The following is a 54,648-nucleotide window of genomic DNA, read 5'->3' as shown; positions in this document are numbered from 1 at the left end:
GTAGCCCTTCAAGGCTACCTGAAAACTTATCCAAGGGCGGTTTTAGCCGAAAATACCCAAATAATACAGCAGGCTGGCAATGATGACGGTAATGCCGCCGCCGATGATGAGCTGCCGCCAGACGGGTCGGATTTCGCTGTGTCGCAAATCGGCGGCAAGATAACGCCACACGAAGAGAAGGGAGGCCAGGGCGAAGACGATGGCCCCGATGGTATCGCCGTCCATCTTCGGCTTCATGTTGTGCTGCCTTTTTGTGCACCGCTCGGTTTGGTACCGCCGTAGCAGGGGCCGAGGCCGGTGATGTGGGGCATTTGGCTTTCGATGGCTTCTTCAATGGCGGCGGTGAGCTCGGTAATGCTGCCGGAATCGTGTTTAATCGGCGGGCAAATGATGACGCTGATTTCACCGGGATGTTTGAGGAAAGAGTTTTTCGGCCAAAATTCGCCGCTGTTGAGGGCAACGGGCACGATGTCCATTTCCAGCAGCTGGGCAGTGCGGGCGGCGCCACTCTTATAGCGGCCTCTGCTGCCGGGCGGCATGCGCGTGCCTTCGGGGAAAATGGTGATCCAATAGCCTTGCGCTTTGCGTTTGCTGCCTTGCTCGATGATTTGGGCGGAGGCTTTGCCGGGATTGCGACGGTCGATGCCGATGGTGCCGGCGAGCTTGAGCCCCCAGCCGAAGAAGGGGATACGGAACAGCTCGCGCTTGGCCACGAAGACTTGTGGCGGGAAGATTTTCTGCGTGGCCAGCGTTTCCCAGCCGGATTGGTGTTTGCAGCAGATAATGGCGGGGCCTTCGGGAATGTTTTCTGCGCCTTCCACGCGGTATTTGAGGCCGACGATGTTTTCCAAGAGCCACATCAGCATCAGCGCCCAGCGGGTGGCGAGAGTGTGGAGGGCGCGTGGGATGGGGGCGGTAAGCAGCATCAAGATGAACAGGGGCGGCGTGATGATGGCCATCAGCAGCCAGTAAGCAAGGTTGCGTATCCAGAGTGAGAACATTAGGCCTCCTGTTCGTCGCCGGTTTGGATAGTGAGGTAGTAGGCGAAGGAAAGCAGATCGTCGAACACCTGAGTGTTTTCAGGTAGCCCGCCGGCGGCGAGGGTTTTCTTGCCTTTACCGGTGAGCACGAGCACGGGCAGGCCGCCCACGGCGTCGATGGCCTGCAAATCGCGCAGGCTGTCTCCCACGAGGTAGACACCGCGCGCGTCGGTGTTGAAACGGTTGAGGATGTCTTCCACCATGCCAGGCTTGGGCTTGCGGCAGGAGCAGTGGTCGGCATCGGTGTGCGGGCAAAACCAGATGCCGTCGATACTGCCGCCGGCTTCGTTGGCCAGGCGGTGCATTTTTTCGTGCATTTCGTTGAGGTCTTGCATGGAAAAATAGCGGCGGCCGATGCCGGATTGGTTGGTGGCGATTACGACGGTGTAGTCGGCCTGCTTAAACAGGGCCACGGCATCCATGCTGCCGGGCAGGGGAATCCATTCGTCTTCGGATTTTACAAAGTCGTCGCGGTCTTGGTTGAGCACGCCGTCGCGGTCGAGGATGATGAGTTTCATGGTTTCAGGTAGCCTTTAATCGAATAATACAGCCTGTGCCAGCAGGCTGCCGGCGGCATCTTTGCCGGAAAGCAGTGGCGGGGCGGCCAGCGGCCAGTCGATGCCCACGGCGGGGTCGTGCCAGAACAGGGTGTGTTCGTGGGCGGGCTGGTAGTAATTGGTGCATTTATACACGATGTCGGCGTGGCTGTCGGTGGTGTAGAAGCCGTGGGCGAAGCCGGGCGGAATCCACATTTGATAGCGGTTTTCGGCAGAAAGCACTGCGCCCACCCAATAGCCGAAAGTGGGCGAGGAGCGGCGCAAATCCACGGCCACGTCGAACACGCTACCCGACACCACGCGCACCAGCTTGCCTTGCGGGCAAACGGTTTGATAGTGCAGGCCGCGCAGCACGCCATGCTCGGAGCGGGAGTGGTTTTCCTGCACGAAAGTGTGGTGGCCGATGTGCTCGCGAAACCAGTTGTCGCGGAAGGTTTCCATAAAGAAGCCGCGCTCGTCGCCGTGGGCTTCGGATTCGATGATTTTCACATCGGGCAAGGCGGTATCGAAAATATTCATGCTGTGCGTGGTTGAGTGGGCTGAAAGCTCTATTTTACCGAGAATGCGGCGTTTGAGGCTACCTGAAAGCGCAGCTTCAACGCAGTTATAGTGGATTAAAATAAGAATGCTACTGCGTTGGCTCGCCTTGCCGTACTGTTTGTACTGTCTGCGGCTCGCCGCCTTGTCTCATTCTTATTTTAATCCACTATGAAACAGCTCAAACGCCAGAAGCACCATCACCCCAATCCACCTTTTCCCAACCCAGCACCTCGGCCAACACGGAAAGATGGCTCTGCTGCGGGCAGCGTACGGCGGTGAGCAACACGGTATCCGGCGCGGTGGCAAGCTGCTTTTTTAACGCCAGTAGCGCGACATGGGCGCTGCCGCTTTGCAGCTCTTCAGTGTAGCGGGCGGCAAATTCGGGGAAACGTTCTTGCGGTGCGGCATGATACCAGCAGCGCAGTTCGGTGGAAGGGGCAATGTCTTTGAGCCATTGCACGGCGGCGAAGGTTTCTTTGCGGATGCCGCGCGGGTAGAGGCGGTCGCAGAAAATGGCGGGGGCAGCAGATGGCGTGTAGCCGTAGATGCGGCGGATGGCGGGCATGGCAGGGCTTTCGGGGCGGATTATTGTTTGAAAAGCGTTGCGATATTTTTAACTTCGTTGAAGTTTCTTTTTCAGGTAGCCTTTGGGCAGCTTGAGGCTACCTGAAAGCAGTTGGTGTTTACAATTTCGGCTATCATACGCCCATTTTTCATCAGAAAGGTTGCCATGTGCTTTACCGTATTACTCAGCACGGATTGCCCGGACGATTTGTTTGCCCAAAACGGCAGCGGCATCTGCTTCCAGCCGGCCAACGGGTTATGGCGACGGTGCGTTTGCCGAATACGGTTTTCGCGAGCCGGAAATTACATCGCTGGAGATGTTGGAACGTTCGCCCATGCGGGAAACCCTGCATTTGCAGGAAGTGGTCCGGCGGCTGGTGCGGCAGGGTTGGCGCGTGCAGCTGGTCGCAGTGTGGGTGGAAGATTGGGGTAGATTGCAGCAAGGGGCGGAAGAGTGGTGGCGATGGCGGGGCTGAACCCGCAGCATTTCGCGCTGTATGAGAATGTGCGCTTTGAGTTTGTGTGATGGTTGAACTGCGTTGAAGTGTAGAGCGCGTAGGTTGGTTTGGGAAACCCAACATTCCACACTTTATTTGTTGGGTTACGCTTGCGGCTAACCCAATCTACGCACTCTGTTAGACTGGGCAGTTGGGAAAAAGGCTACCTGAAACTCGGTGTGCACCGTTTTCAGGTAGCCTTCTTATCCAAGCCTGCCTGTGTTTATTTCAACACTTCGGCAAAGGCGTTGGCCACGTAGTCGATATTCTTCTCGTTCAAGCCGGCCACGCACATGCGGCCGTTGCTCACCATATAAACGGCAAACTCGCTTTGCAGGCGTTCTACCTGTTCGGGCGAAAGGCCGGTGAAGCTGAACATGCCGCGTTGTTTGGTGAAATAGCTGAAATCGCGGCTGGGCACTTTGGCGCTGAGCACTTCCTGCAGCTTTTGGCGCATGGCGCGGATGCGGTCGCGCATTTCATACACTTCGCCTTCCCATTGCTTGAACAGGGTTTCGTTGTTCATCACGCCGTCCACCACCACGAAGCCGCCGTGGGAAGGGGGGCTGGAATAGATGCGGCGCACGGTGAATTTAAGCTGGCCGAGCACGAGCTTGGCTTCTTCGGCGCTGGGGCACACCACGGAGAGGCCGCCCACGCGTTCGCCGTAGAGCGAGAGGTTTTTGGAGAAAGAGTTGCTCACGAAGGTGGGCAGGCCGAGTTCGGCGGCGCGGCGGATGGCGTAAACGTCGCTTTCCAGGTCTTCGGCGAAGCCTTGGTAGGCAATGTCCATAAAAGGGATGAGGCCGACTTCTTTCACGATTTGCAGGATTTCGTCCCATTGGCTGCGGCTTAAATCCACGCCGGTGGGGTTGTGGCAGCAGGGGTGCAGCACCACCACGTCGTGTTGCTTGAGCGTGCGGAAGAAGGCTTTCATTTCTTCGAATTTCACGCCGATGGTGGCGGGGTCGTAGTAAGGGTATTTGCCCACCTCGAAGCCGGCACCTTCAAAAATGCCGATGTGGTTGCCCCAGGTGGGGTTGCTCACGTAGCACTTGGCCTGCGGAAACCAGGCGTGGATAAAATCGGCACCCACGCGCAGCGCGCCGGAGCCGCCGAGCGATTGGATGGTGGCGATGCGGCCTTCTTGCACGGCGGGGCTGTCTGCGCCGAACAGCAGGGTTTGGCAGGCGCTGCGGTAGGCGGCCAGGCCTTCCATGGGCAGGTAGCCGCGCGGGCGTGGGCTCTCGGCGAGGGCGCGTTCAACGGTTTTCACGCACTCGAGCACGGGCAGGCGGCCTTTGCCGTCGTAATAAACGCCCACGCTGAGATTTACCTTTTCGCTGCGCGGGTCTTGGTTGTATTTTTCCATCAGGCCAAGGATGGGATCGCCGGGGTAGAACTCAACGTGCCGGAACATGGGTGTCTTCCTTTTTTATCGGGTGGAACAATTAACGGGTAACGGGTGGAATAATTAAATGGAAAGGGTAATGCCGGGGCAATTTTACGCTGATTTCGGTAGCAAGGGCTACCTGAAAAGTGGGGAAGAGTGGGAAATAGATGTTTTCAGGTAGCCTTCTCCATCTGCATCCTGTTCACCCTTGCGCCTCATGCCGGCGCAGGGCACTTCCTTTCTTTGGCGAAGCCAAAGAAAGGAAGCAAAGAAAGGCGACTGCGGGCGCAGGTTTGGCTTCGCCAAACTTCCCTCACTAAACACGGTTTTTCGGGCGGACTCGCAACTTGCGGCTACGCCGCTTCGGGCATGCAAGCTCTTGTTTCCCGAAAAACTGTGTTTCATTCGGCTGCGCCAGCAGAGAGCACAGCTGTAACTATTGATGACAAATATTCTGTGCGTGATTTCACTGAGCCTGCATGTAGATTGGTTGTAACTTAATGCAAAGAAAGGATGTTTGATTAATTAAACTACGGGGTGTCAGGTAATCTTTATTCGCTGTGCCGGTTGAAGAAATCCAGCAGCTGCGTTTCATAGCCGCCCAGGCCGGAGAGGCCAAGGTGGGTGCCGTTGGGGATGAGGATCAGCTGTTTGGGCTCTTGGGCGAGCTCGAATAGGATTTGCGAGTGTTTGGCGGGGATGACTTGGTCGGCGGTGCCGTGCATCAGCAGCAGGGGGATGGGGCTGATTTGCGCCACGAAGCGGCGGGCACTGTAGCGGTTGCCCACCAGGATGCCGGCGCCGGGGAGTTTGTCGTTGGCGATGCTGGAATAAGAAGAGAAGGTGGATTCGATGGCCACGGCGCGCACGCCGGCTTTGTTGCCTGCACCCACCACGGCAATGACGTTGGTGCCGCCTAGGCTCTGGCCGAACACGAGCAGGCGCTCGGGGTTTACATCGGGGCGGCTGCGCACATAATCCAGCGCGGCGTTGCTGTCGGCAAACAGGCCTTCGGGGCTGGGCTCGCCTTCAGATTGGCCGTAGCCGCGATAGTCGAACAGGAAAACGTTGTAGCCGTGTTCGGGCAGCCATTTCACGGCCTGCCAGTGGGCGGTGAGGTTTTGCGCGTTGCCGTGGAAGTGGATGATGGTGGCACGGGCTTGCTTGGCATCGGCCACGCCGCGTGCGGGCACAAACCAGCCGTGCAGGCGTGTGCCGTCGGCGCTTTGGAAGGAGACGTTTTCGTAGGGCAGGCCGGATTGGGCGGGAGAGCCGTAGTCGGCATGGTCGGGATAGTAAAAGGCTTGCTTGGCGCAGGAGGACAGGCCAAACAGGATGGCGAGGAGGGAGGCCAGGCCGAAGAGAATGGATTTGTGTTTCATGGTTAGTGTGGGCGGCAGCCTTGGTGCGGAGGCTACCTGAAAAATAGCGTTGCCGTTTTTGCTTTGCTGAAACCCGCATTGCTTGTTTCAGGTAGCCTTTATTGTTTCTGGGTTGAGGCTACCTGATAAAGATAAATTTGCCCGTTTCAGGTAACCTTGCCTGATTGGATATTCTACCAATTCACCCAGCCGCACAGCCAGGTGAGCAGGATGATGCCGCCGAAGATGATGCGGTAGTAGGCAAAGGGCACGAAGTTTTTGCTGGAAACAAAGCATAGCAGGGCTTTTACGGCGATGAGGCCGGAGGCGAAGGCAGCAGCAAAGCCGAGGGCGATAAGGCCGAAATCCTGTGCGCTGAATGCGCTGAGGTGCTTCAGGATGCTGTAGCCGGAGGCGGCCACCATAATCGGCACGGCGAGGAAGAAGGAAAATTCGGTGGCGGTTTTACGGTCGAGTCCCCATACCATGCCGCCCATGATGGTACTGCCGGAGCGGGAAGTGCCGGGAATCAGCGCTAAAATTTGGAATAGGCCCACGGCAAGCGCATCGCGCGGGCGCATATCGTCCACGCTGCGCACTTTCGGCGGTACGCGGCTTTGCCGTTTTTCAATCCACAAAATCAAAAAGCCGCCCACCACCAGCGCCGCAGCTACGCTCACGGGGTTGAACAGCACTTTTTCAATGAAATCGTTAAGCAGCAGGCCGATGGCAGCGGCAGGGATGAAGGCGATGGCCAGGTTGAGTACGAAGCGGTTGGCAAGCCGATCTTTGCCGATATGGGTGAGCACATGGGTGAAGCGGGTACGGTACTCATACACCACAGCAAGGATGGCGCCGAGCTGGATGGCGATGTGGAATACGGCGTGGCTTTCGGCATCGAAGCCGATGAGGTTGCCGGCTACAATCAGGTGGCCGGTGCTGGAAATGGGCAGGAATTCGGTGAGGCCTTCGATGATGCCGAGGAAGAGGGCTTTGAAGGCGAGGAGCAGGCTCATTGGTTAAACTCTTAAAACATGGGATGAATGCTTTTCAGGTAGCCTGTATTGGAGTACGGGCTACCTGAAAATCTTTGTGCCGCATTAGCGGTTGGCCTGGCCGGCGATGGCTGCGCCGCGGCTGCGTACCAAGGTGCGCGGGGCGGGGGCAGGCATGTTGCGTTCGGCACGTACTTTTTCAATCAGCTCTTGCAACACGGCCATGTTTTGGGAGTTGGTCAGTTCGTATTTTCCGCCCACTACGATAACCGGGGTTTTGGTGATGTTGTAGGTGATGGTGTTTTGCTGCATAGTTTGGGCTGCTGCTGCTGCCTGCGGGCTGTTATAGGCGGCGAGCAGGCGGCTGCCGTATGGCTGCTGCTGAATCCAGGCTTTCAGGCCGGCTTCGTCGGTTACGGTGCCGTCCATCAGTGCTTTGAAAATGGCCTGGTTGGCCTGACGGGAAAGGCTGGTGGATTTCACGGCAGCCGCCAGGCGGGCGAGGGTTTGGTGGGCTGGCTGCCACACTACGTGCTCTTGACGCAATACGGTGTCGGAGGCGAAGCGTCTGCTTTGCTGTTCGATAGTTGCTTCAAGGTGTTGGCAATGGATACAGAAATAGCCGAAGAATTCGGTTACTTCGATTTTATTGGGCTGCACGGGTTTGATCACGTTGCTGCGTACTATGTAGTCCGTGTCTTCCACGGCTTTGGCTTGGGCGGCGGTAACGGTAAATATGGCGAGTGCAGAGAGAAGTAGGGCTTTCAGTTTCATTTTAATCCTTCGTTAATATGGGGTTGATGAAGTGCTGATCAGTCGGCTTGGCGGGTGAGGGTGTCGATGCCGTTACCACGCAGTTTGTCGCTGAGGGCTTGGGCTTCGGCACGGCTGAGGCGGCTGCTTTGGATACGGTAAACGGTTTGGCCGTCGCTACGCTTGCTGCTGGCCACGCGGGCGTTCACACCGAGCATGGCGAGTTTGGCGCGTTGGGTGTCGGCAGCTTCCGGGTTGTTGTAGGAGCCCATCTGCACGATGTAGCGGCCGTTGCCGCCACTGTGCGCTTCGGCATTGCGTTGGGCACGCTGCTCGGCAGCTTTTGCCTCGGCTTCACGCCGCTGGCGGCGGGCTTGCTCACGGGCACGCTCCACATTGCCGCTTTCCAAAATCTGTTCAGGCGTGGGCTTGGTTTCCGGTTCGGGTTTGCGCTGTGGTTCGCGCGGTTTGGTTTGTACGGGCTTATCTTCCTGCGCGGGTTTCTCTTCCTGGCGCTGTGCAGGCATGCTGGCCTGCTGCGGCACGGAGGCAGCCACGGGTGGTTTGTCGGTGATGTCGCCAGGAGGCAGGGTATAGTGGCCGCTGTCGGAGCCGGCGGTGGTGTCGCTCGGGCGATGTTCTGGCTGGTGTTCTTGGCGCGGGGTGAGGATTTCGGGTTGGATTTCGGTTTTCGGCGCTTCAGGCTGTTTGATGCCGGAGGGCGTGTTGTTGAGGAAATATAAAACCACGCCGATGATGAGGGTGGCAAGCAGTAGGCCGAATATAAAGCCGGAAAGGCCTTTACCATGGGGTTTGGTTTGCATTGGGAAGATGGATTGCTAAAAAGGTGCTGCATTTTATCAAAACCGTTTGCTGCGGCGGAAGCTTTTTACATGTTCTTTCAGGTAGACGGGCGGTTTCAGATAGCCTGGGGGCACAGGGAAAGGCTACCTGAAAAACTGCTTCGTCTATGCAGTATCTTTGCGTTCCACGCCCACAGTAGCTAGGCCATAGCCGTAGCCATACTGCCGTTTATGCATCTCCCATTTACTTGTTCTAACCAAATTGCGCTGATGTTGCCTGCGGGTTTCGTCTATACTGCGCCCTGCATTATCAAAGCTGGTCTTGAATTCGAGCCTTGCTGCTTTCTCGGTGGCAAACTGTGTTTAACCTAACTGAGGGAACTTTGATGAATCTACATGAATATCAAGCAAAAGAGCTGCTTGCGGGCTATGGTTTGCCGGTTCAGGGCGGGATTTTGGCCGCCAACGGCGAAGAAGCTGCCGCCGCATTCGATAAATTGGGCGGCAAATTTGCTGTGATTAAAGCCCAAGTGCACGCCGGTGGGCGCGGTAAGGCAGGCGGCGTGAAAGTGGTGAAAAGCCGCGATGAGGCCAAACAGGTGGCTGAAAGCCTGATTGGTAAAAATCTGGTTACTTATCAAACCGATGCCAACGGCCAGCCGGTAAACAGCGTGTTGGTGTGTGAAGATATGTATCCGGTGCAAACCGAGCTCTATTTAGGCGCGGTGGTAGACCGTGCCGCGCGCCGCGTGGTGTTTATGGCTTCCACCGAAGGCGGTGTGGAAATTGAAAAGGTGGCCGAGGAAACCCCGGAAAAAATCTTCAAAACCGTGGTGGACCCGCTGGTGGGCCTGCAGCCCTGCCAAGCCCGCGAGGTGGCCTTCAAGCTGGGCTTGAAAGACAAACAAGTCGGCCAGTTTGTGAAACTGATGACCGGCGCCTACCAAGCCTTCATCGAAAACGATTTCGCCTTGTTTGAAATCAACCCGCTGAGCGTGCGCGAAGACGGCAGCCTGGCCTGCGTGGACGCGAAAGTTGGCATCGACGGCAATGCTCTGTACCGCCTGCCGAAAATCGCCGAGCTACGCGACAAATCGCAAGAAAACGAGCGCGAGCTGAAAGCTTCCGAATTTGAGCTGAACTATGTGGCGCTGGAAGGTAATATCGGCTGTATGGTGAACGGTGCCGGCTTGGCGATGGCCACCATGGACATCATCAAGCTCAAAGGCGGCCAGCCGGCCAACTTCCTCGACGTGGGCGGCGGCGCCACCAAAGAACGCGTGGTGGAAGCCTTCAAGCTGATTTTGGAAGACAAATCCGTGAAAGGCGTGCTGATCAACATTTTCGGCGGTATCGTGCGCTGCGATATGATTGCCGAAGCCATTGTGGCCGCTGTGAAAGAGGTGAACGTAACCGTGCCCGTGGTGGTGCGCCTCAAAGGCAACAACGCTGAATTGGGCGCGAAGATTCTGAACGAATCCGGCCTGAAACTCACTTCCGCCGACGGCCTGAACGACGCCGCCGAGAAAATTGTTGCCGCCGTAAACGCCTAAGGAGAACAGAATGAGCGTATTGATTAATAAAGACACCAAAGTATTGGTACAGGGTTTTACCGGTAAGAACGGTACTTTCCACTCCGAACAAGCGATTGCCTACGGCACCAAAGTGGTGGGCGGCGTTACCCCCGGCAAAGGCGGCCAAACCCATCTGGGCCTACCCGTGTTCAATACCATGAACGAAGCCGTGCGCGAAACCGGCGCTGATGCTTCCGTGATTTATGTGCCCGCCCCCTTCGTGCTTGATTCCATCGTGGAAGCTGTGGATTCAGGCGTGAAACTGGTGGTGGTGATTACCGAAGGCGTGCCCACGCTGGACATGCTCAAAGCCAAACGTTATCTCGAAACCAACGGCAACGGCACCCGCCTGGTGGGTCCGAACTGCCCCGGCGTGATTACCCCCGGCGAATGCAAAATCGGCATTATGCCCGGCCACATCCACCGGCCCGGCAAAATCGGCATCATCTCCCGCTCCGGCACGCTCACTTATGAAGCCGTGGCGCAAACTACCAGGCTCGGCCTCGGCCAATCCACCTGCATCGGCATCGGCGGTGACCCGATTCCGGGCATGAACCAAATCGACGCGCTGAAACTGTTTGAAGCCGACCCGCAAACCGAAGCTATCATCCTGATTGGCGAAATCGGCGGCACGGCCGAAGAAGAAGCGGCCGAGTTCATTCAGTCGAACGTGTCCAAACCGGTGGTGGGCTACATTGCCGGCGTCACCGCGCCCAAAGGCAAACGCATGGGCCATGCCGGTGCCATCATTTCCGGCGGCAAAGGCACGGCGGAAGAGAAATTCCGCGCCTTCGAAAAAGCCGGCGTGGCCTACACCCGCAGCCCGGCCGAATTGGGCAGCACCATGCTGGAAGTGCTGAAAGCCAAAGGCTTGGCATAATTCGGTTTAGTAGCGTTAAGAGGCTACCTGAAAAGTTTCAGCTTAAAATAAAAGGCTGTTTTTTAGGTAGCCTTTTTATTTGCCGATAGGTATAGTTACGGATGTAGAGAATTATTGTATTGTTTACTTTTATCTTACTAGAAGCAACTTTCATTTTGGTTTAAATGATTTTCAGTTTTTCCTATTGTTGTAAAACAATATGGGCTGTATGAATCAGTCTATACTATTGATAATGCTTTATAGTTTATAAATTTTATTTTGGTTAAAAGTTTTAATAATACTTTATAATTTCTACCAGTTGGGACTCGTAATTACGTTTCATTTGAAGGAGTGGGAAATGTTGTTCGTTATCTTAGCAGTGTTTGTATTGATCTTGGTTTTTTTGGGTTATTTGTATAAGAAAACAGGAAAATTGGGGCAGACAGTGTTTATCGGCCTGCTGCTCGGTTTGGGATTGGGCGCACTGCTGCAATCGGTGGCTACCCCGGATTTGATTACGTCAGCACTAGATTGGATTAATCTGGTGGGTGGCGGTTACGTGCGGTTGCTGCAAATGATTGTGATGCCTTTGGTTTTTGTGTCAATTTTGTCAGCGATTACGCGGCTGAATCAGGCCAGTTCTTTAGGTAAGATCAGCTTCAGTGTGCTTTCAGTGTTGCTGGTTACCACGGCGATCGCTGCCTTTATCGGTATCATGATGGTACAGGTGTTCGGCCTAACAGCGGAAGGCTTGATTGCTGGCGAGCGCGAAGTAGCAGCGCAGGCTAATGTAATAGGACGTGTGGATCAAGTGAGTAACTTGACTGTGCCGGCTATGCTGCTGTCATTTATTCCGAAAAATCCGTTTGCTGAACTCACCGGTGCGAATCCGACTTCCATCATCAGCACGGTGATCTTCTCGGCATTTTTGGGGGTGGCGACACTGAGTCTGCGTAAAGAAGACCAGGAGTTGGGTGAGCGTATCGCGCAGGGGGTAGACACTTTGAACAAATTGGTGAGCCGTTTGGTGCGTTTTGTTATCCGCTTAACACCCTACGGTGTGTTTGCGCTGATGATTAAGGTAGCCGCCACTTCAAAATGGACAGATATTTTGAATTTGGGTAGTTTTATAGTGGCATCTTATTTAGCAATGCTTCTGATGTTTATTGTGCATAGTACTTTATTGGCTTTCTCAGGTATCAATCCGGTAGGGTACTTTAAGAAAGTTATGTCAACTTTAGTTTTTGCTTTTACCTCACGTTCTAGTGCAGCCTCTATTCCATTGAACATCGAAACGCAAACTGACAAGCTGGGCAATAACTCCGCCATAGCCAATTTCTCAGCCACTTTCGGCGCTACCATCGGTCAAAACGGCTGTGCAGGCATTTATCCGGCCATGTTGGCAGTAATGATTGCCCCCACTGTGGGAGTAGATCCCTTCAATGTTAGTTATATTGCTACTTTAGTATTCGTGGTGACAATGTCCTCGTTCGGTATCGCAGGTGTGGGTGGTGGGGCAACCTTTGCCGCTATCGTAGTACTTTCCACTCTCAATCTACCGCTGGAGTTGGTTGGATTGTTGATTTCCATTGAACCACTCATCGATATGGGTCGTACTGCACTTAACGTAAATGGCTCAATGGTAGCTGGTACGTTGAGTGATAGATGGCTGAAGCTGAAAGAATAGGTCACAGCTAATAAATAAAAACCACATCAGAATTAGGTGTGGTTTTTATTTATTAGCGGCGTTGGGCGCTTGTAGTGGGTAAAATTATAGCAGATCAAGTTAGAAATAGGATGCCAAAGCACCATAAAAATAATCAAAATCAGGAAATAATTTTGTGTAAATATTTTTTAAACATCTCCAGGTTTTCTTAATAGGATTCAGTTCGGGAGAATATAAGGAGTCAAAGGCAAGACAACATCCCTCTTTTTCAAAATGTTTTCCGTAAAACCTTCATAATGGTAGAAACGGGCATTATCCATTATCAATACCGATTTGACTATCTGAGAGGGGAGCAGACATTCTTCAAACTACTTATCAAACTAATATACCAACCATTGTATCTCCATAAACTATATATAAAATAAGACTTTTGCTGAGGGGTCTGGCAACAATTGAAACTCGCCTGTATTTTTTACCGCTGAGAGCCCTATCTGGCAAGCTGCTCTTTACAAGCTTCTACCAAAGGTAGTCGATACCCGTTTTATTAATGTATATGGGTTTGCAGTTCAGTAATGCTACCGGTTCGTCGAGGTATTTTGCACCTTTAGAGGGTCGTTCTTTGTGGGAGCCTGTCTTTGTTTGTGCGTGATGTTGGAAGATTTCAAAGTATAGTGAACAGACTTGGTACTGCAATCGAATTATTTTGTTATTTCAGATAGTGAATAATGCTGAATGGAATACGCCGTAAGCTTGGATACTTGGCTGATGTCTTTGTATTGCCCCAGTATGCCAAGGCTTTTTATCTGATTTCAATTGAGTGTATCATGGACTGAGGTTGGGTAATGTATGTCCAGATTTTAACTTGATTCACTATATTTAGTTTGCAAAAACTTTTTTTCTTGGGGGGGAACTTCATTTTTTTTTGCTCGCTAAAGGGTATAAAAGAAAGGTGGCTGCGGTTACAGGTTTTTTGCACGGACTTCTCTCACTTCACGTGGTTTTTTGGAAGGTTCGAAATTTGTGGCTGCGCTAGTAGAGGTGGGCGCACTCCTACGCATTTGTAGTAAATGTTCTGTTTTGGAGTTTGTAGGTGGTTATAGGCTACCTGAGGTGTAGAAACCAACAGTGTCGTTTACACTTTCGGCTTCTGCTTGAAGAGCAAACTTAGCGGTTGTTCGAGATGAGATTATTAAGAAAGAAATATTGATGGATTCGAGAAATTCTCTCTGGTTTTGATAATGTATAGATAGATTCTTCAAAACCATTTCAACAGAAACAAAAGTTGCCAGTAACGAAAAAAGTGTAAATAACGCAGTAATTCCCTACAGATAAGGCTATCTGAAATTGCCGGCCATAATTTTTTGGGTAAACCACTTGCCAGAATGGCTGTATTGCCTGCCTACTGGCCACGCAGAAACAGGGCGTCGAGGTCGGCGAGAGTGAGTTTTACCCAGGTGGGGCGGCCGTGGTTGCATTGGTTGCTGCGTGGGGTGTTTTCCATATCGCGCAGTAGGGCGTTCATTTCGGGCAGGGTGAGGCGGCGGCCGGCGCGCACGGAGCCGTGGCAGGCCATGGTGCTGAGGATGCGGTTTTCGCGCTCTTCCACAGTGCGGATGCTGCCGGTGTGGGCGGCTTCTTGCAGCATGCTGCGGGCAAGCTCGGGAATATCGGCTTTGCCCAGCATTTGTGGCACGGCGCGTACGGCGATGGTGTGGCTACCCACGGTGGAGCAGTCTAGGCCGTATTGGCGCAGCAAGTCGGCATGTTCGGCCAGAGCGGCTATTTCTTCGTGGCTAGCTTCGAAGCTCACGGGGATGAGCAGCTGCTGGCTGCGCAGGCTGCCGTGGTTTTGGCGCTGGGCTTTCATTTTTTCGTAGTTCACGCGCTCGGCGGCGGCGTGCATGTCGATTAAGAGCAGGCTGTTTTCGGCTTGAGCCAGGATATAAATGCCGAGCAGCTGGGCGATGGCGAAGCCGAGCGGATGTTCTTCGGCATGGGTTTCAGGTAGCCGGGCGGCTTCTGCGCTTGGAGCGAAGCGGCTTTGCTCGAGGGCGGCAAGCTCGGGGTCTTCGCTGCCACTGGGTTTGTAGAGTTCGGCATAGGTTTGCCAGGCGGCTCGGCGCTCTTGCAGGGTGAGGCGTTGCTGCTGCGGGGCGCGGGCGGAGCTATAAGCAACGGGAGTGCGGGCGCTCGGGCTACCTGAAAACTCGCCTTTTTCGCTTTCAGGTAGCCTTTGGCTGTGGATGTGTTGCAGCAGGCTGCCGGCATTGCTCACGCTGTCGGTTTGGTCGGCACGGGTGTCGGCCAGCGCTTTGTTCAGGGTGTGGAATACGAGCTGGTGTACGGCCTGGCTGTCGCGGAAGCGGATTTCGGTTTTGGTGGGGTGCACGTTTACGTCCACCATTTCGGGCGGCAGCTCGAGAAACAGCACGAAGGCGGGAGTGATTTGCTGGTGCAGCACATCGCGGTAGGCTTGTTTGGCGGCGTGCAGCATCACTTTGTCGCGCACGAAGCGGTTGTTTACAAAACAGTATTGCTGGCTGCTGCGGCCTTGGGCAAAGGTGGGTTTGGCAATGAGGCCGTGCAAACGGAGGATGCCGTTGCCGCTGTCGATGGGCAAGGAGGCAGCCTGAAAATCCGGGCCCAGCACGGCAGCGATGCGCTCGTTTTGGCTTTGGGCGGGGTATTTGGCGGTGGTTTTGCCGTTGTGGACGAGCTCGAAGGCAATGTGCGGGTTGGCCAGGGCGAGGCGGTCGAATATGGTGGCACAGTGGGCGTATTCGGTGTTTTCGGATTTGAGGAATTTGCGCCGGGCGGGGGTGTTGAAGAAGAGGTCGGCCACTTCCACGCTGGTGCCCACGGGATGGGCGGCAGCGGCGGCGGGCTCGATTTGCCCATCGCGGGCACGCACTTGGCGGGCGGCGGGGCTGCCTTCCTGGCGGCTGGTGAGGGTGAGGCGGGATACGGAGGCGATGCTGGCCAGCCCTTCGCCGCGAAAACCCATGCTGTGCACGTGTTCCAAATCTTGCAGCGAGGCGATTTTGCTGGTGGCGTGGCGGGAGAGGGCGAGCGGGAGGTCGTCGGCGTGGATGCCGCTGCCGTTGTCGGCCACGCGGATGAGGCGGATGCCGCCGCCGGCAAGCTCGACTTGGATGCGGGTGGCGCCGGCGTCAATGCTGTTTTCGATGATTTCTTTGAGCGCGGCGGCGGGGCGTTCCACCACTTCGCCGGCGGCGATTTGGTTCACAAGGTGGTCGGGCAGGGCATGGATACGGGGCATGATGGGTCTCGGGGTTGGGCTGCCTGAAAAGGCTGGGTTTATTTTTCAGGTAGCCTTCAACCGTTTTGCAGTTTGGCGATATCGGGCGTGATCACGCGCACGTCGGCGTTTTGTGCGCGGTGGCGCAGGGCGTGGTCGGCGAGCACGAGGGCGAGCATGGCTTCGGCGATGGGGGCGGCGCGCAAGCCGACGCAGGGGTCGTGGCGGCCGTGGGTTTCGAGCATCACGGGTTGGCCGTGGATGTCGATGCTGCGGCGCGGCGTGGCGATGGAGCTGGTGGGCTTCACGGCGAAGTCGGCGCGGATGGTTTGGCCGGTGGAAATGCCGCCGAGGATGCCGCCGGCATGGTTGCTGGCGAAGCCTTGCGGCGTGAGCTCGTCGGTGTGTCGGCTGCCACGTTGGCGCACCACGTCGAAGCCGTCGCCGACGGATACGGCTTTTACGGCGTTGATGCCCATCAGGGCGTGGGCGATGTCGGCGTCCAGCCGGTCAAATACGGGTTCGCCAAGGCCGACGGGGAAGTGTCGCGCTTCAATATGCAGCTTCGCACCCACGCTGTCCAAGGATTTGCGCACGGAGTCCATGTAGGCTTCCAATGCGGCGATTTGGCTTTGGTTGGCGGCAAAGAAGGGGTTGTGGCCGATAAATTCTTCGCCTTCAAATGCGATTTCAAGTTCGCCCACCTGGCTCACCCAGCAGACGATTTCGGTGCCGAACTGCTCGCGCAGCCATTTTTTGGCCACGGCACCGGCAGCTACGCGGGCAGCTGTTTCGCGGGCAGAACTCCTGCCGCCGCCGCGATAGTCGCGGATGCCGTATTTGTGCCAATAGGTGTAGTCGGCATGGCCGGGGCGGAATTGTTGGGCGATGTTGCCGTAATCGCGGCTGCGTTGGTCGGTGTTGCGGATGAAGAGGGCAATGGGTGTGCCGGTGGTGCGCCCTTCAAACACGCCAGAGAGGATTTCCACTTGGTCGGCTTCGCGCCGCTGGGTAACATGGCGGCTAGTACCGGGGCGGCGGCGGTCGAGGTCGGGCTGGATGTCGGCTTCGGCAAGCGGCAGGCCGGACGGGCAGCCGTCGATGACGCAGCCGATGCCTGCGCCGTGGCTTTCGCCGAAGGTGGTGATGCGGAAGAGTTGTCCGAAGGAGTTGCCGGGCATGATGGTGGAGATCAGAATGGTGGAAAGATGCGGGCGAGTTTAGCACAAAGGCGGCGGGCGGATTGAAGGCTACCTGAAAATAGATTTCTTGGCTCTTACGAAACTTGGTAAAAACGATATTTTATTTATCAGTCGTGGAATGGATTTTCAACAACTGGCAAAATTTCAGGTAGCCTTCGCCGCTTGTATTTTGTTCACCTTTGCGCCTCATGCCGGCGCGGGGCACTTCCTTTTCTTTGCCTCGCCAAAGAAAAGGAAGCAAAAGAAAAGCGACTGCGGGCACAGGTTTGGCTTCGCCAAACTTCCCTCACTCCGCACGGTTTTTCGGGCGGGCTCGCAACTTGCGGCTGCGCCGCTTCAAACATGCAAGCCCGCCCGAAAAACCGCGCTCCGTTCGGCTGTGCCAGCAGAAGGGTGGCAAGCCCGGTAGGTTGGTGGATATTTTTCTTTTTGGAATTTATAGATTAAGAAAGGCTACCTGAAAATAATTTTTCAGGTAGCCTTTGGCTATTCGGCAGCCTAAGCCTTTTTCACAAATTCGGATTTGAGGTTGAACGCGGTGCCGTTTACTTTGCAGGCGATGTCGTGGTCGCCTTCCTGGAGGCGGATGTTTTTCACTTTGGTGCCTTGCTTGAGCACCAGCGAGCTGCCTTTCACTTTCAGGTCTTTGAGCAGCACCACGCTGTCGCCGTTGGCCAGCGGTGTGCCGTGGGCATCAACTGCGCTGAGGGCGTCGTCTGCTTCGGCAGCGGCATCGGCCTGGGCCGACCATTCGTGGGCGCATTCTGGGCAAACGAGGTTGGCGCCGTCTTCGTAGGTGTATTCGGATTCGCATTGCGGGCAGGGCGGGAGGGTAGTCATTCGTTTTCCTTGTGGTTTGAAATAGTTGGGAGGCTACCTGAAAGCCTGAAACTGTTTCCAGACAGTTTTGTAGAAGGTGTGGATTATATGGATAAAGCAATTATTTTTCATACAAAGCGGTGAACCGAAGACAGTATACATGTATGGCAAGGTGAGCCAACGTGGTACTGGAGAAATAAGTGCTTTAGCTATGCTCGGTAAGCTGCCGTTGGTTTTCCAGCGTGGCGGCGTAGTGTTCGGCAATGGGGATAACGCGGCGGCTGGTTTGTTCGATATCTGCGCCTTCTGCCGTCCACAGCGGCGGGAAGAAGTGGTAAACGCTGTCGCCGCCCAATGCGGTGACTTCTTCCTGCCAGTCTGCCCAGCGCACGTTTTCGTAGAACAGGGCCAAATCGCCGCTAAATGCCCAGTTGAGGAAGTCGGTGTAGCCCAGTTCGCAATCTTCCCATTCGAGGGTGTCGGGCGGGAGGTAGAACACATTGCCGGGCGTGCCGTCCAATCCGCCGCCATTGGGGGCGAAGTAGCCGCCGGCGGCATCGTCTGCAATCAGATAATAGGGCGCGGGTGCGGCGAGTTCGGCTTGGGTGCGGCCAAGATTCCAACTGCCGAGGCCGCGCGGCAGGCGGGGGCTGCCCGAGCCTAGGATGCGCAGCCAGCCGTGGTTGATGAGGATGCCGCCGGTTTCATATACCACCGCGCCCATCACGGAACGGGTGGTTACTTGGGTTTTCACGAGTTCGGCTTCTGCGGCGGCTGGGTCGCGCGGCAGGATTTCCACCGGATTGGCGGCTTCGGCAAGCCACTCTTGAATCAGCGGCCAGGCGGGATCGGCGGTATTGATGAGGTCGGCTAATGTTTTCATGTGAGGCTACCTGAAAATGAGCGAAGCGAGTTTCTGCGAAGCTAAAAATGGGTGGATTAAGCGTTAAGCAGCTGTTTGGATGACTATACCCTTGCCGCACAAGTTCTCCACGCATTTGGCAAGATAATCATCATTGTGCTCGGGGTGAATCGGGCTGCCCACGGTTTTCGGCTAAGTTGGAATATGACGGGCGGGTGTTGCCGCGATAATTCTTGCTGTACCGCGCCAGGCCGGTGCGGTAACCGTGCCGCTGCATTTTGTTCTTGATGAGGATGTAATAGGCGTAGAACAGATAGGGGCTGTGAGCGAAGACGTAGTTCACTGGTATGCGGCCTGCCCCAGCCGCTGCCGCGCGGAGCGGCGCATTCGCAGTGTTGGCCGAGCAGCTGGGCGCGGGGGAATCGGGGGATAAGAGCTTGGTGTCACGGGTGCATGGATAAAGGCTACCTGAAAAAGGAAAGCGGATTTCAGGTAGCCTGCAAAGGTTTAGTCGATTGGGCGGGTTTCGCCGCTCACGGGGTCGTCAATTTGCATACGGCCGCTGGCTTTGTCTACTTCATAGCCGAACAGGCGTGGGGCGGAGTGTGGGTCGCCGCCGCAGCTGGCGTTGTGGTTTTCGTGCACGTCCACAGTGTAGCTGTTAGCAGTTTCAGTGGTGATGAACAACAGACATTCGGGCTTCAGACTGGTTAGCCGGTGGCGGGCAACGGAGGCAGACACGCGGGCTACGGCTTGGTCTTTGTTGCTGATGGGCTCGGCTTGAGCGCTTAGGACAAGGAGGGGCAACAGGGTGGTGAGAAGGAGTGTTGGTTTCATAACGTTCTCTATTTAGGTTGGGAAGGATGGGGGCTACTTGAAAAAAGGTTTTAGGTTCGTAGAAGCTCGCATGGCTCGTTTCAGGTAGCCTTTGGTTTAGCCGTTAATCAGCCAGGGTTGGCTTTGGTGGCGCTGTGCTTCAAAGGTGCGGATTTGGTCGGCGTGTTGCAGGGTGAGCCTGATTTCGTCGAGGCTGTTGAGCAGGTAGTGTTTGCGGTTGTTGTTTATGCTGAGCTTGCCATAGTTTAAATAATGCCATTCATCAAAACAGTTTAGCTGAAGCTGCTGTGTTTGATGGATTTGAGAATTGTTTGGGGATGATGGCATCGGCGTCCACATTATTGCGGTCGAGCGGGACAACGAGGCCGGTGAGCTGGGTGAAGGCTTTCATGGCGGTATTTTCAGTGGTTTGTTTGGAGGGTATCTGAGAATTTAGCCTTCTGTTTGTATTGTTTATTTACTAAATGCCGGCAGGCGCTCGGATCTGCCGGGTGGCGGGCTTATTCGGTAGCGTTTTCGATTTTCTCACCCACGTGGGAAATGCCGCGGCCAACAGCGTTACTGCCTTTGCGCACGGCTTCGCGAGTGTGGTCGATGTTATTGGCGGTGTCTTCTTTTATGCCGTGCCAAGTGCTGGAACAGGCGGAAAGGCCGATAGCGGTGATGGCGATTATGAGAAAGTGTTTCATGTTTTCAGCTCCTTATGTGAAGAATTGAAAGATGCACGATTGGTTTGTACGGTTTCATTATCGGCTAAAATGGCGGGTATGACGGCTGATTTAGCCGGAATTTATCGGATTTTACTTTATGCTTCGTTGAAACCGGCTTTTTAGTTTTGCAGGCCCGGCTTTGGTTCCGCAAAGATGGCGTTTTCAGGTAGTCTTTGTAGATCTGGAGCCGACTTAACGGTTGTGGCCGGGGTTGTATTTGAGCACGATGCGGGTGAGATCGGGGCGGTGGCGGCGGCAGAAGGCGTCTGTTTCGGCTCTGCTGGGACGGCGTTTTCCATCTTGGCCGAGCAGGCGGATAGCGGGGTGTTCGCGCAGCATGGAAGCGATCGGTTCTCTTTCAATTTGTTTGCCGCATTCGCCGTAGCGGGCGAAGCCTTCGTAAACGTTGTTGAGGCGGGTGCGTGTGTCGATTTCGGCGCGGGCAATACGCGGACAGGCGGCGATGAAGGCTTCAAACATGGCAAATTCGCTCAGCACGGTGCGGCACTGTTCCGGCGTGGGTGAGGCGATAGGTTCGGCAGCAGCTAGGGCGGGGCAGAGGGCGGCGAGCAGGAGGGTGGTTTTGAGGAGGGTTTTCATGGCTCAATCTATTGTTTGGGGTTCCTGAGACGGGGGTATTTTAACTTTTTCAGGTAGCTTGTGGGCAGATAGAGGCTACCTGAAAGCGCAGCTTCAACGAAGTTAAAACGAAGTTTCGGCGGAGCGGAGCGAAGTTCAAGCCATCAAGCCAGTTGGCGCACGTCCACAAAATGCCCGACCACCGCCGCCGCCGCCATCGCGGGGCTGACGAGGTGCGTGCGGCCGCCGTTGCCCTGCCGTCCTTCAAAATTGCGGTTAGAGGTGGAGGCGCAGCGCTCTTTCGGCGCGAGGCGGTCGGCGTTCATGGCCAGACACATGGAGCAGCCGGGTTCGCGCCATTCGAAGCCCGCGTCGGTGAAGATTTTGTCCAAGCCTTCTTTTTCCGCCTGCTCTTTCACCAAGCCGGAGCCGGGCACGACCAGCACGCGGTTCACGTTGTCGGCCTTTTTGCGGCCTTTGGCCACGGCGGCGGCTTCGCGCAAATCTTCGATGCGGCTGTTGGTGCACGAGCCGATGAACACCACGTCCACGGGGATTTCGTTCAACGGCGTGCCGGCGGCCAAGCCCATGTATTCCAAGGCGCGTTCCATGCCCGCGCGTTTCACCGCGTCGGTTTCGTCGGCGGGGTTCGGCACTTTGCCGTCCACGCCCAGCACCATTTCGGGCGACGTGCCCCACGTTACCTGCGGCTTGCGCCAGTAGGCAACAGCTTTGTCCTAATCCGCGCCTTTGGGGGAGAATTTTTGGCCTTGCAAATAATCGATTGTGATTTGGCCCACGGCCACCAAGCCTTCTTTGATGTTTTTGTCCAAAGTGTTCACTTGCAGTTTGGGAATTGGGTCTTTAATGCCTTCGTCCCAATAGTCGGTGGGCGTGTTGTGGTTGGCGGTGGAGATCACACTGTCGATGCGCCACAGCTTGCGTCCGGCTATTTTCAGGCCTTTAAAAGCCTGCGGGCTGGTTGCTTTGTGAACGAGGTGGCTGTCGACAAGAGGAGGACGGTACAGGCTTCCGATTTGTGGACAATATGGCTGTTCCAAAGTTTGTCGTAGAGGGGTTGTGCGTTAATTGGTCAATTCCTTGGTGTGATTTTAAGATGATAATGCACAGAATGTCTAAAAATTGCAAGAAAATTAAAGATAAAGATTACCTTAAGAATGCGACAGTTTTAATTTTGTGTACATTTTGTCTGATAAGTGGATGGGAGGTTACCTGAAACGTGGCTTTAGCCAAATTATCTTGAATGAGAATAGCAAGCTAATGGGGCGTGAGCGTACCAGTCCGTATTCTTGCAGGGCAAAACGATTTTCAGGTAGTCTGAAGTGTAGTATCTGTTCTTTGGTGCATGGGGACATCCGTACCCCGATACAAGCAATTTCAAGGTTGGAACGCATGTGTTCAACGCCTATAATTCATGCTTGGTTTTACCACCCATTGGCCGCCTGTCCACCTGTAGGCTACCTGAAAGAATCCGCTATGACCGAATACCGTTACCCCGCCGCCCAAGCCGCTGCCGAAGTGTTGCAGCGTTTGGCACCGCAGACCGCCGAGCCAGTGTTGCCGCTGTTGGACGAACTGTTTGCCGCGCAAGAGGGCGGCCACAGCTACATCACGCTCGCGCCGCAAGAGGCGGAGGCGTTGCGGCAGGCCGCGCCGGTGGTGGGCGACGGCGGCGCGTTCACGCCTTTGGTGTTGCGCGGGCGGCGGCTGTTTGGCGGCAGGCTGTTTGCGCTGGAGCGCAGCGTGGCCGCCGAATTGCGGCGGATTGCTCGCAGCCGGGTGAGGCTACCTGAAAATGCCGGGCTGCGGCAGCGTTTGCACGATTGGTTGCCCGATGCCGGGCATAACGGGCAGCGGTTGGCTGCCGCGCTGGCGGTGTTGCAGCCGCTGATGCTGGTAACCGGCGGGCCGGGCACGGGCAAAACCACCACGGTGGCTAAGCTGTTGGCGCTGTTGTGCGCCGATGCAGCCGAGATGCCGCGCATCGCGCTCACCGCCCCCACCGGCAAGGCCGCCGCCCACATGACCCGTTCGCTGCACCGCGCGTTGGGCAGTTTTGATGCGGGCAGCGAACGGGTGTTGCAGCATTTGACAGCATTGGAAGGACAAACTGTCCACCGTTTGCTGAAGCTGAACCCGGTTGTCGGCCGTTCGAAATTTAACCGCGAGCAGCCGCTGCCCTTCGATATTGTGGTGGCCGACGAGGCTTCCATGCTGGATTTGCCGCTGCTGCACCAATTATTGTGCGCCATTCCCGAGCATGGCCGCCTGATTTTGTTGGGAGATGAAAACCAGCTGCCGCCGGTGGGCATCGGTGCTGTGTTGCCCGTGCTGGCGCAGCCTACCGTGCTCACGGCTGAAGAAGCTGTCCAGTTGGCCGAGTGGCTGCCCGAAGGCGTGCCGTTTGAAGTGCGGGATAACCCGCCGCCCCTGGCCGGTAATGTGGCGCGGCTGGAATACAGCCACCGTTTCGACCCGCAGCGCGGCGTGGGCGCATTGGCGCAGGCCGTGGTGAACGGGGAGGCTGCCGCCGCCGAAGCCGCGTTTGCCCGTTTCAGCGACGACTTGTTCAGGCTACCTGAAACCCCCGCCGCCTTGGCGCGGCACTTTGCCAAACAGCACGAAGCCTATTGGCAGGCGGTAAACAGCGGCGATCCGGCGGCCTGCTTCGCCGCCCAGCAGCAGCTGGTGGTGCTGGCCGCGCGGCGCAGCCAGGCGGCAGAGTTCAACCGCGAATACCGCAAGCTCCTGGTCGCGCAGGGCAGGGCGGCGGAACAGGGCTGGTTTGCCGGGCAGGTGCTGATGGTGGCGGAAAACGATTATGCCGTGAACGTGTTTAACGGCGACATCGGCATCGTGCTGCCGCACGGCGACGGGCTGACTGCGTTTTTCCCCGATGCCGGCGGCTTCTGCACCGTATCGCTCAGCCGACTGCCCGCGCACGATACCGCCTTCGCCATGACCGTGCACAAAAGCCAAGGCTCGGAATACCAGGAAGTGTGGCTCTTGGGCGACGAGGCCGACTCCGCCCTGTTCGACCGCACCCTGCTTTACACCACCATCACCCGCGCCCGCCGCCGCTTCGGCTACGCCGGCCAGATGAGCGCCCTCACCGCCGCCGTGCAACGCAAAAACCACCGCCGCACCGGTTTGGGCGAGGCGTTGCGTTTGGCAGCTTAACGATGCGTGTTGGGAGGGGAAAGGCTACCTGAAGTTTTCAGGTAGCCTTATATTTATAGCCAGCTATATGTATGAAGTGGGGTATTTTAGCTATATGCGGGGGTATGGCGGAGAAGTTGGATGATAGGGCATGATTAAAGGCTACCTGAAAATGGATTGAAGCTTTCAGGTAGCCTTTCGCAACGGATGGGATCAGGCAGCTTTGCCTACTCTTCGCCCAATAATTGCTCGCGGGTGAGCAGGAAAACGCTGCTGCCGCCGTCGCTTTGTTCGGGCCAGAAGAAGGGGAGCTGGGGGAAGGCGGCTTCGAGGGCTTCGCGATTGTGGCCGATTTCCACCAGCAATACGCCGCGTGGATTGAGGAAGCGGGGGGCGTGTTGGAGGATTTGGCGGGTGGCGTCGAGGCCGTCTTCGCCGCTGCCGAGTGCCATTTCGGGTTCGTGCAGGTATTCGGCGGGCAGGGCGGCGACGCTTTCGGCGTTTACGTAGGGTGGGTTGGAGATAATGAGGTTGTAAGTGCTGGAAAGGTTGGTGAAGAGGTCGCTTTTAATCAGGCGGACGCGCTCTTCTAGGCCGTAGTTGGCCACGTTGATGGCAGCCACTTCCAAGGCCTCAGGGCTGAGGTCGGCGGCGTCGACTTGGGCTTCGGGGTAGTGGCAGGCGGCTTGGATGGCGAGGCAGCCGCTGCCGGTGCAGAGGTCGAGCACGCGGCGGATATGGTTGCTGTCGCCTGTCCACGGGGCGATGGGCTCGCCGAGTTGTTCGTAGATGAAGGAGCGGGGGATGAGTACGCGTTCGTCTACATAAAATTCGAAGTCGCCTTGCCAGGCTTGGCGGGTGAGGTAGGCCATGGGAAGGCGTTCGTTGACGCGGCGTTCGGCCAGGCTGAGCACGGCGTCGATTTCTTCGGGCAGGAGAGTGGCATCGAGATAGGGCTCGAGGGTGTCGAGCGGGAGGTGCAGGGTGTGGAGGATGAGGTAGGAGGCTTCGTCGTGGGCGTTGTCGCTGCCGTGGCCGAAGCTGAGGCGGGCTTGGTTGAAGCGGCTGGTGCAGAAGCGCAGGAGGTCGCGCGGGGTGCGGAGGTGTTGGCGGGCTTGGGCAAACATGGTGTTGGGGTGTTTATGAAATGGTAAGGGGTGGGATTATAACGGATTGGCGGAGCAGGCTACCTGAAAATTTGGCAGGGCAGTTTGTGGCCGGTATGGAATGGTGTATGATTAATTTGTTGCTTAAATATTGGGTTAAGGAGAGAGTGATGTTGGCAAAACTTTTTCAGATAGCCTTTGCCGGCCTGCTGCTGGTTGGCTGTGCGATGACGCCGCAGCAGCGTGCGGCCTATGAGGCGGCAAGAGAGCGGGAGATGAAACAGACGGCAGTGGCACTGGCGGCGCAGTGCGACCGGCGCACGGCTGAGCTGTTGGCTTTGCAGCAGGAGGATTACTTGGGGGTGGCGGATGCCGAGAAACCTAAGTTGCAGCGTGAATACAGGCGGCGGATTGCGGAGCCGTCTTTTCAGGCTTGTTATCGGATGGCTTGGGAGAATTTGGTGTATCGGCAGCAGCTGGAAATGTTGGAGCGGCGCGAGCGGCGGCGTGAGTTGGAGTGGATGATGTATCGGCCGTATTATCCGTATTGGTGGTAGGGCAGTTTTTTATTTGCTACCAGGCCAACCTCGTCAACGGCTTCATCTTTGTGCAGAAACTGCTCGACTTCGAGCCTTTGGAAGAATACATCAGCTCCTTTGGCGGCGGTTACTTCTTCACCCTGCCCGGTGCGGAGCAGGGCGGCTACCTCGGGCAGAGCCTGCTGGCCAATGTGCTGGCGTGATTGAATGTACGGATAGCTTGTCCGCAAAACGATATTGGCTTGAGCCTGGCTTGCAGCGATGCAAGAAAGCGGATGAGCCGCCCGTACTTCGATATGGCCACTAATATTTGAGGCTACCTGAAAAATGAAACCCGTCTGCTTGTGCAAACGGGTTTTGTCTTTTTCAGGTAGCCTCAGCTTTGCCGAAGTAATGTTTCATCTAAAGCAAACCAACTTAACTTTCGCTACCGCGTGGGTTTGCCTTGCCATACTTCTGTACTGCATGCGGCTTACCGCCTTGTATTAAAGGTTAATTTGGCTTGCTATATTAGGCAGAAAAGGCTACCTGAAAGTGGAAATACATTTTCAGGTAGCCTTTTTGTTTTCAGGTAGCCTCTTTTAAAGTTCAGCCGCTTTTTTTGCGGGTGCGGGGCTTGCGTTTGGCTTGGGGCTGGGCAGCCTGAGCTGGCTGGCTGTTTTTACGGCTGCGGGTTTTCTTAGCCGGAGCAGAGGGGGCTTTGGCCTTGCTTTTGGCAGCAGGTTTGCCGGCGGGAGCTTGGCTGCGGGTTCTGCCTTTGGCTGTGGCGGTTTTCCCTTTGGCTGCGGGTTTTTTGCCTTTGCCGGGCAGGCTGCCGCCGCTGATGAGCATGAGGTCGATTTTGCGGGTATCCAAGTCGGCACGGGCTACCTGAACCACAACTTTGTCGCCCATGCTGAAGCGCAAGCCGCTGCGTTCGCCTTCGATGCTCATGGTTTCGGCGCGATAGTTGAAGTAGTCTTCGCCCAGTTCGCTGATGTGGACGAGGCCTTCAATGTGGATGTCGTCGAGGGTAACGAACAGGCCGAAGCCGGCCATGCCGCTGACTGTGCCGCTGAATACTTCGCCCACTTTGTCTTGCATATAGTAGGTTTTGAGCCAGTTTTCCACGTCGCGGCTGGCTTCGTCGGCACGGCGCTCGCATTGAGAGCTGTGGATGCCCAGTGCGCTCCAGTTTTCGGCGGGGTTGTAGCGGCTACCTGAAAGCACGGCTTTGATGGCACGGTGTACTAGGAGGTCTGGATAGCGGCGGATGGGGGAGGTGAAGTGGGTGTAGGCGGGGTAGGCAAGGCCGAAGTGGCCGCTGTTATCCGGCTCGTACATGGCCTGCTGCATAGAGCGCAGGAGCATCACTTGAATCAGCTCGCGGTCGGGGCGCTCGGCAGTTTGGGCGAAGAGTGCGGCGTAATCCAGCGGGGTGGGCTGTTCGCCGCCGCCGAGGGTAAGGCCGAGCAGGCCGAGCTGCTCGCGCAGGGTAGCGAGCTTTTCCGGGGTGGGGCCAGAGTGGTTGCGGAATAGGGCGGGATGCTGGTGTTTCAGCAGGAATTCGGCAGCGCACACGTTGGCGGCAAGCATGCATTCTTCGATCAGGCGGTGGGCTTCGTTGCGCACCACGGGCACGATACGTTTGATTTTGCCCTGCTTGTCGAAAATCATCTCGGTTTCGGTGGTTTCAAACTCCATCGCGCCGCGCTGGTGGCGTTTTTTGAGCAGAATTTGATAGAGTTTGTAGAGGGTATCGATGTGCGGCTTGAGCGGGTTGTCGCTGCCGTTTTCAATCCAATCCCACACTTGGGTGTAGGTGAGGCGGGCGTGGGAGCGCATCACGGCGGGGTAGAAACGGTATGATTTAAGATTGCCGGCGTAGGTGAACACCATATCGCACACCATGCACAGGCGGTCTACATCGGGATTGAGCGAGCAGATGCCGTTGGAGAGGCTTTCGGGCAGCATGGGAATCACGCGGCGCGGGAAATACACGCTGGTGGCGCGATCCAGCGCATCGGCGTCGATTGCGTCTTGAGGCTTTACATAGTGGCTCACATCGGCAATGGCCACCACCAGGCGGAAATTGCGGCCTTGTTTTTCGGCATATACGGCATCGTCAAAATCGCGCGAGCTTTCGCCGTCTATCGTTACCAGTGGTAGGTCGCGCAGGTCTTCACGGCCTTTGAGGTCGGTTTTGCGCACGGCGGAAGGAATTTTCGCGGCGGCTTTTTCGCAGGCGGTGGAGAATTGGTGGGGCAGGTGGTGCTGGCGCACGGCAATTTCGATTTCCATGCCGCTGTCGGCATAGTTGCCCAACACTTCCACCACGCTGGCCACGGCGGGGCGGTGTGTGTCGGGGTAGGCATCGATTTGAGCCACCACCACTTGGCCTGGCTTGGCCTTGCCCACCGAATCGGGTTCGAGCAGGATGCTGTCGGGCAGGCGGCTGTCTTCGGGAGAAAGCATGGCGATACCGCGCTCTATCATGAGCCGACCGACAACGGTTTTCTGCGCGCGTTCGATCACATCGAGCACTTGGCCTTCGCGGCGGCCGCGCCGGTCGGTGCCGGCCGGGCGCACGGTTACCGTGTCGCCGTGCATCAGGCCGCGCATCTGGCGGGCGGGCAGCACGAAGTCGCCCTGGCCGTCGGGCGTGAGCGGCACGGCAAAGCCGAAGCCGTCTTTATGCGCTTCAACGCGGCATTTCACCAGCGCGAGTTTTTCGGCGGCACATACCATGCCGCGCCGGTTAATCAGGATTTGCCCGTCGCGCGCCATCGCAGTCAGGCGGCGTTCGAAAAAGGGCATTTCGTGCTCGGCGATATCGAGCAGGATGGCTAAAGATTCGGTTTTCAGCGGCACGCCCCTGTCTTCCAGCATTTCGGTAATCCATTCACGGCTGGGCAGGGGGTGTTCGTAGCGTTGCGTTTCCCGTTGCAGATAAGGGTCTTGCAGGCGGAGCGAGGTTTTCTTCTTCATATATTATGTTGACAAGTGGGAAATTGGCGCTATAATGCGCTCTTCTTGCATAAAGAGCAATGCTCTTTACCGCAAAGTTCGATTAAAGCAAAGCCCAGGTGGCGGAATTGGTAGACGCGCCAGCTTCAGGTGCTGGTATCCTCACGGGTGTGGAAGTTCGAGTCTTCTTCTGGGCACCAAAGAATAATGAATTAGTTAATCCTGCATGGTATGAATGAGCCATGCAGGATTTTTTATTGTTTGTTGAGTGAATTTTGTATCAAGAGGCTACCTGAAATATTTTTCGTTTTCAGGTAGCCTTTTATTTTACGACCTGCGAGCGGCAATCAGAATTTCACACCCTTATGCAGAGCCACGATGCCGGCGCTCATATTGTGGTAGTCCACGCTGTCGAAACCAGCATCGAGCATCATTTGTTTGAGGGTTTCCTGATCGGGATGCATGCGGATGGATTCGGCCAGATATTGATAGCTGTCGGCATCTTTGGCGATGAGTTTGCCTATGAGCGGCAGGAGCTTGAAGGAGTAGAGGCTGTAGGCCGGAGCGAGCATCTTGGCCACTTTGGAAAACTCCAGTACGAGCAACGTACCGCCGGGTTTGAGCACGCGGTGCATTTCTTTGAGGGCAGCGTCTTTGTGCGTCATGTTGCGCAGACCGAAGGATACGGAAACGAGGTTGAAATAGTTATCCGGGAAGGGCAGTTTTTCGGCATCGCACACGGCCACGGGCAGGAGCAGGCCTTCGTTGATCAGGCGGTCGCGGCCCACGCCGAGCATGGAGGAGTTGATGTCGGTGAGCCAGACTTCGCCGTCTTTGCCCACGCGTTTGGCCCAACCGCGCGAGAGGTCGCCCGTGCCGCCGGCAATGTCGATCACTTTACCGCCTTTGGGCACGCGGGCAGTGGTGAGGGTGAAGTGTTTCCACACGCGGTGCAGGCCGCCGGACATCACGTCGTTCATGACGTCGTATTTTTTGGCGACAGAATGGAATACTCCGGCCACTTTGGCGGCTTTTTCGCTTTCGTTTACGGTGCGGTAGCCGAAATGGGTTTGCTTATCGGGCATTATGGTGCTTTCAGGTAGCCTTTAGGCTGGTTACATCAGGTTTTGGCTGGTGGCGCAGCTTTGCAGGCCGGCCACCAGTTTTTGGAAGATTTCCTGGTTTTGGTCGTTGGGGGACAGGCCGGCACGAATCAGATCGCGTTTCCACTTTTCGCGGTCGGTATATTGGGCGGAAGCGGTGTCGTAGGCGCAGTGGCAGAGCTTGGAGGCTTCTGCTTGGCTCAATTGGCGTTTGAAGGCTTGCGGATCGAGTGCGCCTTTGACACAACCTTCGATAAAGCCGTCTTTGGCTTCTTGCTCGGTTACGTTGCTGGCGGCTTTATTGGCAATAAAGTCGCAGCCGGCCAAGAGCAAAAAGCTGAGGACGAACAGGGCGGGTTTGGTGGATATAAAGTGCTTTCAGGTAGCCTGCAGAAGGGTTACAGCTGGCCTTTGGAGAAGCGGTCGATACAAGTGGTCATGGCGGCTTGGACTTTGGCTTCCAGCTCTTTATTGTTTTGGTTCAGGCCGTAGCGGATGAGGTCTTTCTTCCACTCTTCGGAGTTGCTGTAGGTGGAGGCGGCTTGGTCGTAGGTGCAGCCGCACAGTTTGGTGGCCGCTGCGTTGTTGATTGAGCCTTTGGAGGATTCAACGGCAGATTTGGCGCAGTTGGTAACGAATTCGCTGCGGGCTTTTTGGTCGTCGATTTGCCCGGCGGCGTTGTCGGCAACTTTGTCGGCAACTTTATCGCAGCCGGCCAGCAGCAAAACGGAGGCGGCGATGAGGGCGGGGAGGGTGCGGTTTAATGCGGACATTTCTTTCCTTTCGGGATAGCAAGGGTTTGTGCGGCAGGTTCTCGGGAAGCGCCGGCTTTTTCAAGGCGACGCAGGTAATCGGGCCACATTGTAGCGTATCCGCTTGCCAATTCATACAGGTAGCCCCAGCTGTAGAGGCCGCTGTCGTGGCCGTCGGAGAAGGTGATTTTGAGGGCGTAGTTGCCGGCGGGCTGCAGGTCGGTGATGCTGATGCCGGCTTTGCCGGTTTGCAGTTTGGCCTGCCCGCGCCCGTGGCCGCGCACTTCGGCGCTGGGGGAATACACGCGCAGGTATTCGGCGGGCAGGGTGTATTCGGCATCCGGGTAAACCAAGACGAGGCTTTGGCGGTCGGCTTGCAGGCGGATTTGTTGCGGGGGTTGGTGAGACATGGGGTTCCTTTGCTGTGTGATAGAGGCTACCTGAAAACGGGAACGGTGGCTAATGTGTATAGCAGGGTGGTATGCGTTTCGCCGGTGAGCTTGGAAAAGAAGTACTCTATGGTTTGCTGGTGGTGGAAGCCGCATTTTTTCAGTTTGAGCGGCGCAGAAAGCTGCGGTGTTCATTGTGATTACGCTGAGGCTTCGGTTTTCAGGTAGCCCATGCAGAATTTTAGCAGATTGCCGGATTGCCGGGCTGGGCTGGGCATTTGGCTTTTGGGCGGATTGGCGATATATTACCCGCTGCCGTGCAACTGAGCGAAGGATGGCAAATGGGCGAGATAGAATTGTTGGCATACATCATCAAATGGCGCGATGAGTTTTCGGCCGATATTCGGGTGCTGAAGATTGATGCGGATATTTTTGTGCGCCCGCATGCGATTAGGATTCTACTCAGCCTGCTGCTGCGGGAAGGCTACCTGAAAAATAGCGATAACGATGAAGTGGTGCTCGAAATGGAGCTAAACCGGGCAACTTTGCAAGGCAGGGTGGATATTAGCGATTCGCTGGGGCGGTATTATTATTTGGAAGAGAATGCAAAGATTGCGGATGAAGCCGGCCTGGCTTCATTGAGCGCTTATATTCAACAGGCCGCCGATGAATTATGCGTTGGCGGATTATCAAAATAGGAAAACATGATGCAAACCCAAGCCGTTATCCGACACATCAGCCGCTGGCTGGCCGATTATGCCGTGCGCGCGGGCGCAAAAGGTTTTGTGGTGGGCATTTCCGGCGGGGTGGATTCCGCCGTGGTGTCTGCCCTGTGTGCGCACAGCGGGCTGGACGTGTTGTGCGTGGTGCTGCCCATCCGCCAACAGGCCGACCAGTTGCAGCGGGCTAACGAACACATCGCCGATTTGCAGCGCCGTTTTATGAATGTGCGCAGCCAAACGCTGGATTTAACCCCCACTTTCGAGCAGTTCGAGCGCAGCGTGGCCGACACTGCAGCCGACAATAAAAACCTGGCCATGGCCAACACCCGTTCCCGCCTGCGCATGGCCGCGCTGTATTACTACGGCCAAATCAACGGTCTGCTGGTGGCGGGCACGGGCAATAAGGTGGAAGATTTCGGCGTGGGCTTTTTCACCAAATACGGCGACGGCGGCGTGGATTTGAGCCCCATCGGCGATTTGCTCAAAACCCAAGTATACACCCTGGCCGAAGCCTTGGCGGTGCTGCCCGCCATCCGCCAAGCCGCGCCCACCGACGGGCTGTGGGACGAAGAGCGCACCGACGAGCAGCAGATGGGCGCGAGCTATCCCGAGCTGGAATGGGCGATGGCGCAAAGCGAAGCCGGCCGCCGCGCCGAAGAATTTTCCGGGCGCGAGCGCGAAGTGTTCGAGATTTACCAACGCCTGCACCGTGCCACGCTGCACAAAATCCAGCCCATCCCCGTGTGCAAAATTCCCGGCGAATTATTTGATGAAAAGGAAAAATGATGATGAGAGTGCTAACCATGAACCTGCACGCCGTGCGCGCCCGCATTTGGGCTGCCGCCGAAGCGGCAGGCCGCCCCGAGCCCGAGCTGATTGCGGTGAGCAAAACCTTTCCCGCCGCCGATGTGCGCCTGTTGTGCCAGAAAAGTGCGCAGCGCGATTTCGGCGAAAACTATCTGCAGGAATTTGAAGAGAAAAGCAGCGAGCTGGCCGATATTCCAGACATCTGCTGGCACATCATCGGCCATATCCAATCCAACAAAAGCCGCATCGCTGCCGAACGTGCCCATTGGGTGCACACCGTCGACCGCGAAAAAATCGCCCGCCGCCTGAGCGATCAGCGGCCGGAAACCATGCCGCCGCTGCAAGTGCTGATTGAAGTGAACATCGGCGGCGAAGACGTCAAACACGGCGTGCCGCCGCAAGAGGAAACGCTGCGCGAACTGGCTTTTCAGGTAGCCTCTTTGCCCAGGCTGAAACTGCGCGGCCTGATGTGCGTGGCGCGACTGGGCAGCAGCGAAGAAGAGTTGCGCCAGCAGTTTGGCCGCATGAACGAATTGCTGCAATTTTTGCAGGCACAGGGATTGGATGTGGACGTGCTCTCCATGGGCATGTCGGACGATTTGGAAACCGCCGTCGCCTGCGGTGCCACCCATGTGCGCATCGGCAGCGCCATTTTTGGGCAACGGGATTATGGCGAATAAAGGTTTCAGGTAGCCTGTCTGCAGGAGGATGAGGCTACCTGAAACCTCCAACCACTACAAAGGAACCATCGTGACCATCTATTTTCTCGGCGCAGGCAATATGGCCTCTGCCATTATCGCCGGCATGAGCCGTGCTGGCGGTTTCGATATCTGTGCCATCGACTACAGTACCGACAAGTTGGCCGCGCTTGCGCAGCAATACGGCATTGCCACCGCTACTGAGTTGCCGCTGCTGAATGAGGGCGATGTGCTGGTGCTGGCGGTGAAGCCGCAGGATATGCAGGCGGCACTGCAAAACGTGCAAACGGGTGGCGCGCTGGTGTTGTCGATTGCCGCCGGGCTGCCGTGCGCGGCTTTGAGCCGCTGGCTGGGCGGCACGCGCCGCATTGTGCGCATCATGCCGAACACGCTGGCGCAAGTGGGGCAGGGCGTGGCCGGCTTGTTTGCCGACAGCGGCACATCTGCGGCTGATCGGGAGTTGCCCGACCGCATCATGCGTGCCAGCGGGCAAATTCTGTGGCTGGATAGTGAAGACGGCCTGCACCGCATTACCGGTATCAGCGGCAGCGGCCCGGCCTATGTGTTCTACCTGCTTGAAGCGCTGCAAAACGCCGCAAGGCAGCAGGGTTTCAATGTGGAAGAAGCACGGCAACTCAGTTTGGCCACCTTCCAAGGTACGGTGCGGCTGGCCGAGCAGAGCGGAGAAGAGTTTTCCGATTTGCGGCAAAAAGTTACTTCCCAAGGCGGCACCACTTATGCTGCGCTGCAAAGCTTTGAGGCGCACGGTGTGGCTGAAGCGATTGGGGCGGGCGTGGCCGCCTGTGTGGCGCGTTCGCAGGAATTGGCTGAGCAGTTGGCGGAATAGGGCGGTATGTTTAATCAATTTGTCGCCCTGCTCGCTGATGCGCTGGCCATGCTTCTGTTGGCACGCTGCCTGCTGCAATACGGTCGTTTGAACTATATGCATCCGCTGGCGCAGTTTTGCTGCCGCAGCAGCGACTGGCTGGTGAAGCCGCTACGCCGTCTACTTCCTCCCTTGGGCGGTTTGGACAGCGCCTGCATCTTGGCGGCTTGGCTGCTGTATGTAGCGTTGTATTTGTTGTTGTCACTACTCAATCTGCCGGCGGGGATGTTTGGCTGGCCGATAGTAGCGGCAGATGTGTTGCTCGCTGCGCTTGTCCTTACGCGTTCGGCAGCTTATGTGTTGCTGGGCGGTTTGTTGTGGCGCATGGTGCTGTCTTTATCGCAGACGTATTCGCCGCTGGTGGCGGTGCTCAGCCGCGTGTATGAGCCGCTGTGCCGCCCATTTGCCTTTTTGCGTATCGGTCGCTGGGATTTTTCAGGTAGCCTGTTGGCGCTTTTGCTGTGGGGCTGGATTGGCTGGGGGTTGCCGGCGATTATCATGCATTTGAATTTTTTGCTCTTGCCATAAGCGGTCGGCTGTTTTATATTTCATCCTTTTATAAAAGAAGCAGCCGCTTGCGGGAAGGGCGGTTGGTAGAATTTCACAAAAAGGATAACTCATGGCAAAACTAACCGAGCAAGACATCATCAACTGGAAAGGCCCGGAAGAGGAGTATATGAATGCTGATCAGCTGGCTTTTTTCCGTGAGTTGTTGGTTAAGCTGCAAGACGAGCTGATTCAAAAGGCGGCCGACACTACTGGCCATCTGCAAAACCATGAAGCTGCCCCCGACCCGGCTGATCGTGCCACGCAGGAAGAAGAATATGCGCTGGAGTTGCGCACCCGCGACCGTGAGCGTAAATTGTTGAACAAAATTCAGGCCTCGCTGCGTCAGATTGATGAAGGTGAATATGGCTATTGCGTCGATACCGGCGAGCCCATCGGCCTCAAGCGCTTGCTCGCCCGCCCTACTGCCACTTTGTCGGTGGAAGCGCAGGAGCGGCGTGAGCGCATGAAGAAACAGTTTGCGGGTTGATACATCAAATGGACTGGCGAGTGAAATACTGGCTTGTTTGAGTTTTGAAAAGCAGTGTGAAAAATAGTTATCCATATAAATCAAACTATAGCAAAAAAGTGTGTTTTGGGGTTTGACAGAATTTGAGAAAGCCGTATAATACACGCCTTCTGGAAGAAGTGGCGAATTAGCTCAGCTGGTTAGAGCAGAGGAATCATAATCCTTGTGTCCGGGGTTCGAGTCCCTGATTCGCCACCAAATTGGGGGGGTATAGCTCAGTTGGTAGAGCGCTTGCATGGCATGCAAGAGGTCAGCGGTTCGATCCCGCTTACCTCCACCAAATTTCAAAGAGTCGGCTAAAACAACCGGCTCTTTTTGCATTTTCAGGTAGCCTTTGCCGTATGGTGTTGGGTATACACACTTGATGTGGTGGAGGAGAATCAATATTGGCAGCAAACCCTTGCCTGATGCTGCTTCTCTCAAATCCATGCCAAGCAAAAAATCACCTATATAGGTGGTTTTTTATCGTAGGTAAAGGTGGTAAGATAATTACATTAGAACGATAATGACTCTTTTCGCCCCCGCTGTTTTGGAGCGATAAGGGTAGGGCGCTTGGAATGCAGTTGATGTTTGAATTTCTAAGTTTTCAGGTAGCCTCAATCCAATCTTGAAACACAAATACACATTCTCATTTGTTGTGAATACAGGAATTACCCAGCAAAAACAAGGAAAAAGTTTTATGGTGCAACAAGCTGGAATCAACTTTGTGGTGGCGCCGGATTACCTGCCCGACCACTTCAGCCATTGGTATCTACTCAGCAGTCATTTACAGCGCGAAACCGAACTCTCCATCCATCTGCATCTGCCTGCTAATGCTGCAGAAATACAGGAGTTAGCCGAGGGCGGCAAAATGGATATGCTCTATGCCAATGCTTTTGATGCCGTGGCACTGATTAAAGATAAAGGCTATTTGCCGCTGGTGTGCTTGAAAGATAAATTCGATGAAGCCGTAGTGGCCGTATCCGCCGAATCAGAGTATCAAAAAATAGAAGATTTGCCGGCTGATGCGTTGATCGAAACCGGTCCCAATCCCGATATCCGCTGCCTTGGCCTGCATTTGTTGAAACAGGCCGGGTTGGATGTGGAACAGCTTAAAATTGAAGAAGCCGCTACCTTTCCCCAGGCAGCCTCTGCCCTGATTAGAGGCCAAGCACAGGCCGGCTTCTTTCTGGCTAGTACCTATGCCTACATGAGCAAGCGCACGCTTGAGCAGCTGCGTATTTTGCAGGAAAGTAGTTTTGCCGTCGTCACACATATGGTGGTATTGCATCCTGATTTTGCCGAACAGCAAGAAGCCCTGCGTCAGGCATTTGCCGAGATGGCCGACAAACCCACCGGCAAAACCACGTTGGAAGCATTGGATTTGCCTGCCGGTTTCGCCGCCCTCACTCAAGAAGCTGCCGAACAGATGGTGGCCAATGCCGAAAACGGCCAACAGGATGATTGAGCACGGCCACCGTTCTATGCATGCCCATATCCTAGGAGGCCTTTGCGAACACACCGCAGAGCGGCACTTCGCAAAGGCCTCAAATTTTCAAACAGAAATTGAATGACTATGCCCCAGCCTAACCCCCATTCCATACTCACCATTATCGGCAAAGACCGCATCGGCATCGTTTACGACGTATCCAAACTCTTGACCGAACATCAAATCAACATCCTCAATATCAGCCAGCAGCTCATGGGCGAATATTTCACCATGATTATCCTGATGGACACCAGCCGCTGCCCGCAAAGCCGCGAAGAAATGCTGAGCGTGTTTGCCCAAGCCGGTGAGAAGCTGGGCTTGGATATTCGCATGCAAAACGAAGCGTTGTTCAACGCTATGCACCGGATTTAATTTGCAGGCTACCTGAAAGCTCTTCGCCGCGATTACAGTATTTTAGGCAGGGAATATGTTTCAGGTAGCCTGAAGTGAGGAAATACCCAGAGATATTCGCATACCAGATGCGCAAAAGTGTTGAAGGAGCTCATGGAAATATGTATGTCAAACTCAAAATCTAATACAACAATATGAAGGCTACCTGAAAATGTCCCTTCACTTTACCGAAATCCTCGAAACTATCCGCATGGTGTCCGAGCAAAACTTTGACGTGCGCACCATCACCATCGGCATTGACCTGCACGACTGCATCAGTCCTGACCTGGAACAGCTCAACCGCAACATCTACGACAAAATCACCCGTATCGGCAAAAACCTGGTCACGACTGCCACAGCACTCTCCGCCAAATACGGCGTGCCCATCGTCAACCAGCGCATTGCCGTCACCCCGATTGCGCAAATCGCCGCCGCGACCGGGGCGGACAGCTATGTGAGCGTGGCAGAGACGCTGGACAAGGCGGCCAAAGCCATCGGCGTTTCCTTTATCGGCGGCTTCTCCGCCCTGGTGCACAAAGGCCTCTCGCCCGCCGACCGCGTCCTGATCGCCAGCATCCCGGAGGCGATGCGCATGACCGACATCGTCTGCGCCTCCATCAATATCGGCAGTACCCGCGCCGGTATCAACATGGACGCGGTCAAGCTCGCGGCGGACACCATCAAGCACACCGCCGCCATTACCCCGGAAGGCTTCGGCTGCGCCAAAATCGTCGTCTTCTGCAACGCCGTCGAAGACAACCCCTTCATGGCGGGTGCCTTCCACGGCGCGGGCGAAGCGGACGCCGTCATCAACGTCGGCGTCTCCGGACCGGGCGTGGTGCAGGCGGCACTGCAACACTGCGACGGCAAGAACCTCACCGAAATCGCCGAAATCGTCAAAAAAACCGCCTTCAAAATCACCCGCGTCGGCGAACTCATCGGTCAGGAAGCGGCGCGGCTCCTCGGCATCCCCTTCGGCATTCTTGACCTCTCGCTCGCGCCCACCCCTGCCGTCGGTGACAGCGTCGCCCGCATTCTCGAAGCGATGGGCCTCAGCGTCTGCGGCACGCACGGCACCACCGCCGCCCTTGCCCTGCTGAATGACGCGGTGAAAAAAGGCGGGATGATGGCCTCATCCGCCGTCGGCGGCCTGAGCGGCGCCTTCATCCCCGTCTCCGAAGACGAAGGCATGATTGCCGCCGCTGCCAGTGGCGTCCTTACCCTGGACAAACTCGAAGCGATGACGGCAGTGTGCTCCGTTGGCCTCGACATGGTCGCCGTGCCGGGCGACACCCCGGCGGCGACCATTGCGGGCATCATCGCCGACGAAGCCGCCATCGGCATGATCAACAGCAAAACCACCGCCGTGCGCATCATCCCCGTACCGGGCAAAGGCGTGGGCGAACACGTCGAATTCGGTGGCCTGCTCGGCTATGCGCCGATCATGCCGGTCAAGGCGGGCTCGTGTGCGGACTTCATCGCGCGCGGCGGCCGCATCCCCGCACCGGTGCAGTCGATGAAGAATTAAACCAAAGGCTACCTGAAACCTTTATTTGGTTTTCAGGCAGCCTTAGATATGGATGAAATCATTGGTAGAATCAAACAAGTCTTTCAAAAAAACGATACACATAAAGCCTTGGTTGCCTACATCACCGCCAGCGACCCAAACTTTGAAACCACACTGGAGCTGATGCGCAGCCTGGCCGCCAATGGCGCGGATATTATCGAGCTGGCGTGCTGTTTCCTGCCCCGATGTTGGACGGCCCCACCATCCAGCGTGCCGCCGAGCGTGCCTTGGTAAACGGAGTCGCCCTGAAAGATGTATTGGAAACCGTGTGCCGTTTCCGCCAAAGCAACCAAAGCACGTCCGTGGTGCTGATGGGCTACCTGAACCCGATTCACAAAATGGGCTATGCGCCATTCGTACGTGCCGCCAAAGAAGCTGGCGTAGACGGCGTGCTTACGGTGGATAGCCCGATTGAAACCGTGGCTCCGCTGCATAACGCGCTCAAGGCCGCCGGGCTCGACACCATTTTCCTGGTTGCCCCCACCACCGGCGAGGAGCGGATGGCTGAAATTGCCAAGCTGGCTTCCGGCTTCGTGTATTACGTATCGCTCAAAGGCGTTACCGGCTCGGCCAGCCTGAACACTGCTGAAGTAGCCGAAAAAGTGGCTGTGCTGCGCCGCCATGTGCCGCTACCGATTTGTGTGGGCTTCGGCATTTCCGATGCCGAGAGCGCGCAGCAAGTCGCCGCTGTGGCCGACGGCGTGGTGATCGGCAGCCGCATTGTGAAAGAAATCGAAGCCAACCCCGGCCGCGAGGTAGAAGCCGCAGGCAAGTTGGTGAAAAGCTTGAGAGAAGCCATTTAAGGCTACCTGAAAATGACGCGGGACGAATTAATCGATTTAGGGAAGCGCATCTTGGCGGAAGAAGACGATGATGTGCTGGACGGTTTGATGGCAGAGTTCGACCGCAATGTGCTCCATCCCGAAGGCAGCAGCCTGTTTTTCTACCCCGAAGGGTGGAACGCCCGCAGCGGCGGCCTGGCGGATTACGCGCCCACGGCGGAAGAAGTGGTGGATGCCTGTTTGGCCTACTGCCCGATTTGCTTGTAAAACCGCCGCCCGCAGCCGGGCAAAATCCTTGCGGTCTTTACAAAACTTGCCTAAACCGCCGCTATTGGCTACTATCCCGCCCGGCTGTTGCCCCAAGTGGCAAACCAAACCTAATTAGGAGCAAATGGAGTAAATCATGAGTTGGCTCGATAAAATCCTCCCCCCGAAAATCAAACGCGAAGATAGCGGCAAATCCGGCGTGCCGGAAGGCCTGTGGCGCAAATGCCCGGCCTGCTCTGAAGTGCTGTATGCCTCCGATTTGGAAGAAAACCACCAAGTTTGCCCCAAGTGCAACCACCATAATCCGCTCAGCGCCCGCGAGCGGCTGGATCTGCTGCTAGACGAAGCTGGCCGCGAAGAAATCGGCGCCGAGGTGAAGCCCACCGATATTCTGAAATTCAAAGACAGCAAAAAATACCCCGACCGCCTCAGCGCGGCGCGCAAAGCCACCGGCGAAAACGATGCGTTGGTGGTGATGAAAGGCGAAATGGACGGGCTGCCCGTGGTGGTGGCTGCATTTGAATTCCGCTTTATCGGCGGCTCGATGGGCTCGGTGGTGGGCGAACGTTTTGTGCGCGGCGTGCGCGAGGCTGCGGAAAACGGCTGCTCCTTTATCTGTGTGGCCGCTTCCGGCGGGGCGCGGATGCAGGAAGGCCTGAGCTCGCTGATGCAGATGACCAAAACCAGTGCCGTGCTGCACCTGTTGAGCGACAAGCAGCTGCCCTTTATTTCTGTGCTCACCGACCCGACCATGGGCGGCGTTTCTGCCAGCTTTGCCTTTTTGGGCGACGTGGTGCTGGCCGAGCCGAACGCGCTGGTGGGCTTTGCCGGCCCGCGCGTGATTGAGCAGACAGTGCGCGAAAAGCTGCCTGAAGGTTTCCAGCGTGCCGAATTCCTGCTAGAAAAAGGCGCCATCGACCAGATTGTGGACCGCCGCGAAATGAAAGCGCGTATCGCCAAACTCATCCGCCTGCTGCGCAACCAGCCGGTGGCGGCTTAGTTGTGATACGAATGGAAACAGGCCGGAGCAATCCGGCCTGTTTTGCCGTTTTGGAGAGGCTACCTGAAAAAGCAGGGGGAGCTGTTTAAAACCCTTCCCGTACCCATCGGACTGAGGCTATCTGAAACTGGAAAGCCGTTTTCAGGTAGCCCCTCAAGCCGCCCGCCTCCGATATAATCCCATCCGTTGTGTGCCGAGGAAACCGAATGAAACGCCTATTGAAACGCCCACTGCGTGTGACCGTCATCCTGATTTTGGCTGCCGTTGCCATCCTGTATGTCGTATCCGAATGGCTGAAACAGCGCGAAATCCGTGCCGCCGAAGCCGACCTGGCTTTGCTGGCTGCCCCACCCGCGCCGCCGCCGTCTGTGAAAAATGGCATAGACGCGCTGTGGCTGCTGGAATACCGCACCGCCAGCGATGACGAACGCGCCGATTTGATGCGCCGCTTCGGCCACATTATCCCAGGCGATCTCGATGCCTATCGGCAGCATTCGGAGTTGGTGGCCAAACGCCTGCCACCATCCGACGACATCTTGACATTCAACGGTACGGCGGCGGAATACCTGGCCGAAATCCGCGCGAACCCGCCGAAATACCGCGCCGAGGCGGCAAAACATGCCGAACTGTTTGCCAATGTAGATAATCTGGCCGATTACGACACCTTCGCCCCGCGCGACTGGCCGAACAATAAAGAAGATTTGGGCAGTATAAGGCTGCCGCATTTGAGTATCGCCATTCGCAGCCATACCGTAGCCGCGCTGGATTGGGCGCAGGGCAGGGAAAACGAAGCCTGGCGGCGCGTCTGCCGCAACATCAAAACCGGCCGCAGCCTGCTGCACAGCCGACCCGGCCTGATTTACCCCATGATCGGTAACGCCATTATCCTCCGTAATACCGGCCTGGCGGCGCAAATGCTGTATGAAAAGCCTGAATGGGCAAACCATCTGCCCGCCGAATGCGGCGGCATGTTTGAGGTGTTGGCCGAGCGGGAACAAAGCCTCTGTTTGGTGATGCAGGACGAATTCCACCTGGCTACTAACCTGTCCCTAAAACTGGAAGGCAAAGGATGGCAGATGATGCAGGTGCAGGAAGGGCGGGAACTTCTAGCTTTGGGCGAAGAACAAAGTGATGCCGCCGCCGATTTCGCACTGTTGGCCCTGCCGCGTTTCGATGCGGTGCACAGTTTGGTTATAGCCGCACCTCATTATGCCGCTTTCTGCAAACCCGCTGCCACCGCCGTTTTGCGGGCAGACCGAAAGGTGCAGTGGTCGCAGCCAACTGCCAAAACGTTTGCCCGGAAATGGGCGTGCCTGAGCAACAGTGTAGGCTGCCGGTACGTTGATCAGGCTATGCCTTTGTTTGATACCTATGTTCACCGCCTGCAAGACACCGCCATGCAGCAGCGTGCCTTTAACGCGGCCCTGGCCTTATACCGCCTGCCCGCCGGCCAGCGCCGTGCCGCCTTGGATAAGGTCTTGGCCGAACATTCCTCCCCATCGCGCAAATTGAGCTGGAATGAGCAGGAGCGGATGATTTATTTCGATGCATACAGCCAAAACAAGGTGCCGGATCCGATTCCGGTTAACCTGAATGCCGAAAAATAGGGTGCAGCTGGTCTGAAAAAAGATAAGCTGCCGTCAGATCAATTTGCCTGCGCCAGGAGGCGCGGCAATAGCTGTGCTACATCCGATAAATTAAGGCTACCTGAAACAGAAAAACCGTTTCAGGTAGCCTTTTGCTTGGGTTGCCGGGTTATTCCACCGGTTTGAGGGTGGCCAGGACAGTATCCCAAATGGCGAAGATTTCCTGTTGGCTGCGTTTGGTGCTGTCGAAGGTTTCGATGCCGAAGGGCATCATTACGAGGTGGTCGCTTTCGCGCTCCCACCTAAGCAGGTAGTGGTTGCCGTCCCAGCGGCTGATTTTTTCGTAGCCGGGCATGCCGTTGATGGTGCGCGGGCCTTGGCGGACGGCGCGGGCGGTGAGCGATTGCATAAAGCCTTTCAAGCCTTCGGTGTCGGGGTGGTTGCGGCTGTTGGCGATGGAGGCGCTGCGCGGGTTGCGGCCTTGTACGATGAGGATGTAGGTGTCGTCTTGGCCGGTGAAATAAACGCTGGTGCTGGCTTTAAAGGGGATATCGCCGTTGTCGGCAAAAAAGCCGTCGGGGATGCATACGCCTTTACGGCGCGGCACTTCGTATGGCTGGCGTTCGCGCAGGCGGGAGGTGAGCTCGCGGCGCATTTCCTGCGTTGCCTTGTCGAGCAGCGGGCGTTCCTGCTGTCGCCAGTTGTGTGGTTCCGTGCCGCCGGGGGTGGGGATTTTGAAGCTGCCGTCGGTATGGAAACCGCCGTTTGGCCCAAGTTTGATGATGAGCTCGGCTTCGTAGCGGATGCCGAGGCTTGAACTCAGGCGGCTGCCGTCGAACATGGGCGTGTTGCGGGTGAATTGCAGGAAGGCGCGGCCGGGGATGAGCTCGCGCTCGCCGATATAGCCTTCGCCGTGGCCGGTGCGCCGATCGAAATAGCGGTTAAATCCGCCTTGCCACCTTTGGGTGAGGATGACGTTGAGGAAACGCCAATCGTCGGCGTAGTGTTTGATATGCCAGCCATTGTAGTGGTAGTTTTCAGTTTGGCCTTGGTCTCTTGAGCCGTAGCGGCGCTCGGCGGGCAGGCGCATTTGCACACGGCCGGCGCAATAGGGCTGGGCAGTCCAATAGGCGGTGTTGATCATGGAGGTGTCGGTGGGTTGGTCGGTGGTGGGCGGAGGCAGGGGGTTGCCGGCACAGGCAGCGAGCAGTAGGGCGGTGATGGGTAGGAGGATGGGTGTGCGCATGTGGTTTTCCTTATGTGGGATTAGAGTTTGAGGCTACCTGAAAGTTTCAGGTAGCCTGTAGTGTGGTTGTGGGTATTCATTGGCGCTAATTCATATTGAAGCACAACAAAAGGCTACCTGAAACTTTTCAGGTAGCCTTTATGGGACGTAGATTTATTCGGCTGCCGGGGCGGCAGGGGTTTCTGCGACGAGAGCAGCAGTTTCCGCTGCGGCTTCGGCGGGCTGTTCGGCAACGGCGGCTTCAGCCTCGGCCGCTTGTTGTTCGGCCTGTTTGGCGGCTTGGCGGGCAAGCATTTCCTGCACGGCGGGGTGTTGTTGGGCGATGGCCTGCTCTTCGGGGCTGACTTTGCCTTTGAAGCGGTTGTTCAAATCGAAGCGTTTGCCGCCGCGTGCCAGTGATTTAAGGTAGCGCGGGCGGCGGCAGTGGTTGGAAAGCACGCGGGCAATCAGGGCGGGGTCGTATTGGGGCAGGGCGGCAACGAGGTCTTTGTCGATGCCCAAGGCCAGGGGTTTGAAGCGTTTGAACACGTCGTATTTGCCGTAGATGTGGTCGGCAATCAGATCGGTTTGCTTTTTCTTGCTCATGGTCTGCACGGCAGATTTGAGGGCGGCTCCCAAGGCGGTTTCTTGTGTCATGGCGGGTTCTCGTTTAGGGGGGGGTAGTGGGTGGATTGTGGCACAGCTTGGCAGTTTTGGCGAACAATCCTTGCGTTTTTGCCGGTTTGTGCGGCTTTGTCTGGCAATAATTGCTATTTTGCCGGACGGCAGGTGTTGCTTTCAGGTAGCCTGAATAGCGTGGATTTTGCAGCTGAAGCCTTTCTTTCATGCCGGGCAGCCCGCTGCAGAAGTACAGTCAGTACACGGCCAAACGGGCTAGGCAAGCAGGGTTTTAGCTATTCGACTTCGGGCAGTTCCATGGTCAACACGGTTTGGCGCTGGGTTTCGCGGAAATCAGCAAGTTTTTGTGCGATGGCGGCATCGTGGTTGGCAAGCAGGGCGGCGGCAAAGAGGGCGGCATTGGAGGCACCGGCTTCGCCGATGGCGAAGGTGGCCACGGGAATGCCTTTGGGCATCTGCACGATAGAAAGCAGGGAGTCTTCGCCGTGCAAATATTTGCTGGGCACGGGCACGCCGAGCACGGGCAGAGTGGTTTTGGCGGCCACCATGCCGGGCAGGTGGGCGGCACCGCCAGCGCCGGCAATAATGGCCTGCAGGCCGCGCTCGCGGGCGGTTTCGGCGTATTCAAACATCAAGTCGGGTGTGCGGTGGGCGGAAACCACGCGGGTTTCGTAGGCGATGCCGAATTGTTTGAGCACGGCGGCGGCGTGCTGCATTACGGCCCAATCGCTGTTGCTGCCCATGATGATGCCGATTTTGGTCATTTAGGTGTTCCTTGTGGTTTTGGAGTAAGAGGCTACCTGAAAAATATTGGCAATGGCGCGGCTGCTAAATCAGGCCGTGGGCGGTGAGCTTTTTGCGCAGGGTATTGCGGTTTAGGCCGAGCACTTGGGCGGCTTTGGATTGGTTGCCTTCGCAATGCGCCATCACGCAGCGCAAAAGCGGCAGTTCTACTTGCTGCAACACCATTTGATACACGTCGTGCGCCGGTTGGCCGTCGAGATCGGTAAAGTATTGCTGCAGGCTGTTTTCGATGCAAGTAGTGATATGGCTGTTCTGACGGAGCATTTTGCTCTCCTTTTATTATTGTGGTGTAAAAATGGGGGTGGCAAACCGGCACATTATGAAGCAGCGGGTATTGCCAGCTTCCCTTTGTGCGGTTTGCGGTGTTTCAGGCCTGCCGCCAGGGGCAGGGCCAGTATTCGTGTTGTTCGGACTGTGCGACCAAAAAGGCGGCTAGCCCGTTGTATTGCGCTTCGGCACTCTCCAGCGCGTTGAGGCGACGGCGTTCGGTCTCGCCTTCCGGCAGGTCGGCCAGATACCAGCCGATGTGTTTGCGGGCAATGCGCATGCCGGCTACTTCGCCATAGAAGCCGTGCATGGCACGGATATGGCCAAGCAGGGCTTCGGAGGCTACCTGAAAAGGCAGCGGCGGCGGCAGGCTGCCGTGTGCGAGGTAGTGTGCCACATCGCGAAACAGCCAAGGCCGACCCTGGGCGGCGCGGCCGATCATCACGCCGTCGGCGCCGGTTTCAGCCAATACGCGCGCGGCTTTCTGCGGGCTGTCGATATCGCCGTTTACCCACACGGGAATGCTTAGTCGGCGTTTGGCTTCGGCAATCAGGCCGTATTCGGCCTGGCCGCGATACATTTGAGTGCGGGTGCGGCCGTGGATGGCGATGGCAGCAATGCCGGCGTCTTCGGCCATGCGGGCAATGGTGAGGATATTTTTGTGCTCGTCGTGCCAGCCCAGCCTTGTTTTGAGGGTAACCGGCACACTCACTGCGCGCACCACGGCATTTAAAATTTCGGCCACCAAGGGCTCGTTTTGCAGTAGGGCACTACCGGCCTGCACCTGGCATACTTTCTTGGCCGGGCAGCCCATATTGATGTCGATAAGCTGCGCGCCCTGCGCCACGTTGTAGCGGGCGGCTTCGGCCATTTGAGCCGGGTTGCTGCCGGCAATCTGCACGGCAATCACACCGCTTTCGCCGCTGCGGTCGATGCGGTTGAGGGTTTTGCGCGTGTTTTGCAGATCGGGGTTGCTGCTGATCATTTCGCCCACCGTCCAGCCCGCGCCGAATTGCCGTGCCAGCATGCGGAACGGTTTGCCGGTGATGCCGGCCATCGGCGCGAGCGCCACGGCGGGGGAAACAGTGTAGGGGCCGATTTGCATAAAGCTGAACTGCTGTAAATTGGGAATTGTACATTTTTTAGACAAAGCCTCCAAGTGCAGCGGCGGTTGTCGGAACGGGCATGCTTATTTACAATGCGTGCCATTATTGTTTTTCAGGTAGCCTGCGATTGCGATGAAGGCTACCTGAAAGTTTCATTTGAATAGCGTGTTACAGAATTAAATAAAGAGATTACGCAATGGGAACAAAAATGAATAAAACCTGTTTGGGTGGGCTGTTGCTGGCACTTATGCTGAGCGCCTGTGCGCAGCCGCAGGCACAGGTGCAAACGCCGCCGGCCGGGCAGCCTGCTTGGGCGGAGCAGGTGAGCAAGGCGGCCAATCTGTATCGGGTGGACGACAAACTCTACCGCAGCGAGCAGCCAGTGGCAGAAGATGTGGCGCTATTGCAATCTTTGAACGTGAAAAGCGTGGTGAATCTGCGCTATTTTAACCGTAGCGGCGACCGCAAAGTGTTGGCCGACCGGGGCATCGCGCTGTTCAACCGCCCACTGCTCACTTGGCGGATTACGCCGAAACAGGTGGCCGAAACGCTATATTTGATTGAACAGCAGCAGGCTGAAGGGCCGGTGTTGATCCATTGCTACCACGGCGCCGACCGCACAGGCCTGATTGCCGGCATGTACCGCATCATCTACCAGGGCTGGACGGTGGAGCAAGCCAAAAATGAAATGCGCCACGGCCCCTACGGTTTCCACAGCATCTGGCGCAATATCGAGGATTTGTTTACCGAAGAGAACGTGCGCCAAGTGCGGACGCATTTGCAGCAGTTGCGTTCACAGCCTAAATAGCCGAAAAATAAGTTTTCAGGTAGCCGAATATGCGCGCAGCCTATTGCCTTAATGGACGTTTTTAAGTACAATCCGCCGCTTGTCTGTAGTATAGGCAAATTCCCTATACCCGCTTTTTAAAGGAAAAACCATGAAACCTGAAATTCATCCCGACTACCACGAAGTCAATGTTACCTGCTCTTGCGGCAACAAATTCACCACTAAATCTGCCATGAGCAAAACCGAATTCAACATTGAAGTTTGCTCCGAGTGCCACCCGTTCTACACTGGTAAACAGAAGATCGTGGATAGCGCCGGCCGTGTGGACAAATTCAATCAGAAATACGGCAATATGTTCAAACGTTAATTTGCTGCCGTGTTTCCCCGAGGCTGCCGAATGGCAGCCTTTTGTTTTGCCTGGAAATAGGGCGGGATGTCAGGAAACGGATGCCAAGCAGGCTGAATACAACAGAAATGAAAAGTTTTGACTGAAGCAGTTGGAAAATGGCATAGACAGGACATATTTAGCAGAGTATTGCAGGTTAGCACATAAGATGCTACCTGAAAAACAGCATTAAATTTCTTTGCCACGCCACACCATGAGCCGCGCCGTTTCCATCACCACCTACAATATCCACAAAGGCATGTCGCCGTTAAATCGGCGGCTACAACTGCCGCAAATGGTCAATGCCCTGCAACATCTCGATACCGACATCCTGTTTTTGCAGGAAGTGCAGGGTGTACACCACAAACGGCAGCAGAACGTGCCCGAATTTCCTGCCGAACCGCACGGTGAAGTGATCGGCAGGCAGCTCACTTTCGCCTACAGCTACGGCCAAAACGCCACCTATGCCGGTCGCCACCACGGCAACGCCATCCTCAGCCGCCTGCCGCTGCAGATGCGCACCAATCTAAACGTATCGGTAAACCGGCTCGAACGACGTGGCGTGCTGCATTGCGAAATTCAGCCACCCGGCAGGGATAGGATGTTACCGTATTAAACGCAGTAAGCCACCAGGGGTTGCTCTGGTAACAACTCTCCGACCACCTGCCCCCTCTTTGCTGTAGTCGTACCGAAATAGTAGTGGTGAGTAGTAGCAAAAGCACTCCACTTCCTACAGGGTTACTTGCCTTGCCGTACTATTTGTACTGTTTGCGGTTCGCCGCCTTGTATGAAAAAATGTGCTTCAACTGGAAAGGCTACCTGAAAACCGATTATCGGTTTTCAGGTAGCCTTTCTCTTTTTCAATTTAAGCTCACAAACGCGGATTGGCCAAGTTTTGTGGCGACAGGATGCGGTCGAGCTCCGCTTCGCTCAAGAGCTGGCGTTCCAGCACCACTTCGCGCACGGTTTTGCCGGTTTGGGTGCAGATTTTGCCTACCAAGTCGCCGTTTTCGTGGCCGATATAGGGGTTGAGATAGGTTACCAGGCCGATGGAGTTGAAGACGTAGCGTTCGCAGATTTCGCGGTTTACCGTGATGCCGCGCACGCATTTGTCAGCCAGCGTAATGGCGGCGTTGCCTAAAAGCGAGATACTTTCAAACATGGATTGCGCGATAACCGGCTCCATCACGTTGAGCTGGAGCTGGCCGGCTTCGGCGGCGAAGGTGATGGCGGTGTCGTTGCCGATTACTTTGAAACAAACTTGGTTCACCACTTCGGGAATCACGGGATTCACCTTGGCGGGCATAATCGATGAGCCGGCCTGCATTTCCGGCAGGTTGATTTCTTTCAGGCCGGCACGCGGGCCGGAAGAGAGCAGGCGCAGGTCGTTGCAGATTTTGGAGAGCTTCACGGCGGAGCGCTTCAGGGCACCGTGCACCATCACATAGGCGCCGCAGTCGGAGGTGGCTTCGATCAGATTTTCGGTGAGCTTGCAGGGCAGGCCGCTGATTTCGGAGAGTTTTTGCACGGCCAGCGGTGCGTAGCCTTGCGGCGTATTGATGCCTGTACCGATGGCGGTGGCGCCGAGATTCACTTCCAGCAGCAGTTGGCGGGTGCGTTCGAGGTTGGTTTCCTCTTCTGCCAGTAGCACTTGGAAGGATTGGAATTCTTGGCCGGCAGTCATGGGCACGGCATCTTGCAGCTGGGTGCGACCCATTTTTAATATGTCTTTGAATTCATCAGCTTTGGCAGCAAAGGTGTTTTTCAGGTGTGCCAGTTGGCCCAGCAGTTCGCCAATGCTGGTATACACGGCCAGCCGGAAGCCGGTGGGATAGGCGTCGTTAGTGGATTGGCTGGCGTTCACATGATCCATGGGGTTGACGATGTCGTAGCGGCCTTTGGCGTGGCCTAAGGCTTCCAAGGCGAGGTTGGCGATCACTTCATTGGTGTTCATGTTCACCGAAGTGCCGGCGCCGCCTTGGAATACGTCGGATGGGAACTGGTCGAGGCAGCGGCCTTTAATCAGCACCTCGTCGCAGGCTTGGGCAATGGCGGCGGCGATTTCAGGCTTGAGTGCGCCCAGCTCGCCGTTGGCTTGGGCTGCGGCTTTTTTCACCATCACCATGCTGCGTACAAACTGGGGTACGTCGGAAATTTTCTGCCCGGAGATTTGGAAGTTTTCCACTGCGCGCAGGGTATGGATGCCCCAATAGGCGGTTGCGGGGATTTCGCGTTCGCCTAGGAGGTCGTGTTCGGTGCGGGTTGTCATGTTTGGCTATCCTTTGAGTGGGGGTAGGGTGGTTAATGCAGGCTGGCGGCAGCGGTAGCCTAGAGATTGCTGATAGCTTACTGCAATATGTTGGGAGCGTGTTGGTTAGCATTCATTGCCAGCAAAATGATAGCAGTTAGTTGCTAGACATGATTGGCGTTAAATCAAAGAGGCTACCTGAAGCAGCAAAACGGTTTTCAGGTAGCCTCATCGCGTGTGTTCAACGGAATAAATCAAGCACTGAGCCGTTCGGCAAATTCATCGGTGGCCTGCACTAGGGCATCGGCGATGGCAGGGTTTTGCGCGTAGTGGCCGCTTTGGATAATACGCAAATCAGCCTGCGGCAGTGCCTGCTTCAAATCCCATGCGCTGCGGGTAGGGGTGCAAAGGTCGTAGCGGCCTTGCACGATGATGGTGGGGATATGCTGGATTTTGTGGGCGTTGGCCAAGATGGATTTATCGCCCTGCAACCAGCCTTGGTGCATGAAATAGTGGTTTTCAAGTCGTGTGATAGACAAAGAGGCTTGTGGGTCTTCGTCCACCGGTTTGGGGTCGAACCAAATCAGCCAGCTTTCCCAATCTGCCCAGGCTTTGGCGGCGGGCAGATGCACGGCGGGGTCGGGCGAATTAAGCATCCAATAATAAGCCTCCACCAACGAGCCGGCACGTTGCTCTGGCGGCACGGCGGCTAAATAGCGTTGCCACTGTTCGGGATAAATCATGCTTACGCCGCCTTCTTCGCTCAGCCAATTAATTTCAATTTGTCGGCAGAGGAAAATGCCACGCAAAATCAAGCCGCATACACGGTCGGGATAGGTTTCGGCATAGGCGAGAGAAAGGGTGCTTCCCCATGAGCCGCCGAATACCAGCTAGCTCTCAATGCCAAGCATTTTTCTTACTTTCTCAATATCTTCCACTAAGTCCCAGGTAGTGTTTTCGCGGGTATCGGCATAGGGGGTGGATTTGCCGCTGCCGCGTTGGTCGATGATGATGATACGGTATTTTTCCGGATTGAAAAAACCCCGGCAAGCCGGACTAGATCCGGCGCCGGGGCCACCGTGCAGGAAGATAACAGGGATGCCTGCAGGATTACCGCTTTCCTCCCAGTAGATTGTGTGGAGCTCAGATACAGGCAGCATACCGCTGCGGAGTGGTTCTTGAATCGGATACATAAACTTCTCCTTAATTCAGAATTTGGACAGATATCGGTATTGCCTAACAGATGCTCATCGATATCTATGCGCTATTTGTTATAAATGGTTTTAGGTATATCATAGGGAGAATGATACACCATTTCGTTCACCTTTAAAATTTAGTAAAGATTTGTTGTATCAGGGTGGTTTAATAGACTGATAATTGTGCTGGAAAATCAAATAGAGACGAGGGTTGTGCGCTGTGTGTGGCAAAGCAGCTTTATTTATGTATAGTGAAACCCTTAACCAATTGCTACGGGATTAATTCGCTTTGTTGTACTCTTGTACTGTCCTGCTACTCACTGCCTTGTGTCAGTTAATTAGGGACTCTATAACTATATGAAAAATGTGCTTCGGCAATATTGAAGAAACAAAATAAAAGGCTACCTGAAAACGCAGCGCAGCAGAGTTTCTGCAGAGCTAAAACTTTCAGTAACCTTTGCTGATTCGTGCAGCTTGTTTATTTCAGCGGCTGCATATTCATCACTTCCATCAGGAAGTTGGTGAACGCAGGGTTGGACGGACGGTTTTGCATATTGGGCCAACGTTGCTGCCAGCCTTGCAGGGCGTTGCGCACGAAGATTTTAGATTGCTCGGGCGTGATGCGGCCTTGTTGGCTTTGTACGGCAGAGCGCAAGTAGATTTCATACATGCTGTCGTCCACGCTGTTGCGGCCGACTAAGTTGATGCGGAAGCGGTTGAGTTGCTGCGCAGCCTGGGTTTTGGTTATACGGCCTTTGTTTACTTCGTAGCCCAAACGGGTGGCTTCATTACGGATTTTAGCCACATCGCCCCAGTGGCTGGCAGCTAGGGTGTAGCGCGGTGAGGCCTGTGTGTTTTGGCGTGTGTTGTTGGGGGAAGAAATGAGGTTACAGCCGCCGAGCAGGCCGGCAACGAGGAGGATGGGGATATATTTTTTCATGTTTTGACTTAAGGTAACAGTTCCATTAATGCGGTTAACTATAGGGAAAATCGAGCGGCGGGGCAAGTTTTTGGCGGTTTTTCCGACAAATTTACAACACGCTGGCAGGTTTGAAATACGAAAAAAGCCGCATGGCTGCGGCTTTTTGGCATTGGATTGCCTTAGGAGGCGAGGTCTTCAAACAGCGGGGTGGAAAGATAGCGTTCACCGTTGGAAGGCAGCACTACTACGATGAGTTTGTCTTTATTTTCCGGTTTTTTCGCCAGCTCCAAGGCAGCCCAGATGGCGGCGCCGGAAGAGATGCCCACCAAGAGGCCTTCTTTGGCGGCGGCATCGCGGGCGGTATCGAAGGCGGCTTGGTTGGCCACGGTAATCACGCCGTCGTAGATTTCGGTGTTCAGGGTTTGCGGCACGAAACCTGCGCCTAAGCCCTGAATCGGGTGCGGGCCTTTTTCACCACCGCTCAATACGGGGGAAGCGGCAGGCTCAACTGCATAGGCCTGCAGTGAGGGTTTGTGTTTTTTCAGCACTTCGCTCACACCGGTGAGCGTGCCGCCGGTACCCACACCAGAAACGAAAATATCAACTTGGCCGTCGGTGTCGCGCCACACTTCTTCGGCAGTGGTACGGCGGTGGATTTCGGGGTTGGCGGGGTTGTCGAACTGGCGCGGCATAAAGTACTGGCCGGGGTGGGCGTTCACCAGTGCTTGGGCTCGGGCGATGGCGCCGGGCATACCTTCTGCGCCGGGGGTAAGGATGAGCTCGGCGCCGTAGGCGCGTAGCAGTATTTTGCGCTCCTTGCTCATGGTTTCCGGCATGGTGATGACCAGTTTATAGCCCAAAGCGGCGCAAACCATAGCTAGGCCGATACCGGTGTTGCCGCTGGTGGCTTCCACAATGATGGTGTTGGGTTTGATTTGGCCGGCTGCTTCGGCGGCGCGGATCATGGAGATGGCGATGCGGTCTTTCACGCTGCTGCCGGGGTTGAAGTATTCCAGCTTGGCGGCCACTTTGCCGGGCAGGCCTTCAGTGAGGCGGTTGAGGTAAACCAGCGGGGTGTTGCCGATTAAATCAACGATGTTGTTGGCGATATTGTTCATTAGGGGCTCCTGTGAAGTGTGGATTGGATACGGGGTGCATGATAATTGCAAAGCGGCACACAAACAAATAATTTGTTTTTGTATTAATATTAATAAAGGCATATGCAACGGCGGTATTTCGCATGAAGTTTGGATAAATCATGAGACAAACCCGGCGGAAATCTTTAAAATACGCCGTTTCCCAGCAGTAGATTAACCCTAAAGCGACACACTCATGACCTACGCCAAAATCCTCGGCACCGGCAGCTACCTGCCGGCCAAAACACTCAGCAACCACGACCTAGCCAAAATTGTAGACACTTCAGACGAGTGGATTACCACCCGTACCGGCATCAAAACCCGCCATATCGCCGCCGACAACGAAAAATGCAGCGACTTGGCCGTAGCCGCTGCGCAAAACGCGCTGGAAGCCGCAGGGGTGGATGCAGCTGAAATTGATTTGATTGTCGTGGCCACTTCCACGCCCGATATGCAATTTCCCGCCACCGCCACCATCGTGCAGCAGAAGCTCGGCATCAGCGGCTGTCCTGCGTTCGATGTGCAGGCCGTGTGTGCCGGCTTTATGTATGCCATCACCACCGCCAACGCCTACATCAAAAGCGGCATGGCCAAAAAAGCTTTGGTAATCGGTGCCGATGTGTTCAGCCGCATCATGGACTGGACCGATCGGCGCACCTGCGTGCTGTTCGGCGACGGCGCCGGCGCCGTGGTGCTCGGCGCATCCGACGAGCCCGGTATCCTGCACAGCAAACTCTTGGCCGACGGCAGCTACGGCCACCTGCTGCAAACCCCCGGCCAGATTGCCAACGGCGCCGTTTGCGGCACACCGTTTTTGCAGATGGACGGCCCCGGCGTATTCAAATTCGCCGTGAAAGCGCTGGCCAAAGTGGCCGAAGACGTGATTGCCGAAGCCGGCCTCATCCCCGAGCAAATCGATTGGCTGGTGCCGCACCAGGCCAACTACCGCATTCTGGAAAGTACTGCCAAACATCTCAAACTCGGCATGGAAAAAGTGGTGCTCACCGTGCAGGATCACGGCAACACCTCCGCTGCCTCTATTCCCCTCGCCCTCGACTGGGGCGTGCGCCACGGCAGCATCCAACGCGGCCACACCCTGCTTTTGGAGGGCATCGGCGGTGGCTTCGCCTGGGGCGCGGTACTGGTAAAATATTAGGCTTGCAGCTGCCTATTAGGCACCAAGAAAGGCTACCTGAAAGTTTCAGGTAGCCTTTTGCGTGGGTATCGGCAAGCATTAAGCAGGGCATTCATGCCCAATATCGACATTATTATTTGATCAGCACAAGCGATTGAAACGGAGATAAAACCTACTGCTACTGGTTTGCAGCTAACCTCCGGTACAATTAAGGCTGGCTGAAATCTTTGCTGGCTGGTGAGTCTGTGATATGTGCTTTAATTTGCGGTTATAATTAGCTTATCCAACCACAGGAGAACACCATGAAAGTCAGCACTTCCGCCATCCAAAATGGCGCATTCGCCGACCGCTTCGGCAAACGCGGCAGCCAATTCAGCCCCAACGGCATGCCCACTTATTCCATCCCGTTTGAAATCAGCGATGCCCCGCCCGGAACCCAATCTTTCGCTGTGGTGTTGGAAGACAAAGATGCCATTACTGCCAGCGGCTTCGTGTGGGTGCACTGGCTGATTGCCGACCTCACCCGCACTTCTGTGCCGGAAAACGACAGCCAAACGGCCCAAGATTATGTGCAGGGCGCCAACAGCTGGGCCAGCGTGCTGGGGCAGCTCGATTTGGAAGAAGCCTCTGCTTATGGCGGTATGGCACCGCCCAACTGCCGCCAC

General features: G+C 56.0%; 57 protein-coding genes, 3 tRNA genes and 4 pseudogenes (1 of these 64 only partly in view). 29 read left to right on the top strand and 35 right to left on the bottom strand.

Annotated elements, in window-relative coordinates; genetic code table 11:
- Positions 1-42: 42 nt before the first annotated feature.
- The 5 genes from A7Q03_RS03335 to A7Q03_RS03315 form a co-directional block, all read right to left on the bottom strand.
- Entirely contained in the window at positions 43-237 is a 195-nt protein-coding gene (locus tag A7Q03_RS03335; protein WP_067447265.1) for a hypothetical protein, read from the bottom strand.
- Complete coding sequence (locus tag A7Q03_RS03330; protein WP_067447263.1) at positions 234-1,001, bottom strand: 1-acyl-sn-glycerol-3-phosphate acyltransferase; 768 nt, start codon at positions 999-1,001, stop codon at positions 234-236. The genes A7Q03_RS03335 and A7Q03_RS03330 overlap by 4 nt, the downstream gene beginning before the upstream one ends.
- Positions 1,001-1,558, bottom strand: coding sequence for a D-glycero-beta-D-manno-heptose 1,7-bisphosphate 7-phosphatase (gmhB, locus tag A7Q03_RS03325; protein WP_067447261.1), 558 nt, complete (start codon positions 1,556-1,558; stop codon positions 1,001-1,003). Before gmhB ends, A7Q03_RS03330 begins: the two co-directional genes overlap by 1 nt.
- Before the next feature lie 15 nt (positions 1,559-1,573).
- Positions 1,574-2,116, bottom strand: coding sequence for a dTDP-4-dehydrorhamnose 3,5-epimerase (gene rfbC, locus A7Q03_RS03320; RefSeq protein WP_067447259.1), 543 nt, complete (start codon positions 2,114-2,116; stop codon positions 1,574-1,576).
- 199 nt (positions 2,117-2,315) lie between these two features.
- Positions 2,316-2,702 carry a DUF488 domain-containing protein gene (locus A7Q03_RS03315; protein WP_067447258.1) on the bottom strand — a complete coding sequence of 129 codons (387 nt, stop codon included), beginning with the start codon at positions 2,700-2,702 and terminating at the stop codon, positions 2,316-2,318.
- Between the two features lie 211 nt (positions 2,703-2,913).
- Here A7Q03_RS03315 and A7Q03_RS10100 point away from each other — a divergent pair, with 211 nt between their 5' ends.
- On the top strand, positions 2,914-3,177 hold the full coding sequence (locus tag A7Q03_RS10100; protein ID WP_156502925.1) for a hypothetical protein: 264 nt from the start codon (positions 2,914-2,916) through the stop codon (positions 3,175-3,177).
- Positions 3,178-3,421: 244 nt separating this feature from the next.
- Here the strand turns inward: A7Q03_RS10100 and A7Q03_RS03310 are convergent, their stop codons facing one another.
- The 5 genes from A7Q03_RS03310 to A7Q03_RS03290 form a co-directional block, all read right to left on the bottom strand.
- The gene (locus A7Q03_RS03310; RefSeq protein WP_067447257.1) at positions 3,422-4,618 is read right to left on the bottom strand and encodes an amino acid aminotransferase; all 1,197 of its coding nucleotides are present in this window, start codon (positions 4,616-4,618) and stop codon (positions 3,422-3,424) included.
- A gap of 524 nt (positions 4,619-5,142) precedes the next feature.
- On the bottom strand, positions 5,143-5,973 hold the full coding sequence (locus A7Q03_RS03305) for an alpha/beta hydrolase (protein ID WP_067447255.1): 831 nt from the start codon (positions 5,971-5,973) through the stop codon (positions 5,143-5,145).
- A 173-nt stretch (positions 5,974-6,146) separates the two neighbouring features.
- The gene (locus A7Q03_RS03300; RefSeq protein WP_067447253.1) at positions 6,147-6,968 is read right to left on the bottom strand and encodes an undecaprenyl-diphosphate phosphatase; all 822 of its coding nucleotides are present in this window, start codon (positions 6,966-6,968) and stop codon (positions 6,147-6,149) included.
- Between the two features lie 84 nt (positions 6,969-7,052).
- On the bottom strand, positions 7,053-7,721 hold the full coding sequence (locus A7Q03_RS03295; protein WP_067447251.1) for a thioredoxin domain-containing protein: 669 nt from the start codon (positions 7,719-7,721) through the stop codon (positions 7,053-7,055).
- 38 nt (positions 7,722-7,759) lie between these two features.
- On the bottom strand, positions 7,760-8,524 hold the full coding sequence (locus A7Q03_RS03290) for an SPOR domain-containing protein (RefSeq protein WP_067447249.1): 765 nt from the start codon (positions 8,522-8,524) through the stop codon (positions 7,760-7,762).
- Between the two features lie 365 nt (positions 8,525-8,889).
- On the opposite strand from A7Q03_RS03290, the gene sucC reads away from it, so the two are divergent.
- The 3 genes from sucC to A7Q03_RS03275 all read left to right on the top strand — a co-directional run bounded on the left by sucC (position 8,890) and on the right by A7Q03_RS03275 (position 12,623).
- Positions 8,890-10,056, top strand: coding sequence for an ADP-forming succinate--CoA ligase subunit beta (gene sucC, locus A7Q03_RS03285; protein WP_067447247.1), 1,167 nt, complete (start codon positions 8,890-8,892; stop codon positions 10,054-10,056).
- Between the two features lie 10 nt (positions 10,057-10,066).
- Positions 10,067-10,957, top strand: a complete 891-nt coding sequence (gene sucD, locus A7Q03_RS03280) for a succinate--CoA ligase subunit alpha (RefSeq protein WP_067447246.1) — start codon at positions 10,067-10,069, stop codon at positions 10,955-10,957.
- A 337-nt stretch (positions 10,958-11,294) separates the two neighbouring features.
- Entirely contained in the window at positions 11,295-12,623 is a 1,329-nt protein-coding gene (locus tag A7Q03_RS03275; protein ID WP_067447245.1) for an L-cystine transporter, read from the top strand.
- Between the two features lie 1,378 nt (positions 12,624-14,001).
- Here the strand turns inward: A7Q03_RS03275 and mutL are convergent.
- Together mutL and aroC are read right to left on the bottom strand one after the other, a co-directional pair.
- Positions 14,002-15,882: a DNA mismatch repair endonuclease MutL gene (gene mutL / locus A7Q03_RS03270; protein ID WP_067447243.1), complete on the bottom strand. Its 1,881-nt coding sequence runs from the start codon at positions 15,880-15,882 to the stop codon at positions 14,002-14,004.
- A 56-nt stretch (positions 15,883-15,938) separates the two neighbouring features.
- Entirely contained in the window at positions 15,939-17,042 is a 1,104-nt protein-coding gene (gene aroC / locus A7Q03_RS03265) for a chorismate synthase (RefSeq protein WP_067447241.1), read from the bottom strand.
- Between the two features lie 88 nt (positions 17,043-17,130).
- Between aroC and A7Q03_RS03260 the strand changes: the two genes are divergently transcribed.
- On the top strand, positions 17,131-17,472 hold the full coding sequence (locus A7Q03_RS03260; protein WP_153705418.1) for a hypothetical protein: 342 nt from the start codon (positions 17,131-17,133) through the stop codon (positions 17,470-17,472).
- 89 nt (positions 17,473-17,561) lie between these two features.
- Here the strand turns inward: A7Q03_RS03260 and A7Q03_RS03255 are convergent, their stop codons facing one another.
- The 8 genes and pseudogenes from A7Q03_RS03255 to A7Q03_RS03220 form a co-directional block, all read right to left on the bottom strand.
- The gene (locus tag A7Q03_RS03255) at positions 17,562-17,903 is read right to left on the bottom strand and encodes a zinc ribbon domain-containing protein YjdM (RefSeq protein WP_067447236.1); all 342 of its coding nucleotides are present in this window, start codon (positions 17,901-17,903) and stop codon (positions 17,562-17,564) included.
- A gap of 184 nt (positions 17,904-18,087) precedes the next feature.
- Positions 18,088-18,765 (bottom strand): DUF2625 domain-containing protein, encoded by a 678-nt coding sequence (locus tag A7Q03_RS03250; protein ID WP_067447234.1) that lies wholly within the window; start codon positions 18,763-18,765, stop codon positions 18,088-18,090.
- A 130-nt stretch (positions 18,766-18,895) separates the two neighbouring features.
- The gene (locus A7Q03_RS10555; RefSeq protein WP_231863706.1) at positions 18,896-19,087 is read right to left on the bottom strand and encodes a hypothetical protein; all 192 of its coding nucleotides are present in this window, start codon (positions 19,085-19,087) and stop codon (positions 18,896-18,898) included.
- A gap of 164 nt (positions 19,088-19,251) precedes the next feature.
- Positions 19,252-19,581, bottom strand: coding sequence for a hypothetical protein (locus A7Q03_RS03240; RefSeq protein WP_067447232.1), 330 nt, complete (start codon positions 19,579-19,581; stop codon positions 19,252-19,254).
- A gap of 96 nt (positions 19,582-19,677) precedes the next feature.
- A complete protein-coding gene (locus tag A7Q03_RS03235) occupies positions 19,678-19,908 on the bottom strand; it encodes a hypothetical protein (protein WP_067447229.1) in 231 nt (76 codons plus the stop codon).
- A 173-nt stretch (positions 19,909-20,081) separates the two neighbouring features.
- Positions 20,082-20,270, bottom strand: a complete 189-nt coding sequence (locus tag A7Q03_RS03230) for a hypothetical protein (protein ID WP_067442537.1) — start codon at positions 20,268-20,270, stop codon at positions 20,082-20,084.
- 213 nt (positions 20,271-20,483) lie between these two features.
- Positions 20,484-20,891: a hypothetical protein gene (locus tag A7Q03_RS03225; RefSeq protein WP_067447227.1), complete on the bottom strand. Its 408-nt coding sequence runs from the start codon at positions 20,889-20,891 to the stop codon at positions 20,484-20,486.
- Positions 20,892-21,034: 143 nt separating this feature from the next.
- Positions 21,035-21,960, bottom strand: a pseudogene (locus tag A7Q03_RS03220) (aconitase family protein).
- Between the two features lie 407 nt (positions 21,961-22,367).
- Between A7Q03_RS03220 and recD the strand changes: the two are divergent.
- Positions 22,368-24,071: an exodeoxyribonuclease V subunit alpha gene (gene recD / locus A7Q03_RS03215; protein ID WP_067447225.1), complete on the top strand. Its 1,704-nt coding sequence runs from the start codon at positions 22,368-22,370 to the stop codon at positions 24,069-24,071.
- A 206-nt stretch (positions 24,072-24,277) separates the two neighbouring features.
- On the opposite strand, the gene prmB is transcribed toward recD, so the two are convergent.
- The gene (gene prmB, locus A7Q03_RS03210; RefSeq protein ID WP_067447224.1) at positions 24,278-25,177 is read right to left on the bottom strand and encodes a 50S ribosomal protein L3 N(5)-glutamine methyltransferase; all 900 of its coding nucleotides are present in this window, start codon (positions 25,175-25,177) and stop codon (positions 24,278-24,280) included.
- 149 nt (positions 25,178-25,326) lie between these two features.
- Here prmB and A7Q03_RS03205 point away from each other — a divergent pair, with 149 nt between their 5' ends.
- Together A7Q03_RS03205 and A7Q03_RS03200 are read left to right on the top strand one after the other, a co-directional pair.
- Positions 25,327-25,713: a hypothetical protein gene (locus A7Q03_RS03205; protein WP_067447396.1), complete on the top strand. Its 387-nt coding sequence runs from the start codon at positions 25,327-25,329 to the stop codon at positions 25,711-25,713.
- Positions 25,704-25,898: pseudogene (locus tag A7Q03_RS03200) on the top strand (deferrochelatase/peroxidase EfeB); the annotation flags it as partial. The gene A7Q03_RS03205 and the pseudogene A7Q03_RS03200, both read left to right, overlap by 10 nt.
- A 385-nt stretch (positions 25,899-26,283) precedes the next feature.
- On the opposite strand, the gene rnr reads toward A7Q03_RS03200, so the two are convergent.
- Positions 26,284-28,662, bottom strand: coding sequence for a ribonuclease R (gene rnr, locus A7Q03_RS03195; RefSeq protein ID WP_067447220.1), 2,379 nt, complete (start codon positions 28,660-28,662; stop codon positions 26,284-26,286).
- Positions 28,663-28,754: 92 nt separating this feature from the next.
- Between rnr and A7Q03_RS03190 the strand changes: the two genes are divergently transcribed.
- A tRNA-Leu gene (locus A7Q03_RS03190) sits at positions 28,755-28,841 on the top strand.
- A gap of 147 nt (positions 28,842-28,988) precedes the next feature.
- Here A7Q03_RS03190 and ubiE read toward each other — a convergent pair.
- From ubiE to A7Q03_RS03170, 4 genes are all read right to left on the bottom strand, one after another.
- Positions 28,989-29,726: a bifunctional demethylmenaquinone methyltransferase/2-methoxy-6-polyprenyl-1,4-benzoquinol methylase UbiE gene (gene ubiE, locus A7Q03_RS03185; protein ID WP_067447216.1), complete on the bottom strand. Its 738-nt coding sequence runs from the start codon at positions 29,724-29,726 to the stop codon at positions 28,989-28,991.
- 30 nt (positions 29,727-29,756) lie between these two features.
- The gene (locus A7Q03_RS03180; RefSeq protein ID WP_067447212.1) at positions 29,757-30,071 is read right to left on the bottom strand and encodes a hypothetical protein; all 315 of its coding nucleotides are present in this window, start codon (positions 30,069-30,071) and stop codon (positions 29,757-29,759) included.
- Between the two features lie 71 nt (positions 30,072-30,142).
- Positions 30,143-30,517, bottom strand: a complete 375-nt coding sequence (locus A7Q03_RS03175) for a hypothetical protein (protein WP_067447211.1) — start codon at positions 30,515-30,517, stop codon at positions 30,143-30,145.
- Entirely contained in the window at positions 30,505-30,906 is a 402-nt protein-coding gene (locus A7Q03_RS03170; protein ID WP_067447210.1) for a gamma-butyrobetaine hydroxylase-like domain-containing protein, read from the bottom strand. Before A7Q03_RS03170 ends, A7Q03_RS03175 begins: the two co-directional genes overlap by 13 nt.
- Before the next feature lie 320 nt (positions 30,907-31,226).
- Here A7Q03_RS03170 and A7Q03_RS03165 point away from each other — a divergent pair, with 320 nt between their 5' ends.
- The 15 genes and pseudogenes from A7Q03_RS03165 (at position 31,227) to A7Q03_RS03095 (ending at position 42,154) form a co-directional block, all read left to right on the top strand.
- A complete protein-coding gene (locus A7Q03_RS03165) occupies positions 31,227-31,583 on the top strand; it encodes a hypothetical protein (RefSeq protein ID WP_067447209.1) in 357 nt (118 codons plus the stop codon).
- A gap of 9 nt (positions 31,584-31,592) precedes the next feature.
- Positions 31,593-32,393 carry an NAD(+) synthase gene (gene nadE, locus A7Q03_RS03160; RefSeq protein WP_067447207.1) on the top strand — a complete coding sequence of 267 codons (801 nt, stop codon included), beginning with the start codon at positions 31,593-31,595 and terminating at the stop codon, positions 32,391-32,393.
- Between the two features lie 2 nt (positions 32,394-32,395).
- Positions 32,396-33,094: a YggS family pyridoxal phosphate-dependent enzyme gene (locus A7Q03_RS03155; RefSeq protein WP_067447394.1), complete on the top strand. Its 699-nt coding sequence runs from the start codon at positions 32,396-32,398 to the stop codon at positions 33,092-33,094.
- A 70-nt stretch (positions 33,095-33,164) separates the two neighbouring features.
- Complete coding sequence (gene proC / locus A7Q03_RS03150) at positions 33,165-33,959, top strand: pyrroline-5-carboxylate reductase (RefSeq protein WP_067447392.1); 795 nt, start codon at positions 33,165-33,167, stop codon at positions 33,957-33,959.
- 6 nt (positions 33,960-33,965) lie between these two features.
- Positions 33,966-34,526: a YggT family protein gene (locus A7Q03_RS03145; protein ID WP_067447206.1), complete on the top strand. Its 561-nt coding sequence runs from the start codon at positions 33,966-33,968 to the stop codon at positions 34,524-34,526.
- 91 nt (positions 34,527-34,617) lie between these two features.
- On the top strand, positions 34,618-35,034 hold the full coding sequence (gene dksA / locus A7Q03_RS03140; RefSeq protein ID WP_067442509.1) for an RNA polymerase-binding protein DksA: 417 nt from the start codon (positions 34,618-34,620) through the stop codon (positions 35,032-35,034).
- Between the two features lie 160 nt (positions 35,035-35,194).
- Positions 35,195-35,271, top strand: a tRNA-Met gene (locus A7Q03_RS03135).
- A gap of 6 nt (positions 35,272-35,277) precedes the next feature.
- Positions 35,278-35,353 (top strand) — tRNA-Ala (locus A7Q03_RS03130).
- 399 nt (positions 35,354-35,752) lie between these two features.
- The gene (locus A7Q03_RS03125) at positions 35,753-36,520 is read left to right on the top strand and encodes a PhnD/SsuA/transferrin family substrate-binding protein (RefSeq protein WP_067447204.1); all 768 of its coding nucleotides are present in this window, start codon (positions 35,753-35,755) and stop codon (positions 36,518-36,520) included.
- Between the two features lie 102 nt (positions 36,521-36,622).
- The gene (locus A7Q03_RS03120) at positions 36,623-36,913 is read left to right on the top strand and encodes an ACT domain-containing protein (RefSeq protein ID WP_153705420.1); all 291 of its coding nucleotides are present in this window, start codon (positions 36,623-36,625) and stop codon (positions 36,911-36,913) included.
- Between the two features lie 190 nt (positions 36,914-37,103).
- The gene (locus A7Q03_RS03115) at positions 37,104-38,459 is read left to right on the top strand and encodes a PFL family protein (RefSeq protein ID WP_067447203.1); all 1,356 of its coding nucleotides are present in this window, start codon (positions 37,104-37,106) and stop codon (positions 38,457-38,459) included.
- A 60-nt stretch (positions 38,460-38,519) separates the two neighbouring features.
- Positions 38,520-39,301, top strand: a pseudogene (gene trpA, locus A7Q03_RS03110) (tryptophan synthase subunit alpha).
- A gap of 12 nt (positions 39,302-39,313) precedes the next feature.
- A complete protein-coding gene (locus A7Q03_RS03105; protein ID WP_067447201.1) occupies positions 39,314-39,547 on the top strand; it encodes a colicin immunity protein in 234 nt (77 codons plus the stop codon).
- 136 nt (positions 39,548-39,683) lie between these two features.
- A complete protein-coding gene (gene accD, locus A7Q03_RS03100; protein WP_067447199.1) occupies positions 39,684-40,547 on the top strand; it encodes an acetyl-CoA carboxylase, carboxyltransferase subunit beta in 864 nt (287 codons plus the stop codon).
- 206 nt (positions 40,548-40,753) lie between these two features.
- A complete protein-coding gene (locus A7Q03_RS03095) occupies positions 40,754-42,154 on the top strand; it encodes a hypothetical protein (protein WP_067447197.1) in 1,401 nt (466 codons plus the stop codon).
- Positions 42,155-42,302: 148 nt separating this feature from the next.
- Here the strand turns inward: A7Q03_RS03095 and A7Q03_RS03090 are convergent, their stop codons facing one another.
- From A7Q03_RS03090 to dusB, 5 genes are all read right to left on the bottom strand, one after another.
- A complete protein-coding gene (locus tag A7Q03_RS03090) occupies positions 42,303-43,379 on the bottom strand; it encodes a T6SS immunity protein Tli4 family protein (RefSeq protein ID WP_067447195.1) in 1,077 nt (358 codons plus the stop codon).
- Positions 43,380-43,532: 153 nt separating this feature from the next.
- Positions 43,533-44,015: a ProQ/FINO family protein gene (locus A7Q03_RS03085; protein WP_067447193.1), complete on the bottom strand. Its 483-nt coding sequence runs from the start codon at positions 44,013-44,015 to the stop codon at positions 43,533-43,535.
- 257 nt (positions 44,016-44,272) lie between these two features.
- Positions 44,273-44,761 carry a 5-(carboxyamino)imidazole ribonucleotide mutase gene (gene purE, locus A7Q03_RS03080; RefSeq protein ID WP_067447191.1) on the bottom strand — a complete coding sequence of 163 codons (489 nt, stop codon included), beginning with the start codon at positions 44,759-44,761 and terminating at the stop codon, positions 44,273-44,275.
- A gap of 64 nt (positions 44,762-44,825) precedes the next feature.
- On the bottom strand, positions 44,826-45,065 hold the full coding sequence (locus A7Q03_RS03075; RefSeq protein ID WP_067442493.1) for a Fis family transcriptional regulator: 240 nt from the start codon (positions 45,063-45,065) through the stop codon (positions 44,826-44,828).
- A 103-nt stretch (positions 45,066-45,168) separates the two neighbouring features.
- The gene (dusB, locus tag A7Q03_RS03070) at positions 45,169-46,173 is read right to left on the bottom strand and encodes a tRNA dihydrouridine synthase DusB (RefSeq protein ID WP_067447189.1); all 1,005 of its coding nucleotides are present in this window, start codon (positions 46,171-46,173) and stop codon (positions 45,169-45,171) included.
- Between the two features lie 209 nt (positions 46,174-46,382).
- Here dusB and A7Q03_RS03065 point away from each other — a divergent pair, with 209 nt between their 5' ends.
- From A7Q03_RS03065 to A7Q03_RS03055, 3 genes are all read left to right on the top strand, one after another.
- Positions 46,383-46,982 (top strand): dual specificity protein phosphatase family protein, encoded by a 600-nt coding sequence (locus A7Q03_RS03065; RefSeq protein ID WP_231105397.1) that lies wholly within the window; start codon positions 46,383-46,385, stop codon positions 46,980-46,982.
- A gap of 130 nt (positions 46,983-47,112) precedes the next feature.
- The gene (gene rpmE, locus A7Q03_RS03060; RefSeq protein ID WP_064090120.1) at positions 47,113-47,328 is read left to right on the top strand and encodes a 50S ribosomal protein L31; all 216 of its coding nucleotides are present in this window, start codon (positions 47,113-47,115) and stop codon (positions 47,326-47,328) included.
- A 232-nt stretch (positions 47,329-47,560) separates the two neighbouring features.
- Positions 47,561-47,962 (top strand): endonuclease/exonuclease/phosphatase family protein, encoded by a 402-nt coding sequence (locus A7Q03_RS03055; RefSeq protein ID WP_067447187.1) that lies wholly within the window; start codon positions 47,561-47,563, stop codon positions 47,960-47,962.
- A 255-nt stretch (positions 47,963-48,217) separates the two neighbouring features.
- Here the strand turns inward: A7Q03_RS03055 and aspA are convergent, their stop codons facing one another.
- The 4 genes and pseudogenes from aspA to cysK all read right to left on the bottom strand — a co-directional run bounded on the left by aspA (position 48,218) and on the right by cysK (position 52,830).
- Positions 48,218-49,615, bottom strand: coding sequence for an aspartate ammonia-lyase (gene aspA, locus A7Q03_RS03050; RefSeq protein WP_067447185.1), 1,398 nt, complete (start codon positions 49,613-49,615; stop codon positions 48,218-48,220).
- A 233-nt stretch (positions 49,616-49,848) separates the two neighbouring features.
- Positions 49,849-50,787: pseudogene (gene pip, locus A7Q03_RS03045) on the bottom strand (prolyl aminopeptidase).
- A 481-nt stretch (positions 50,788-51,268) separates the two neighbouring features.
- Positions 51,269-51,730, bottom strand: coding sequence for a prokaryotic membrane lipolipid attachment site family protein (locus A7Q03_RS03040; RefSeq protein ID WP_067447183.1), 462 nt, complete (start codon positions 51,728-51,730; stop codon positions 51,269-51,271).
- Positions 51,731-51,891: 161 nt separating this feature from the next.
- Entirely contained in the window at positions 51,892-52,830 is a 939-nt protein-coding gene (cysK, locus tag A7Q03_RS03035; RefSeq protein ID WP_067447181.1) for a cysteine synthase A, read from the bottom strand.
- Positions 52,831-53,044: 214 nt separating this feature from the next.
- Here cysK and A7Q03_RS03030 point away from each other — a divergent pair, with 214 nt between their 5' ends.
- Together A7Q03_RS03030 and A7Q03_RS03025 are read left to right on the top strand one after the other, a co-directional pair.
- Entirely contained in the window at positions 53,045-54,004 is a 960-nt protein-coding gene (locus A7Q03_RS03030) for a beta-ketoacyl-ACP synthase III (RefSeq protein WP_067447179.1), read from the top strand.
- 281 nt (positions 54,005-54,285) lie between these two features.
- A protein-coding gene (locus A7Q03_RS03025) for a YbhB/YbcL family Raf kinase inhibitor-like protein (RefSeq protein WP_067447177.1) crosses the window boundary here: on the top strand, positions 54,286-54,648 show its 5' portion. 135 nt of this gene lie beyond the right edge of the window; the window shows 363 of its 498 coding nt (coding positions 1-363); it begins with the start codon at positions 54,286-54,288; the stop codon falls past the right edge of the window.

This window comes from Eikenella sp. NML99-0057 (assembly GCF_001648535.1).
Classification (GTDB): domain Bacteria; phylum Pseudomonadota; class Gammaproteobacteria; order Burkholderiales; family Neisseriaceae; genus Eikenella; species Eikenella exigua.
This window is presented reverse-complemented; position numbering and strand designations above follow the sequence as displayed.

Coding starts and splice junctions, on each gene's coding strand:
- A7Q03_RS03335 (WP_067447265.1), bottom strand. CDS start 237: ATGAAGCCGAAGATGGACGGCGATACCATCGGGGCCATCGTCTTCGCC.
- A7Q03_RS03330 (WP_067447263.1), bottom strand. CDS start 1,001: ATGTTCTCACTCTGGATACGCAACCTTGCTTACTGGCTGCTGATGGCC.
- gmhB (WP_067447261.1), bottom strand. CDS start 1,558: ATGAAACTCATCATCCTCGACCGCGACGGCGTGCTCAACCAAGACCGC.
- rfbC (WP_067447259.1), bottom strand. CDS start 2,116: ATGAATATTTTCGATACCGCCTTGCCCGATGTGAAAATCATCGAATCC.
- A7Q03_RS03315 (WP_067447258.1), bottom strand. CDS start 2,702: ATGCCCGCCATCCGCCGCATCTACGGCTACACGCCATCTGCTGCCCCC.
- A7Q03_RS03310 (WP_067447257.1), bottom strand. CDS start 4,618: ATGTTCCGGCACGTTGAGTTCTACCCCGGCGATCCCATCCTTGGCCTG.
- A7Q03_RS03305 (WP_067447255.1), bottom strand. CDS start 5,973: ATGAAACACAAATCCATTCTCTTCGGCCTGGCCTCCCTCCTCGCCATC.
- A7Q03_RS03300 (WP_067447253.1), bottom strand. CDS start 6,968: ATGAGCCTGCTCCTCGCCTTCAAAGCCCTCTTCCTCGGCATCATCGAA.
- A7Q03_RS03295 (WP_067447251.1), bottom strand. CDS start 7,721: ATGAAACTGAAAGCCCTACTTCTCTCTGCACTCGCCATATTTACCGTT.
- A7Q03_RS03290 (WP_067447249.1), bottom strand. CDS start 8,524: ATGCAAACCAAACCCCATGGTAAAGGCCTTTCCGGCTTTATATTCGGC.
- sucC (WP_067447247.1), top strand. CDS start 8,890: ATGAATCTACATGAATATCAAGCAAAAGAGCTGCTTGCGGGCTATGGT.
- sucD (WP_067447246.1), top strand. CDS start 10,067: ATGAGCGTATTGATTAATAAAGACACCAAAGTATTGGTACAGGGTTTT.
- A7Q03_RS03275 (WP_067447245.1), top strand. CDS start 11,295: ATGTTGTTCGTTATCTTAGCAGTGTTTGTATTGATCTTGGTTTTTTTG.
- mutL (WP_067447243.1), bottom strand. CDS start 15,882: ATGCCCCGTATCCATGCCCTGCCCGACCACCTTGTGAACCAAATCGCC.
- aroC (WP_067447241.1), bottom strand. CDS start 17,042: ATGCCCGGCAACTCCTTCGGACAACTCTTCCGCATCACCACCTTCGGC.
- A7Q03_RS03255 (WP_067447236.1), bottom strand. CDS start 17,903: ATGACTACCCTCCCGCCCTGCCCGCAATGCGAATCCGAATACACCTAC.
- A7Q03_RS03250 (WP_067447234.1), bottom strand. CDS start 18,765: ATGAAAACATTAGCCGACCTCATCAATACCGCCGATCCCGCCTGGCCG.
- A7Q03_RS03240 (WP_067447232.1), bottom strand. CDS start 19,581: ATGAAACCAACACTCCTTCTCACCACCCTGTTGCCCCTCCTTGTCCTA.
- A7Q03_RS03235 (WP_067447229.1), bottom strand. CDS start 19,908: ATGCCATCATCCCCAAACAATTCTCAAATCCATCAAACACAGCAGCTT.
- A7Q03_RS03230 (WP_067442537.1), bottom strand. CDS start 20,270: ATGAAACACTTTCTCATAATCGCCATCACCGCTATCGGCCTTTCCGCC.
- A7Q03_RS03225 (WP_067447227.1), bottom strand. CDS start 20,891: ATGAAAACCCTCCTCAAAACCACCCTCCTGCTCGCCGCCCTCTGCCCC.
- recD (WP_067447225.1), top strand. CDS start 22,368: ATGACCGAATACCGTTACCCCGCCGCCCAAGCCGCTGCCGAAGTGTTG.
- prmB (WP_067447224.1), bottom strand. CDS start 25,177: ATGTTTGCCCAAGCCCGCCAACACCTCCGCACCCCGCGCGACCTCCTG.
- A7Q03_RS03205 (WP_067447396.1), top strand. CDS start 25,327: ATGTTGGCAAAACTTTTTCAGATAGCCTTTGCCGGCCTGCTGCTGGTT.
- rnr (WP_067447220.1), bottom strand. CDS start 28,662: ATGAAGAAGAAAACCTCGCTCCGCCTGCAAGACCCTTATCTGCAACGG.
- ubiE (WP_067447216.1), bottom strand. CDS start 29,726: ATGCCCGATAAGCAAACCCATTTCGGCTACCGCACCGTAAACGAAAGC.
- A7Q03_RS03175 (WP_067447211.1), bottom strand. CDS start 30,517: ATGTCCGCATTAAACCGCACCCTCCCCGCCCTCATCGCCGCCTCCGTT.
- A7Q03_RS03170 (WP_067447210.1), bottom strand. CDS start 30,906: ATGTCTCACCAACCCCCGCAACAAATCCGCCTGCAAGCCGACCGCCAA.
- A7Q03_RS03165 (WP_067447209.1), top strand. CDS start 31,227: ATGGGCGAGATAGAATTGTTGGCATACATCATCAAATGGCGCGATGAG.
- nadE (WP_067447207.1), top strand. CDS start 31,593: ATGCAAACCCAAGCCGTTATCCGACACATCAGCCGCTGGCTGGCCGAT.
- A7Q03_RS03155 (WP_067447394.1), top strand. CDS start 32,396: ATGAGAGTGCTAACCATGAACCTGCACGCCGTGCGCGCCCGCATTTGG.
- A7Q03_RS03145 (WP_067447206.1), top strand. CDS start 33,966: ATGTTTAATCAATTTGTCGCCCTGCTCGCTGATGCGCTGGCCATGCTT.
- dksA (WP_067442509.1), top strand. CDS start 34,618: ATGGCAAAACTAACCGAGCAAGACATCATCAACTGGAAAGGCCCGGAA.
- A7Q03_RS03125 (WP_067447204.1), top strand. CDS start 35,753: ATGGTGCAACAAGCTGGAATCAACTTTGTGGTGGCGCCGGATTACCTG.
- A7Q03_RS03120 (WP_153705420.1), top strand. CDS start 36,623: ATGACTATGCCCCAGCCTAACCCCCATTCCATACTCACCATTATCGGC.
- A7Q03_RS03115 (WP_067447203.1), top strand. CDS start 37,104: ATGTCCCTTCACTTTACCGAAATCCTCGAAACTATCCGCATGGTGTCC.
- A7Q03_RS03105 (WP_067447201.1), top strand. CDS start 39,314: ATGACGCGGGACGAATTAATCGATTTAGGGAAGCGCATCTTGGCGGAA.
- accD (WP_067447199.1), top strand. CDS start 39,684: ATGAGTTGGCTCGATAAAATCCTCCCCCCGAAAATCAAACGCGAAGAT.
- A7Q03_RS03095 (WP_067447197.1), top strand. CDS start 40,754: ATGAAACGCCTATTGAAACGCCCACTGCGTGTGACCGTCATCCTGATT.
- A7Q03_RS03090 (WP_067447195.1), bottom strand. CDS start 43,379: ATGCGCACACCCATCCTCCTACCCATCACCGCCCTACTGCTCGCTGCC.
- A7Q03_RS03085 (WP_067447193.1), bottom strand. CDS start 44,015: ATGACACAAGAAACCGCCTTGGGAGCCGCCCTCAAATCTGCCGTGCAG.
- purE (WP_067447191.1), bottom strand. CDS start 44,761: ATGACCAAAATCGGCATCATCATGGGCAGCAACAGCGATTGGGCCGTA.
- A7Q03_RS03075 (WP_067442493.1), bottom strand. CDS start 45,065: ATGCTCCGTCAGAACAGCCATATCACTACTTGCATCGAAAACAGCCTG.
- dusB (WP_067447189.1), bottom strand. CDS start 46,173: ATGCAAATCGGCCCCTACACTGTTTCCCCCGCCGTGGCGCTCGCGCCG.
- A7Q03_RS03065 (WP_231105397.1), top strand. CDS start 46,383: ATGAATAAAACCTGTTTGGGTGGGCTGTTGCTGGCACTTATGCTGAGC.
- rpmE (WP_064090120.1), top strand. CDS start 47,113: ATGAAACCTGAAATTCATCCCGACTACCACGAAGTCAATGTTACCTGC.
- A7Q03_RS03055 (WP_067447187.1), top strand. CDS start 47,561: ATGAGCCGCGCCGTTTCCATCACCACCTACAATATCCACAAAGGCATG.
- aspA (WP_067447185.1), bottom strand. CDS start 49,615: ATGACAACCCGCACCGAACACGACCTCCTAGGCGAACGCGAAATCCCC.
- A7Q03_RS03040 (WP_067447183.1), bottom strand. CDS start 51,730: ATGAAAAAATATATCCCCATCCTCCTCGTTGCCGGCCTGCTCGGCGGC.
- cysK (WP_067447181.1), bottom strand. CDS start 52,830: ATGAACAATATCGCCAACAACATCGTTGATTTAATCGGCAACACCCCG.
- A7Q03_RS03030 (WP_067447179.1), top strand. CDS start 53,045: ATGACCTACGCCAAAATCCTCGGCACCGGCAGCTACCTGCCGGCCAAA.